Source organism: Oligella sp. HMSC09E12 (genome assembly GCF_001808505.1).
In the GTDB taxonomy this organism is placed as follows: Bacteria; Pseudomonadota; Gammaproteobacteria; order Burkholderiales; family Burkholderiaceae_B; genus Oligella; species Oligella urethralis.
The window spans coordinates 115,343-173,013 of sequence record NZ_KV793615.1 but is presented as its reverse complement, the minus strand read 5'-3'; the positions used below and the strand labels follow the sequence as shown (position 1 = coordinate 173,013).

General features: G+C 48.0%; 46 protein-coding genes and 1 pseudogene (1 of these 47 cut by a window edge). 20 read left to right on the top strand and 27 right to left on the bottom strand.

Annotated elements, in window-relative coordinates; all coding sequences use genetic code 11:
- Positions 1-10: 10 nt before the first annotated feature.
- Positions 11-934, top strand: coding sequence for a 4-hydroxybenzoate octaprenyltransferase (gene ubiA, locus HMPREF3179_RS10900; protein ID WP_070471214.1), 924 nt, complete (start codon positions 11-13; stop codon positions 932-934).
- Here the strand turns inward: ubiA and rfbD are convergent.
- Together rfbD and HMPREF3179_RS10890 are read right to left on the bottom strand one after the other, a co-directional pair.
- Positions 914-1,744, bottom strand: coding sequence for a dTDP-4-dehydrorhamnose reductase (gene rfbD / locus HMPREF3179_RS10895; protein WP_070471212.1), 831 nt, complete (start codon positions 1,742-1,744; stop codon positions 914-916). The two genes, ubiA and rfbD, sit on opposite strands and share 21 nt — an antisense overlap.
- Positions 1,737-2,480, bottom strand: a complete 744-nt coding sequence (locus HMPREF3179_RS10890) for a GntR family transcriptional regulator (protein WP_036556883.1) — start codon at positions 2,478-2,480, stop codon at positions 1,737-1,739. Before HMPREF3179_RS10890 ends, rfbD begins: the two co-directional genes overlap by 8 nt.
- 174 nt (positions 2,481-2,654) lie before the next feature.
- Between HMPREF3179_RS10890 and tcuA the strand changes: the two genes are divergently transcribed.
- The gene (gene tcuA, locus HMPREF3179_RS10885) at positions 2,655-4,046 is read left to right on the top strand and encodes an FAD-dependent tricarballylate dehydrogenase TcuA (protein ID WP_070471210.1); all 1,392 of its coding nucleotides are present in this window, start codon (positions 2,655-2,657) and stop codon (positions 4,044-4,046) included.
- Positions 4,033-5,124 (top strand): tricarballylate utilization 4Fe-4S protein TcuB, encoded by a 1,092-nt coding sequence (tcuB, locus tag HMPREF3179_RS10880; RefSeq protein WP_070471209.1) that lies wholly within the window; start codon positions 4,033-4,035, stop codon positions 5,122-5,124. Before tcuA ends, tcuB begins: the two co-directional genes overlap by 14 nt.
- Before the next feature lie 47 nt (positions 5,125-5,171).
- On the opposite strand, the gene HMPREF3179_RS10875 is transcribed toward tcuB, so the two are convergent.
- From HMPREF3179_RS10875 to HMPREF3179_RS10845, 7 genes are all read right to left on the bottom strand, one after another.
- On the bottom strand, positions 5,172-6,215 hold the full coding sequence (locus tag HMPREF3179_RS10875; protein ID WP_070471207.1) for an AbrB family transcriptional regulator: 1,044 nt from the start codon (positions 6,213-6,215) through the stop codon (positions 5,172-5,174).
- A gap of 150 nt (positions 6,216-6,365) precedes the next feature.
- Positions 6,366-7,886: a tripartite tricarboxylate transporter permease gene (locus HMPREF3179_RS10870; protein WP_070471205.1), complete on the bottom strand. Its 1,521-nt coding sequence runs from the start codon at positions 7,884-7,886 to the stop codon at positions 6,366-6,368.
- Positions 7,883-8,326, bottom strand: coding sequence for a tripartite tricarboxylate transporter TctB family protein (locus tag HMPREF3179_RS10865; RefSeq protein WP_083290760.1), 444 nt, complete (start codon positions 8,324-8,326; stop codon positions 7,883-7,885). Before HMPREF3179_RS10865 ends, HMPREF3179_RS10870 begins: the two co-directional genes overlap by 4 nt.
- Before the next feature lie 119 nt (positions 8,327-8,445).
- Positions 8,446-9,432 (bottom strand): Bug family tripartite tricarboxylate transporter substrate binding protein, encoded by a 987-nt coding sequence (locus HMPREF3179_RS10860; RefSeq protein WP_070471201.1) that lies wholly within the window; start codon positions 9,430-9,432, stop codon positions 8,446-8,448.
- Between the two features lie 150 nt (positions 9,433-9,582).
- A complete protein-coding gene (locus HMPREF3179_RS10855; RefSeq protein ID WP_070471200.1) occupies positions 9,583-9,783 on the bottom strand; it encodes an ATP-binding protein in 201 nt (66 codons plus the stop codon).
- Positions 9,780-11,024, bottom strand: a complete 1,245-nt coding sequence (locus HMPREF3179_RS10850; protein WP_070471198.1) for a sensor histidine kinase — start codon at positions 11,022-11,024, stop codon at positions 9,780-9,782. The genes HMPREF3179_RS10855 and HMPREF3179_RS10850 overlap by 4 nt, the downstream gene beginning before the upstream one ends.
- Positions 11,025-11,060: 36 nt before the next feature.
- A complete protein-coding gene (locus HMPREF3179_RS10845) occupies positions 11,061-11,738 on the bottom strand; it encodes a response regulator (protein WP_070471196.1) in 678 nt (225 codons plus the stop codon).
- A 157-nt stretch (positions 11,739-11,895) separates the two neighbouring features.
- On the opposite strand from HMPREF3179_RS10845, the gene HMPREF3179_RS10840 reads away from it, so the two are divergent.
- Positions 11,896-12,849: an NAD(P)-dependent oxidoreductase gene (locus HMPREF3179_RS10840; protein WP_070471194.1), complete on the top strand. Its 954-nt coding sequence runs from the start codon at positions 11,896-11,898 to the stop codon at positions 12,847-12,849.
- Here the strand turns inward: HMPREF3179_RS10840 and HMPREF3179_RS10835 are convergent.
- From HMPREF3179_RS10835 to HMPREF3179_RS10825, 3 genes are all read right to left on the bottom strand, one after another.
- Positions 12,846-14,159: an aspartate aminotransferase family protein gene (locus tag HMPREF3179_RS10835; protein ID WP_246824454.1), complete on the bottom strand. Its 1,314-nt coding sequence runs from the start codon at positions 14,157-14,159 to the stop codon at positions 12,846-12,848. The genes HMPREF3179_RS10840 and HMPREF3179_RS10835 overlap by 4 nt on opposite strands.
- A gap of 145 nt (positions 14,160-14,304) precedes the next feature.
- Positions 14,305-15,372, bottom strand: a complete 1,068-nt coding sequence (locus HMPREF3179_RS10830; protein ID WP_036556906.1) for a c-type cytochrome — start codon at positions 15,370-15,372, stop codon at positions 14,305-14,307.
- Between the two features lie 6 nt (positions 15,373-15,378).
- On the bottom strand, positions 15,379-16,053 hold the full coding sequence (locus HMPREF3179_RS10825) for a c-type cytochrome (protein ID WP_246824453.1): 675 nt from the start codon (positions 16,051-16,053) through the stop codon (positions 15,379-15,381).
- Between the two features lie 329 nt (positions 16,054-16,382).
- On the opposite strand from HMPREF3179_RS10825, the gene HMPREF3179_RS10820 reads away from it, so the two are divergent.
- Positions 16,383-17,393: an asparaginase gene (locus HMPREF3179_RS10820; RefSeq protein WP_070471188.1), complete on the top strand. Its 1,011-nt coding sequence runs from the start codon at positions 16,383-16,385 to the stop codon at positions 17,391-17,393.
- A 15-nt stretch (positions 17,394-17,408) separates the two neighbouring features.
- Here HMPREF3179_RS10820 and HMPREF3179_RS10815 read toward each other — a convergent pair whose 3' ends face one another.
- The 6 genes from HMPREF3179_RS10815 to HMPREF3179_RS10785 form a co-directional block, all read right to left on the bottom strand.
- The gene (locus tag HMPREF3179_RS10815; RefSeq protein ID WP_070471186.1) at positions 17,409-17,963 is read right to left on the bottom strand and encodes a DUF924 family protein; all 555 of its coding nucleotides are present in this window, start codon (positions 17,961-17,963) and stop codon (positions 17,409-17,411) included.
- 404 nt (positions 17,964-18,367) lie between these two features.
- On the bottom strand, positions 18,368-19,420 hold the full coding sequence (locus HMPREF3179_RS10805) for an ABC transporter ATP-binding protein (RefSeq protein WP_081941443.1): 1,053 nt from the start codon (positions 19,418-19,420) through the stop codon (positions 18,368-18,370).
- The gene (locus HMPREF3179_RS10800; RefSeq protein ID WP_036556917.1) at positions 19,408-21,117 is read right to left on the bottom strand and encodes an ABC transporter permease; all 1,710 of its coding nucleotides are present in this window, start codon (positions 21,115-21,117) and stop codon (positions 19,408-19,410) included. Before HMPREF3179_RS10800 ends, HMPREF3179_RS10805 begins: the two co-directional genes overlap by 13 nt.
- 80 nt (positions 21,118-21,197) lie before the next feature.
- Positions 21,198-22,172 (bottom strand): ABC transporter substrate-binding protein, encoded by a 975-nt coding sequence (locus HMPREF3179_RS10795; RefSeq protein WP_036556919.1) that lies wholly within the window; start codon positions 22,170-22,172, stop codon positions 21,198-21,200.
- Positions 22,173-22,300: 128 nt separating this feature from the next.
- Positions 22,301-22,870 (bottom strand): single-stranded DNA-binding protein, encoded by a 570-nt coding sequence (locus HMPREF3179_RS10790; protein WP_036556921.1) that lies wholly within the window; start codon positions 22,868-22,870, stop codon positions 22,301-22,303.
- Positions 22,871-22,959: 89 nt separating this feature from the next.
- Positions 22,960-24,150: an MFS transporter gene (locus tag HMPREF3179_RS10785; RefSeq protein ID WP_036556923.1), complete on the bottom strand. Its 1,191-nt coding sequence runs from the start codon at positions 24,148-24,150 to the stop codon at positions 22,960-22,962.
- Positions 24,151-24,352: 202 nt separating this feature from the next.
- Between HMPREF3179_RS10785 and uvrA the strand changes: the two genes are divergently transcribed.
- Positions 24,353-27,328 (top strand): excinuclease ABC subunit UvrA, encoded by a 2,976-nt coding sequence (uvrA, locus tag HMPREF3179_RS10780; RefSeq protein ID WP_070471184.1) that lies wholly within the window; start codon positions 24,353-24,355, stop codon positions 27,326-27,328.
- A gap of 60 nt (positions 27,329-27,388) precedes the next feature.
- Here the strand turns inward: uvrA and HMPREF3179_RS10775 are convergent, their stop codons facing one another.
- The 3 genes and pseudogenes from HMPREF3179_RS10775 to HMPREF3179_RS12605 form a co-directional block, all read right to left on the bottom strand.
- Positions 27,389-28,537 carry a deoxyguanosinetriphosphate triphosphohydrolase gene (locus tag HMPREF3179_RS10775; protein ID WP_141743474.1) on the bottom strand — a complete coding sequence of 383 codons (1,149 nt, stop codon included), beginning with the start codon at positions 28,535-28,537 and terminating at the stop codon, positions 27,389-27,391.
- A gap of 253 nt (positions 28,538-28,790) precedes the next feature.
- Positions 28,791-29,864 (bottom strand): annotated as a pseudogene (gene aroB, locus HMPREF3179_RS10770) (3-dehydroquinate synthase); the annotation flags it as partial.
- Positions 29,861-30,415: a shikimate kinase gene (locus HMPREF3179_RS12605; RefSeq protein WP_070471180.1), complete on the bottom strand. Its 555-nt coding sequence runs from the start codon at positions 30,413-30,415 to the stop codon at positions 29,861-29,863. The gene HMPREF3179_RS12605 and the pseudogene aroB, both read right to left, overlap by 4 nt.
- Before the next feature lie 172 nt (positions 30,416-30,587).
- On the opposite strand from HMPREF3179_RS12605, the gene HMPREF3179_RS10760 reads away from it, so the two are divergent.
- Both HMPREF3179_RS10760 and fadB read left to right on the top strand, forming a co-directional pair.
- On the top strand, positions 30,588-33,053 hold the full coding sequence (locus HMPREF3179_RS10760; RefSeq protein WP_070471373.1) for a penicillin-binding protein 1A: 2,466 nt from the start codon (positions 30,588-30,590) through the stop codon (positions 33,051-33,053).
- 176 nt (positions 33,054-33,229) lie between these two features.
- Entirely contained in the window at positions 33,230-35,392 is a 2,163-nt protein-coding gene (gene fadB, locus HMPREF3179_RS10755; protein ID WP_070471178.1) for a fatty acid oxidation complex subunit alpha FadB, read from the top strand.
- Between the two features lie 87 nt (positions 35,393-35,479).
- Here fadB and cyaY read toward each other — a convergent pair whose 3' ends face one another.
- Positions 35,480-35,812, bottom strand: a complete 333-nt coding sequence (gene cyaY, locus HMPREF3179_RS10750) for an iron donor protein CyaY (protein WP_070471176.1) — start codon at positions 35,810-35,812, stop codon at positions 35,480-35,482.
- 92 nt (positions 35,813-35,904) lie between these two features.
- On the opposite strand from cyaY, the gene HMPREF3179_RS10745 reads away from it, so the two are divergent.
- The 3 genes from HMPREF3179_RS10745 to HMPREF3179_RS10735 are packed head-to-tail and all read left to right on the top strand — an operon-like array spanning position 35,905 to position 38,732.
- Positions 35,905-36,225: an LPS translocon maturation chaperone LptM gene (locus HMPREF3179_RS10745; RefSeq protein WP_070471174.1), complete on the top strand. Its 321-nt coding sequence runs from the start codon at positions 35,905-35,907 to the stop codon at positions 36,223-36,225.
- 39 nt (positions 36,226-36,264) lie between these two features.
- Complete coding sequence (gene lysA, locus HMPREF3179_RS10740; protein WP_070471173.1) at positions 36,265-37,569, top strand: diaminopimelate decarboxylase; 1,305 nt, start codon at positions 36,265-36,267, stop codon at positions 37,567-37,569.
- Positions 37,570-37,598: 29 nt separating this feature from the next.
- Positions 37,599-38,732 carry a CaiB/BaiF CoA transferase family protein gene (locus tag HMPREF3179_RS10735; RefSeq protein ID WP_070471172.1) on the top strand — a complete coding sequence of 378 codons (1,134 nt, stop codon included), beginning with the start codon at positions 37,599-37,601 and terminating at the stop codon, positions 38,730-38,732.
- Positions 38,733-38,827: 95 nt separating this feature from the next.
- On the opposite strand, the gene ccsB is transcribed toward HMPREF3179_RS10735, so the two are convergent.
- From ccsB to HMPREF3179_RS10720, 3 genes are all read right to left on the bottom strand, one after another.
- Complete coding sequence (gene ccsB / locus HMPREF3179_RS10730) at positions 38,828-40,174, bottom strand: c-type cytochrome biogenesis protein CcsB (RefSeq protein WP_018025444.1); 1,347 nt, start codon at positions 40,172-40,174, stop codon at positions 38,828-38,830.
- Between the two features lie 11 nt (positions 40,175-40,185).
- Entirely contained in the window at positions 40,186-42,291 is a 2,106-nt protein-coding gene (locus HMPREF3179_RS10725; protein WP_083290758.1) for a cytochrome c biogenesis protein ResB, read from the bottom strand.
- Positions 42,292-42,495: 204 nt separating this feature from the next.
- On the bottom strand, positions 42,496-43,203 hold the full coding sequence (locus HMPREF3179_RS10720) for a c-type cytochrome (protein WP_018025442.1): 708 nt from the start codon (positions 43,201-43,203) through the stop codon (positions 42,496-42,498).
- A 252-nt stretch (positions 43,204-43,455) separates the two neighbouring features.
- Between HMPREF3179_RS10720 and yihA the strand changes: the two genes are divergently transcribed.
- From yihA to HMPREF3179_RS10675, 9 genes are all read left to right on the top strand, one after another.
- Positions 43,456-44,082, top strand: a complete 627-nt coding sequence (gene yihA / locus HMPREF3179_RS10715; protein WP_070471170.1) for a ribosome biogenesis GTP-binding protein YihA/YsxC — start codon at positions 43,456-43,458, stop codon at positions 44,080-44,082.
- 140 nt (positions 44,083-44,222) lie between these two features.
- On the top strand, positions 44,223-45,239 hold the full coding sequence (hemB, locus tag HMPREF3179_RS10710) for a porphobilinogen synthase (protein ID WP_070471168.1): 1,017 nt from the start codon (positions 44,223-44,225) through the stop codon (positions 45,237-45,239).
- Positions 45,240-45,325: 86 nt separating this feature from the next.
- On the top strand, positions 45,326-45,667 hold the full coding sequence (gene cutA, locus HMPREF3179_RS10705; protein WP_018025439.1) for a divalent-cation tolerance protein CutA: 342 nt from the start codon (positions 45,326-45,328) through the stop codon (positions 45,665-45,667).
- On the top strand, positions 45,664-47,793 hold the full coding sequence (gene dsbD, locus HMPREF3179_RS10700) for a protein-disulfide reductase DsbD (protein ID WP_070471167.1): 2,130 nt from the start codon (positions 45,664-45,666) through the stop codon (positions 47,791-47,793). The genes cutA and dsbD overlap by 4 nt, the downstream gene beginning before the upstream one ends.
- A gap of 99 nt (positions 47,794-47,892) precedes the next feature.
- On the top strand, positions 47,893-51,546 hold the full coding sequence (locus tag HMPREF3179_RS10695) for a hydantoinase B/oxoprolinase family protein (RefSeq protein ID WP_070471166.1): 3,654 nt from the start codon (positions 47,893-47,895) through the stop codon (positions 51,544-51,546).
- Between the two features lie 87 nt (positions 51,547-51,633).
- Entirely contained in the window at positions 51,634-52,608 is a 975-nt protein-coding gene (locus HMPREF3179_RS10690; protein WP_070471164.1) for a TRAP transporter substrate-binding protein, read from the top strand.
- 14 nt (positions 52,609-52,622) lie between these two features.
- Positions 52,623-53,183 (top strand): TRAP transporter small permease, encoded by a 561-nt coding sequence (locus HMPREF3179_RS10685; protein WP_070471162.1) that lies wholly within the window; start codon positions 52,623-52,625, stop codon positions 53,181-53,183.
- Positions 53,180-54,481: a TRAP transporter large permease gene (locus HMPREF3179_RS10680; RefSeq protein ID WP_070471160.1), complete on the top strand. Its 1,302-nt coding sequence runs from the start codon at positions 53,180-53,182 to the stop codon at positions 54,479-54,481. The genes HMPREF3179_RS10685 and HMPREF3179_RS10680 overlap by 4 nt, the downstream gene beginning before the upstream one ends.
- A 192-nt stretch (positions 54,482-54,673) precedes the next feature.
- Positions 54,674-55,609 (top strand): DNA adenine methylase, encoded by a 936-nt coding sequence (locus HMPREF3179_RS10675; RefSeq protein ID WP_070471159.1) that lies wholly within the window; start codon positions 54,674-54,676, stop codon positions 55,607-55,609.
- A gap of 64 nt (positions 55,610-55,673) precedes the next feature.
- Here HMPREF3179_RS10675 and HMPREF3179_RS10670 read toward each other — a convergent pair whose 3' ends face one another.
- On the bottom strand, positions 55,674-57,206 hold the full coding sequence (locus tag HMPREF3179_RS10670; RefSeq protein ID WP_070471157.1) for a tripartite tricarboxylate transporter permease: 1,533 nt from the start codon (positions 57,204-57,206) through the stop codon (positions 55,674-55,676).
- Positions 57,207-57,217: 11 nt separating this feature from the next.
- Positions 57,218-57,671, bottom strand: the 3' portion of a protein-coding gene (locus HMPREF3179_RS10665; protein WP_070471155.1) for a tripartite tricarboxylate transporter TctB family protein. 23 nt of this gene lie beyond the right edge of the window; the window shows 454 of its 477 coding nt (coding positions 24-477); the start codon falls outside the window, past its right edge — the gene reads right to left on this strand; it ends in the stop codon at positions 57,218-57,220.

Below are 57,671 nucleotides of genomic sequence, written 5' to 3'. Positions count from 1 at the left end.
GTAAGTAGCAGTGAAGCATTCTAGCAGCCAAGCCGATTTAAATGATATCCGTCACAATGACTGGGTAGAGCACTATCTACCAGCCTCATGGCGTCCCTATGCGCGTATTGCCCGCTTGGATCGCCCCGTAGGTACCTGGCTCACACTGTTGCCCTGTATTGCTGCACTGTTTCAGGCCGCAGGCGGTTTCCCGGACTTGTTTCGATTATTTATCTTTGCACTAGGTGCCTTATTGATGCGCAGTGTGGGCTGCACCATCAATGATATTTGGGATCGTGATTTTGATAAGCATGTGGAACGCACCCGTTTTCGTCCTTTAACTAGCGGCGCCATCACGCTCAAGCAAGCCGTCATTTTCTTATTCGCTCAATTTGCCGTGGCAGCCGCTTTGCTATTTTTTATTAATAGCTACAGTCGATGGATGGCCTTGGCACTGGTCCCTCTAGTCATTATCTATCCACTTTGTAAGCGCTTTACCCATTGGCCACAAGCCGTGCTAGGGGCCGCCTTTAACTGGGGCATGTTAATGGCCTGGTCCGACACCACCAATACCGTACCACTCGCCGCTTGGCTTATGTGGGCTGGGGCGGTGGCCTGGCAAATCGGCTATGACACAATGTATGCCTATACCGATATCAAAGATGACTTAAAACTGGGCTTAAAATCCACCGCAATTCGCTTTGGTGAGCAGGGTATTTATTGGCTAAGTAGCTTTTATCTCCTGACCATGGTCTGTTGGCTCTGGGCCGGCTACTCAATGGCCATGGGTTGGGGCTACTTTGTCATCATGGCAGTGATTGCTGCGCATTTTGTATGGCAATTAGTGATTTTTGATATCAATAAACCCGAGCGCAGCTTTTATTTATTTAGAGCCAATGTTGCCACTGGGGTGCTACTAATTGCGGCCGCATGGCTAGGCGCCATCACGGCTTAGTAGCGAGCTATTTAAGGCACTGTTAAGGGGTCGCTTGACCCCCTTTGCCTGCGTGGTCGTTTTCACTGCCTCAATCTGGGGTAGCATTGCTAACTCTCCACGCTCAAAGGCCTCGACTACGATTTGCTGTGCCAATTCCCACCGGCTCATCACCTGTTCGCCGGCAAAGTGCATCCGCTGGCCACGATAAGGCACCAAATTCTCACTTAAGCGCATTAAAAAACGCACTAAATCACTGGCCCTCGTCGGTGTACCCCACTCATCGTCCACTACCCTTAAGCGCAGACCGCTGTTAGCTGCGCTTAAGAGCTTGGTCTGAAAATTATGCCCAAACTCACTATAAAGCCACGCTGTTCTAACAATGATCGCTTGAGGGTGCTCCTGCATCACTGCCTTTTCAGCGGCTACTTTGCTGTGACCATAAACATTCAGTGGATTTACCTGATCAGTGACTTCATAAGGTGCCCCCTTAGTCCCATCAAACACATAATCAGTGGATAGCTGTATCAAATCCACGTCAGCAGCAGCACAGTGCGCAGCCAATAAGGCCGCCCCCTCCACATTCACTGCATAGGCTTTGTCCGGCTCCAGCTCCGCCCTCGCCACATCCGTATAAGCGGCCGCATTAATCACAAGCTTTGCTTGAGAATGCTGTAGCGCCGTTTGAATCGATGCCGCCGAGGTGATATCTAACTCCGCACGTGTTAACACCATCATCTCGATAGCGTGCCTTTGCACTGGTGTGCGCTGATAGGCGGCAAATGCCTGCCCTAACTGCCCGCCTCCACCTGTGATTAAAAGCTTAGTCATAAGCTTTATTAAACAGGAAGCGGCTTAAGCGAGTTTTATACGCTTCGTTAATATGCTTTTTAGCGGCTTCCGCTGCCGCCTCAGGATCTCGTGCTTCCAGTGCCTTTACAATCGCCTCATGCTCATTGCGCGCCTCATCTGGTCGCCCCCTTTCAGTTAAGGTGCTATGACCTAACAACAGCATGGAATTTTGTAAGGCTTGCAAGCTTTTTAATAAAAAGCGATTATGCCCACATTGGTATAACACCTGATGAAACATACGATTATTATTCGCTATCTCAATCGGATCCGTCATTGCCCTATCGGCTTCCATCAAACTTCTTAATAAGTTAATCTCTACATCACTTGCATGCTTGGCCGCTAAGGAAGCAGCCGTGCTCTCCAACACTGCACGCATTTCATACAACTCCCCTACCAAGGCCTGATCCAATTCAGTAATAATCATGCCACGATGTGGATCATTACTCACCAAGCCCTCGCTCACTAAACGATTCAAGGCCTCACGCACGGGTGTTCTGCTGATGCCAAGCTGTTCGGCTAATTCCGTCTCGCGTATCCTGGTACCAGGTTCCAAGCGACCTTGCTCCAAGCCCTGAATCACATATTGATAAGCTTGTTGCGCCGACGTGGTTCCGCGCTGCTTATTATCCTCCTCAAATGTCTCTATGGACGGCGTCTTTTTGAGCGCAGGCTTAGTCTTCGCTGCATTTTTTTGAACTGATTTGGCTGTTGTCATCGCTATTAAAAAAAACTGTCGTGATTCGCACTGTAAAAGCTTCTTTATTATATATAAAAACGACATTCAAAAACTAATGTATACAAATGAATACAAAATTCAGGTACAATCAATTTTTGATGGACACAGTTGCATACATTTGTATTTTTAATCGAGGAAATGGACTAAGCCGATATGAATCAACTTTATGATGTCATTGTCATTGGAGGGGGTAATGCCGCCTTATGCGCCGCTTTAAGCGCTAAAGAGCAAGGCGCTCAAAGAATTGCCTTAATCGAAAGTGCGCCTAAGGCCTGGCGCGGCGGTAACAGCAGCCACACGCGTAACCTACGTTGTATGCACAACGAACCGACCGATGTGTTGACGGACAGTTATACGGAAGACGAGTTTTTTGAAGATGTTTGGCGTGTTACGGGTGGACAAACCAATGAGGATATGGCACGTTTTGTGATTCGCTCAACCGTGGACGCCACGGCTTGGATGAAGAAAAACGGCGTACGTTTCCAACCCTCGCTTGGTGGCACCCTGCACTTAGGTCGTACCAATGCCTTCTTCCTCGGCGGTGGTAAAGCCTTGGTCAATGCCTATTTTAAAGCCGTAGAAAAAGAAAAAATCGACATTTTCTACGAAACCGAATGCATTCGTTTAAACTTTGAAGCCAACCGCTGTGATTCTATTACTGTCTTGCACGACGGGCAAGAAAAGCTGATGCGTGCCAAATCTTTTGTGATCGCTGCCGGCGGCTTTGAATCAAATCGTGAATGGCTTGAAGAGGCGTGGGGACCTGCTGCCAAAAACTTCCTGATTCGTGGAACCCGCTTTAATCAAGGGCGTATGCTAAAGGAGTTAATGCGCAATAACGCCATGATTATTGGCGATCCCACCCAAGGACATGCGGTTGCCATTGATGCTCGCTCACCGCTATATGATGGCGGTATCGTCACCCGGGTAGATTGTGTATCGCTAGGTATTGTGCTTAATAAAAACGGCGAACGTTTTTATGATGAAGGTGAAGATTTCTGGCCTAAACGCTATGCTATTTGGGGGCGCTTAGTTGCCAAACAACCGGATCAAGTGGCTTATTCAATTATTGATCAAAAATCAATTGGTCGTTTTATGCCCTCGGTGTTTAAATCCATTAAAGCAGATACCCTGGAGGGGCTGATTGACAAGCTCGGCTTACCTAAAGAGCAGTCATTAAAAACCATTCGTGAATTTAACGCCGCCGTTCAACCCGGTACCTTTAATCATAGTGTGCTTGATGACTGTCGCACCGAAGGCTTGGCGATCAATAAAACGCATTGGGCTACCACCATTGAGGATGGCCCCTTTTATGCTTATCCCCTAGCAACTGGCATTACCTTTACCTACATGGGTGTCAAAGTAGAAAAAGATGCACGCATCACGATGGCAGATGGCACCATGGCGGATAACGTCTTTGCTGCCGGTGAAATTATGGCCGGCAATATATTAACTCAAGGCTATGTCGCTGGTTTCGGGATGGCTATCGGTACAGTTTTCGGAAGAATTGCAGGTAAGGAGGCTGCTAAACATGCTAACGCTTGAAAAACTACTTGAGGAGTCCAAACACTCCATTGGCATTTGTAATTCCTGTCGCTATTGTGAAGGTTTCTGTGCCGTATTCCCGGCCATGGAAAAGCGCTTAGACTTCAGCAATGCGGATATGCATTACCTAGCAAACCTTTGCCATAACTGCAGTGAATGCTTCTATGCCTGTCAGTACGCGCCACCGCATGAGTTTCAGGTGAATATCCCTCAGCAACTCGCTCAACTTCGCTTAAGCACTTATACCGAATATGCTTGGCCTAAGGGTATCGGCAAATTATTTGCAAAAAACGGCTTAATTGCGAGTTTGCTATTTATGGTGCTGTTAATCGTTTTATTTTTTGCAGCATCTGGCCTAAGTACGTCAACTGTCATTAACGGTGATTTTTACTCGATTTTTCCACACAACTTCTTGGTCATCGTCTTTGGCACTGCTTTTGCGTGGATGCTAATAGCAATTTTGCTTGGCTTTAAAAACTACCTTGCCGATATTGAACCCGACACCAAGTCGCTATTTAAAGGTGTACATATCAAGCAAGCACTTGGTGATGCCCTAAGCATGAAGTATTTGCACGGCAACATCAAAACCGGCTGTACCTATCCGGATGACAACATCTCGCCATGGCGTCGTTACTTCCATCACTTTACCTTTTACGGTTTTATGCTCTGCTTTGCAGCGACGGTGAGTGGCACGATCATGCATTATTTATTCGGATTGGTTGCACCATATGCCTTTTTCAGTGTGCCAAAAATCCTAGGTACTGTGGGTGGGATTGCCTTAGCTATCGGTACGGCAGGTTTATTCGTACTTAAGACCAAAGCTGATAAAAATATCAAAGATATTCGTCAAATGGGAATGGACTATGCCTTTATTGCCTTATTATTTATCACGGCAGTCACTGGCTTGGCGTTGATGCTTTGGCGTGAAACAGCGGCCATGCCAAGTCTACTCATTATTCACCTAAGCGTTATTTTGACCCTATTTATCACAATGCCTTTCGGCAAGTTTGTTCATGCCTTTTATCGATTGGGGGCCTTATTAAAATACGCCAAAGAAAGTAATAACGATCCTCATTAATCAGTCTAAGCCTAAGGAGAGCGAAAGCTCTCCTTTTTGTTTGGCGTTCACAGCATACCCTTTCTGGTTAAATACTTAGTCACGACACGATAGCTTGGTCCCACCGTCAATAACACAAAGACTAAGCGACTAACTTGAAAACTCGTCACCAGCGGTGCACCTAACATCAACACCTTGGCAGTAATTGCCATCTCGGCTAAGCCACCGGGACTCATGGCCAGCACAGCGGTAGGAAAGTAAATACCAGACAGCTTAGCGACAAATACACAAAAAATAAACGCCAGCAGCAAGTAGATAATAGTCATTAAGCTAACCGCACCTAAAAACTGCGGCGCCTGTTTAAAAAAGCCCGGCCTATAGTTACTGCCTAAGGCCCAGCCTAACAGCATCTGCCCCATATGTTGAATTTCCGGCTGTAAATGCGTGAAGACAATATCATTTGCCGTCAGTAAAGCCGTCACTGAAATACCACCTAACATCATGGCATTGGGCGCATCTAGCCTGTCCAAAATAAAGCAAACAATCCCGGTTAATAGCAACAGCTTCAACAGTCCTACATAGCTATACTGAGCCAACTGCGCCGCCGTCGTGACATCGCCTTTAAGCCCTAAAAACTGATATGTAAAAGGGATTAAGATCACAATAATTAAAACGCGTAAGCTATGCGCTGAGGCAACGAGGGGAATATTGCTTGAACCATTTTTTTCGGCTAACACTACCATCTCACTAGCACCGCCGACGGTACTACCAAAATAGGCGGTAGCAAAGTCCACCCTCCCTAATTTGTACAGAATAAAGGCACCTATCCATGCAATAAACACTGCGAAAAGGCAGCCTGCAATGATATACACTGACAGACTTTTAATAATCTCAACGGTGGCTGGCGTAAAATGCAGTCCCAGCGCAATGCCTACAATCCACTGACCAATTTTTCTGAAGCCGACATGCGATTGAATCTTGGCGCCATTAATCTTAAAAAGCGCGGTAAAAATCAGCGAACCTAATAACCAGGGAATTGGCGTACCTACCGCGACCGCAATTAATGCGCCTGCAAGAGCAACTAAAAAACCAAAAAATATTTGTTTAGCCATAACACAAGCTGAATGGTTGAAATATTATTGACCGTAGAAAAACTGCGCACGACATCACCCTAAGTTGAGCGATCGTTAAAAGGCACTAGCGATTATATGCTAGCGCCTTTTTTCCTAAGTGCCTAGAACGAAGCGCTTAACAGCACCCGCCTAGTTGGCTGGAGCCTTTCTGCCCCCAATCCAACGACGTAGCAATGGCGGCACGGTGAGCACGGCGACTGCTAAAATCCACAACACAATTGTGATATTGCTTTGGAATAATATGCCTAGCTCGCCATTACTAATAGATAATGCGCGACGTAGGTTTTGCTCCATCAAATTACCCAGTACAACACCAAGTACCAAAGGAGCCAATGGCACATCAAGCTTACGGAAGAAATAACCGATAATGCCAATAATCACCACCAAATATAAATCAAAGGTGGTGCCGTTTAATGCCCAAACCCCGATAAAACTAATCGCCAAAATACCCGGTACTAATAGCCATGAAGGGATATTAAGCATTGCCGCAAACACACGAACTAAGGGAATATTCATCGCCAACAACATTAAGTTAGCAATAAAAAGAGAGGCAATTAGACCCCAAACAATCTGCGGCTGATAGTCAAAGAGCGCTGGACCCGGGCTAATGTTATACAGCGTTAACGCACCCATCATCACAGCGGTGGTACCCGAACCAGGCACACCCAGCGTCAACATTGGGATAAAGGAGCCTGTTGCTGCCGCATTATTTGCCGCCTCAGGTGCTGCCAAGCCACGTAAATCACCTTCACCAAACTGTGCCTTTGTATCACGACCCTCAACATATTTTTTCTCTGTTGAGTAAGCAACGGCTGAAGCTACACTGGCACCCGCCCCCGGTAATACACCGATGACAAAACCCATAACCCCACTACGCACAGAGGTCCACCAAGTTAACTTTAATTCGGCAAAGTTAAATAACTTGCGTTGACTCTTAGGCACACTAATCGACTGCCCTTTCAGAAGTTTTTCGAGCATTTGCAGCATTTCCGAAACTGCAAATAAGCCAATCACGACCACCACAAAATCAATACCATCAGATAGATTGGTGATATCAAAGGTATAACGATAAACACCCGAGTTAGCATCCACACCCACGGTAGAAATAGCTAAACCGGTGAGTGCCGCAATGATCCCTTTAACAGGTTGATCGCCCAATAAGCTGGTTAAAGCACAAAAAGCGAAAACCATTAAGACAAAATATTCAGCTGGGCCGAATGCAACCGCCCATTTAGCTAACGCCGGAGCCAAAAACAAGACCCCAATAATTGCCAGCGTCGAACCGATAAAAGATGCCCAGGCAGAAAGCGATAAGGCCACACTCGCCATCCCTTTGCGCGCCAAGGGGTAACCATCTAAGGTGGTCATCAAAGCAGCAGCCTCGCCCGGCACATTAATCAGAATTGACGAAATACGCCCACCATACTCCGCCCCCACATAAACGGCAGCCAATAAAATCAAAGCACTCTCAGGCGGTAACTGCATCGCAAAGGCGATAGGTACCAACATCGCCACTGCATTAATCGGACCTAAACCCGGCAATACACCAACAATCGTACCGATAAACGCACCAACTGCAGCAATTAATAGGTTAATGGCGGAAAAGGCAACCCCCATTCCCATACTTAAATGTTCTAACACGCTACTCATAACACACCTCTTAAGATGCCTTGCGGTAAGACCACATCTAAGCCCTTGTCAAATAACAAAAAGAAAAGAATGCCCATCAGTACACCACCGATAATTGCCTTTATCCAAGTAGCACCAAATAGCTTACCCACAAAAACGACCATCAACGACGTCGCTACAATAAAACCCAAGATTTGAAAAAAGAAAGCGTAGAGCACAATATAGGCTACCATCGCCATAATACGAAAATTGGCACGACGACTATTGGCTTCAGCTTCATTACCCCCTTTGACAGTGAGAATCAAGCCGCAGATTGCCATAATCACAGCAATCAATAAAGGAAAGGCTTTGGGTCCAATGGGCTCATATGAAAATGGCGGTTCCAAATCATAGCCAAAGACACCCAAAAACACGGCAAACAGAATCGCCGCAATGCCGAGGGTGCGATCAGTTAGTTTCATCTTAATTTCCCTCACAGCGAATGATGATTGAGATGACAACTGAGCCATAGCTCAAAGAATCACTATGGCTCTATGTCAAAGTCGCTGTAGTTAATAGATTGGAGGACTTATTAGAAGGACTACTTCATTAAGCCAAAACTTTCTGCTAATTCAGCGTATTCTTTAACACGCTGCTTAACATAGCTATCTAGCTCTTTACCAGCTACATCATGCGAGAATAAACCCTGTTGTTTCTGAATTTCCTTAAAGGTATCAGTTTTGTATAACTGGTTAAAGGCGTTGACCCACCAATCATATTGCTCATCGCTCACATCAGGTCCGACATAGAAACCGCGCACAATAGACCATACAATATCGTAACCTAGCTCTTTCGCTGTCGGCACATCTTCTAAAACACCTGGTAGACGATCTTCGCTAAATACAGCTATCACACGCATATCTGAGCCACCCTCAATGGCACCAATGGTTTCAGCAGCACCGGTCGATAAAACTTGCACGTGGTTACCCGTTAATGCAGTCGCCGCTTCGCCACCACCTTCAAAGGCAACAAAACGAATTTTCTTATAATCCACCTCAGCTGCTTTTGCTGTTAAAGCAACTACCATCCAGTCCTGACTACCTACAGAACCGCCGGCTCCAAAGACGACTTTACTCGGATCGGCTTTCAGCGCTTTAATAAGATCGTCAAGGTTTTTAAACGGCGAATCCTGACGCACCATTAAGGCACCATAGTCAGCGCCCACGCTGGCCAACCAACGCACATCATCTACCCCGTAGCGACCGAACTTACCTTGAGCTAGATTCAGTAAAGAACCCCCTGAAAAAGCAACGATCGCATTAGGATCATTGCGGCGCTGGGCAACGATATTGTTATACGCTACCGCACCGATACCACCCGGCATATAGACGGTACGCATCGGATTTTTTAACAGATCACTGTTCTGAAAGCTATTAACCGCAATGCGACAGGTTAAATCAAAACCGCCACCGGGCTGGGCCGGTGCAATGCACTCCGGACGATTCGGCTCTTGCGCCTGCACAACATTAGCTGCAAACAACAAGCCAGAAGCCAATAAAAGAGTGGATAACTTTTTAGCTAAACGCATAGCTGCTCCTTAAAAGAGTGTTTAATAATAAGACTTTGGTATGCTCTTACAATAACTTTCAAAAGCTTTCGATTAGCTTTCAAAATGGAAAATTATAGGGAAAACACTCAATTAACCCAGCGTTCCTTTTGAAAAGTAGCCACCTTTTAGTTATTTATCTAGTGTCTTATTAAAAATCAAATGCGCACACAAACCTGGTCCGTCTGTATTATTAAAAATTTCAAAACGCCCCTGATGCACTTCCATCACACTCTGCACAATTGACAGACCTAAACCAAAGCCGTCCTGCTTCTTGCCTTCCTGCCCCCGTCTAAATCGCTTACCTGCGCCAGCTAAATCATGCTCACTCATACAGGTCCATTATCATTTAGCTGTATCATGACTTCAGAGGCACTATCAATCACTGAGACTGTGATTGTTGAAGCTTTAGGACAATAACGAATTGCATTCGTGATCAAATTACTCAGTGCCTCACGTATTAACCAGTCTATACCTCTGATTTCAATTGGATACGGTGTAGATTCAAAACCATAATCCATTTTCTTTTTAATAGCCATCATCACATTATCGGACACTACCTGCTCAGTTAAATCGTTTAACTCAAGCACTGCATACTCTTCTGGATTGCCATATTCTCCAGCTGAGCTCTGTACCCTGGCCAAGCTTAGAAACTGATTGGTTAAATTTACAGTCTGTTGTAGGCGACTTTTAGCTGCCCCTAATACTTCCTGTAGCTCAGGGGAGTCAGTCAAACTTTCGGCATACTCTAATTGAGTATGTATTACGGACAAAGGTGTGCGCAACTGATGCGATGCATCATTAAGAAAAACTCTTTGTTGCTCAGCTTTTTTAGCATAACGCTCAATATGGCTATTAATAGCTGTTGTTAAAGGCCGCATTTCACGTGGTAAAAGATTTTCATCCAGAGGACGTAAATCATCTAAACGCCGATTCTCGATATTTTTTGATGCTGTTTTTAATAAAGAAGAAGTTAAAACAACGGCAAGATAAATAAAAACCACAAGCAATAATAAAATGATGACATTGCTTAAAATGGTTTCCCACATAAATTGCTGTATTCCCCGATTCCGATCTTCTTGTGTTTCTGCGACTTGAATCAATAACGATGAAACTGAGCGGTTTTCTAGAATTAAAGGCATTTCCACAAGCATACTAGCAACCCTGACAGGTTCATCTAAGTAGACTCCATAGTCAAAATATGGGATGTTAAACTCTAGCTTTTCCTGCGGTGTCGGCAAATCAACATAACCGATTTCAGTTAAACCATCACTGCTAATAACTCTAAAATAAACCTTACTACTTGTTGTTAGTTCTAGCAACTCCAACATATAAAAAGGCTGTTCCATGCTAATTCCACCACTCTCATAGTGCATATTTTTAGAAATAGCATAAAGAGCACCAGCTAAAGAACGGTCAAATGCTTTATTAACATGCTCGTCTATATTCGCAATTGAACTCCATACAGTAAACGCCATCACACACAATGAAGACGGCAATAATAGCCAAAGCAACAAGCTTTTAAAGCTACTCTCACTTAAGTATGTAAGAAGTGATTGACGCAAATTATTCATAGAACAGACGACTAGCTCTCTTCATCACCTAAGTTCCTAGTCACAGTCAACTTTTTGTAAGCAGTAACCAATACCACGTAAGGTAGTAATCTCAACAGAGGTTGAAATCAACTTTTTCCGTAAACGGTGAATAATGACCTCAATCGCCTCAAGACTAAGATCACTATCCGCATCGATGAGTCGGTCAAGAATAAACTGCTTAGAAATAGGTTCGCCACTTTTTAACATTAATGCTCTTAGAACAGCCAACTCACGAGGTGTTAACGCTAATGGCTCCCCATCAAGCGTAAATTGGTGGCTACTTAGATCCAATTTTAAATTACCTAAAGACAAACCCTGTTTTTCTAGTCCCCGACTACGCCTAACAAGCGCAAGAAGACGCGCCTTTAACTCCTCTATACTAAAGGGTTTAGCCAAAAAATCATCAGCACCTAACTCTAGCGTCTCCACTCGCTGAGTCAAAGTGTCACGCGCAGTAAGTATCAAAATAGGTGTATAAATCTCTTCCTCGCGAATCTTTTTAATTAAACTCACACCATCGATTCCAGGCAAGCCTAAATCTAAGATGATTACGTCAAAATCCTCAACACCTAGTCTTTTAAAAGCTACGGCGCCATCACTAGACCACTCTACTATCCAGTCACTCTTCTGTTGTAAGCCCTTAGTTAGCCAATGGGCTAAGTCATGCTCATCCTCAACCAGGAAGATCCTCATAAACCACCATCACATAGAAAAAATGCCGAAGCAAGTCATGAAGCTTGCTCCATCAAACTAAGGCAAACATCAGCTTGCTAATCGACAAATAAAGGTATATTTTAAGCCAAAACGATGTCACACTTAGACCATTATAAGTCCTTATACGGAGCTAACTATGCACAAAACAAAAATCGTCATGCCGGATGACTGGGAAAACTTCTTTACGTCAAATATAGACTGCTCTACTTTCGGAGATACCATTGATTTTAAGGTTTATCAACAAACCCTCATGGATGACAAGCTATATGCAGCGATCGCAGAAGCTGAAGTAATTATCCTCCTGCGCGAACGAACTGCGGTTAACCAACACTTTATCGATCACGCCCCTCATTTAAAACACATTATTTGTACCGGCAATCAAGTACGTAACTTGGACTCTGAAGCGGTAGAAAAGGCCGGCATAAGTATCTCGTTTGCCAAGGGAGGAGACTCAAAGTCTTCCACTTGTGAGCTTGCCTGGACTTTAATCTTAGCCTCCTTTAAGCAACTGGATAAACTTAGAATAGGTCAAGCTCAACCGCTATGGCGCCAATATGCTGACAAGCAGCCAGCATTCATTCCACCTACCCTGAGAGGTAAGCAATTAGGAATTATAGGTCTGGGAAGTATTGGCCAAAAAGTCGCTTCTGTAGCTAAAGCCTTTGGTATGAACGTGGTTTGTTGGAGTCCTAATATGACTCCTGAACGGGCTGCAGAGCATGGTGTAGAAGCAGTCAGCCTAGAAAGCCTACTAAGTAACTCTGACGTTATCAGCATCCATTTGGTTTTAAGCGAAACGACTCGTCATATATTAAATGCTCAACACTTATCTTTACTAAAAAGAAACGCTATTTTAGTTAATACATCAAGAGCTGAGCTCATCAATACAGAGGCATTATTAACAACACTAAAAGAAAACATGATTTTTTATGCCACTGATGTTTTCGAGATAGAGCCTTTGCCAAGCGACCACCCCTTTTATTCGCTTGACAATGTCTTGATGTCTGCACACTTCGGTTTTGTTGCTCAAGAGGTGTACCAATTGTTTGCAGAAAATACCACTAAAGAGCTAAAAGCTTATCTCTCTTAAAAACTGGCCTCACCCAGAGCGGCATCATAAATAGCCAGCGCCGTTTTAAGTTGCTCTTCACTCACCACCAAAGGCGGCGCCACATGGATACGATTATCAGTCAGCATCGGCAACATGCCCTTAGCGAGTAAGGCGCCTTTGATCTCATTCATTGCGGCTGCAGACGGTGTGCTTTTACTTTCACGATCAGTAACTAACTCAATCGCCCAGAATAAGCCGCGACCACGCACATCACCCACGATCTGATGCTTTTCGGCCAAGGCTTTTAAGCCGGGGCCCAACACCTCACGACCAAGACGATCGGCATGCTCAACTAAGTTTTCATCCTTCATAATTGCAATATTTTCAATAATCGAACCCATCGCCAAGGGGTGTCCCGAATAAGTCAAACCGCCTGGGAACATTTTATCGTCAAAATAATCACTAATCGCCTCAGAGATAATCACGCCACCCACGGGCACATAGCCTGAATTGACGCCCTTGGCGATAGTGATTAAATCAGGACGAACATCAGCATGCTGGTGAGCAAACCATCTACCGGTACGACCGAAACCAGACATCACCTCATCCATAATCAGCATAATACCGAATTCATCACAGAGCTGACGCACGCCCTCAAAATAGCCTTGAGGCGGCACAATCACGCCCACACTGCCCGGCAAACCCTCCAAAATAATGGCCGCAATATTGCTAGGATCCTCGGACTCAATCACTCGACGCAAATGCTGTAAGGCACGCTCACATTCCTGCTCCTCGCCGGTGGACCAAAAATCACTACGATATAGATGAGGACCAAAAAAATGCACAAAGCTATGCGCATATTCGTTTTTAAAGCGACGGCGCTCACCGGTGGCTTGAATCGCACCACTGGTATTGCCATGGTACGAACGGTATTGAGACAGAATTTTATCCTTGCCGGTAAAAACTCGCGCCATACGGAAGGCATTTTCTACCGCATCCGCACCGCCATTTGTAAAAAAGACCTTTTTAAAACCCTTGGGAGCGACGCTCAAAATGGCTTCGGCAGCACGCGCACGGCTGATATTGGCATGCGACGGTGCAATGGTTGCCAACTCTGCCGCCTGCGCCTGAATCGCTTTGATGAGACGCGGATGCTGATGACCGACGTTGGTGTTAATCAATTGGCTACTGAAATCCAAGTACTCATTACCCTCAAAATCCCAGACCTTAACCCCCAAGCCGGACTTAATCGCTAAGGGGTTTAAGGCACCCTGTACTGACCACGAATGAAACACCTGAGATAAATCGGCTTTTTTTACATCGTCATTCGTCAATGGTTGAGTCATCATCTGCTCCTTTAAACTTACGATTCTTTAAATCTGATGCTATATAGCATGTTACTTATAGTAGCCAATTAAACGCAAAAAGCTAACAAAAAACGACGTTCTAGGGTAAGCCCCAAAACGTCGTTATCCTTGCTATTTGTAGCATAAACTACTTAGCTTCTGCTTCCTCGGGCTTTTTACCAAAGTAGCGTGGCTTAAGCGCGTCTGGCTTTAAGAAATCCTTGTAACCGACGTTATCATGGTCACCCAAGACCTTGCCGTCGATTTCCTGACCATACAGCGTATGCTTGTGGAAAGTATCTTTGTACAATGCCAAAGTTTCAGCGATATCACCAGTATAGCGTGGATCCTGTGGGCGCTCCTGTGAGTCCACATAAGCAGCAATATCCCATGCATCCGTGTCCTCAATCAACGGGGCTGCACCTAAAGGCATATTGTATTTAATAAAGCCTGCTAAGGTGAACACGCGAGAAATACCGGCACCCCAGTTATACGAGCCATCACCCCATAACGGTGGGAATACGGCCTTGTCACCGGTAAATTGACCCTGACCGTCCTCGCCATGACAGACTGCACAGTTCTGTGCGTAAAGCTCCTTACCACGCACGCGATCAGGCTCTCTACCCTCAGGTAAGGCTGCTGGACGTGGGTAACCACGACCGTAAATCTTGGCATCAGGATACATGCCCACACCCTTGGCTAACCACTGATGGTAGGCGGTTAAAGCAACCATCTCATCACTACCGTAGGCAGGTGGCTTACCGTTCATTGAATAGCTAAAGCAGCCAGCCAAACGCTCTTCAAAGTTATTGACGTGATTGTTTTTGCCACGGAAATCAGGCAAGGTCACCACCGCAGGCCACACCGGACCAGCAAAGGGACGAGAACCCGCACCTACGTGACAGCTTGAACAGTTCATGTCGTTAAAAACGTTTTTACCGCGTAGCTGCTGCGTATTGGTAAAGAGATCATAACCGTAACGGATGGCCTCTTTGAGCTTAGGGTGCATCTCGGCCGCTTCCAAATCATCCATGGTAGGTGGGATATGCACTAACTCACCCTCTTTAGGCTCCGGGAAACCAGGCAATAGCTCTCTTAGCATCTGACGCTCTTCATCCGTCAAGTCTGATGCCATTTTTGTCAATTGAGCACTCGCAGGACCAGTCACTGCTAAGCCCAAACCCAAACTCAATGCTAATAATAATTTCTTCATCATGGCCCCCTATTTCTTTTCCTCTTTGGCTGCGGGTTGAGACGCCAAATAGGCTGCAACCGCATCAATATCTGCCTCAGTCAAACGCTTAGCAACGCGTGACATCAAGTGTAGAGGATCATTAGTACGGCTATCTTCCTTCCAGTCATTAATGACTTTTTTAACATACGCTGGATTTTGACCGTTAATATTAGGGAATGTATTGCCGATACCATAGGCATCGACACCATGACAGGCCACACAGGCCGGGATATAGCGATTCCAGTCACCGTGATAAACCAACTTCTCACCTAAGGCCAGGGTCTCCTCGCTCGCCTCAACCTTAAAGTCTTCGGCCTTAACCGCTGGCAAGGATGCATAGTAATGAGCAACATCATGCAACTGCTGCTCAGTTAATAAATCAGCAAAAGGCTTCATGCTGACATTAACCCGTGTGCCATTTTTATATGACTCGACTTGATGCTGTATATAGCCGGCATCTAAACCGGTAAGACGGGGTCTATACTCAACGCCCGGTATACTAGAGCCCGCACCGGACTCCATATGACAGGCTACGCAAAGCGCAGATACTTCCTTACCGCGGTCAAGCACGGCTTGGTCAACTTGGGCAGTCGCTACGGAACTAATAGCCAATGCCCCGGTCATAAGTAACGCTTTGGCCATCTTCCTTGACCTAAACATCATCTCAATTTCCTCCTCAAGAATAAATTGAATACCTATGATTTAAAAATGGGAATATGCCAAACGGATGTCGGGCACCGCGTCATTCTACATGAGGTTATTTTAAATTTACAAATATGAATTCATCTCGCTGAGTCTCACCTCATGCAAATCACCTTCCCTAAGCATATGAGAATTACAGCTTAGCCGATTGTTTTTGTCTTACACCTAGGCATTTACCCTAGTTTTTGGAGAACTTTCTTCAAAATTAGCTAGCGCCTTGATCAATAGCAAGCGTTCGCTTATACAATAGGCCTCAAAGTAGACCGTATTCACATAGTAAGGGGTAAAGCATGTCAACGCCTTTAGCAAAAGTCGCCGTGGGTTCTTTAGGCGGCACCATCAGCATGACACCGGCCGCGAGTAGTGATGGCATTGTGCCGACGCTCACTGCCGCCGATTTGATTCGCGCCATTCCTGGTGTGGCTGAGCTCGCCGAGGTACATGCCGAAGCATTGAATCAGGTCGCTAGTATTCATCTGGGCATTCAGGATTTATTGGCGGCCTTGGCTTGGGCCGAGCGCCAAGTGGCCGAGGGTGCCGTCGGCGTAATTCTGACGCAAGGCACTGACACCCTAGAAGAAAGTGCCTTTTTACTCGATCTACTGTGGTCGCACTCAGAACCGCTGATTTTAATGGGCGCTATGCGTGGTGCCGCCACGGTATCTGCTGACGGCCCGGCTAACCTGCTTAGCTCCATCCAAGTGGCGGTGAGTGCCAATAGTCGAGATCGTGGGGTGTTGGTGGTGATGAATGAACAAATTCACTACGCGCGTTGGGTACAAAAGCAGCATAGTTTAAGCACTGCAGCTTTTATTTCAGAGGTCGCACAAGCAGGCACCATTGTCGAAGGCAAAGCCTTGTATTTTGCGGCGCCCCCTAAGCGCATGCTCTTTGATAAACCTAGCTGCTCTTCAAAACGTGTTTTATTGTGGACCAATCACCTTGCCGAAGAAAGTGATTTCTTAACCCAGCAGGATAGCTTTGACCCACTCGGCGAGCGCTTTGATGGGATAGTTTTCGCCGGTGTTGGAGCCGGTCATGTCAGCCCAGTCATTGCGCGCTGGATTAGTAAGTGGGCTAATTTAAAAGCTATCTTAGTGTGTCGTGGCACTGGCGCCGGCTCCACCGCCTTTAGCACCTACGGTTACCCCGGTGGTGAGGTGGAGTTGCAACAGCACGGCGCTATCATGGCCGGCTTTTTAAGCCCTAAAAAGGCACGTCTGCTGCTTTGGGTTATTTTAGAAAATGACTTAGAACCCAAAAAAGCCGTTGCGGACTACCTCGACAGCATGACTTACTAATCGCTATCTGCCCGACTAAAAGGAGGAGTTGGGCTCTTTTAAAAAGGCCGACTCCTCCGCACTTGAAGTGCGCCCCAAGATTTCGTTACGATGCGGATAACGACTGAAACGCTCAATAATATCTCGGTGCATTAGCTCATATGCCAAGGTAGACTCGTCACCCAAAGCCTCAAACACAGGCATCGCTGCCTGGTGAATTAGGGCGGACTCCGAATGCATATAAGGCATCAGGACCCACTTTTGATAGGAGCTGTCTAAAGCGGCAAAAGCCGCAGCATCCGCCACCAGATGCTGCGCCAAAACCAACGCCATGCCGTCTTGTTTAAACGCGTCCGGCGTGCCGCGATAAATATTACGCGAGAACTGATCGAGGACAATAATTTCCGCCACCCGACCAAGAGCACTATCGCGCCAAGTATATAACTCGCCCCGGGCCGCCCGCTTCAACAGCTGTCCGAAGCGCTCTGTCAATTGACGGTCAAAATCGGCCGATACCTCAAACCAATAAGGTGCGGTAGCCTCATCTAACCAAAAATCCAGTACCGCTTGCGCTTCCGGGTGAATCGACATGGTAATTTCTCCACTGATTAAAATAATATTGATTATACAATCAGTCGACGATGTGCAATTGGCCTTGGTTGCCACACCACAATACCTAAGCCGCTACAGCCCCCTAAACCCTCAGTGAATTGGCTAATCATAACTGCTTATACTTACAAATGCCCAACTCAGAGGGTATTTTTGCCTGGGAACTCCGCTCACCTAAAACAAAGAAATTAATTAAATATACACCTTCCGGCAGACTAATCGTTAACAATCACTTTTTAGCAAAAAAGGCCTGTCTATCTCATGAGCCGGCCGGCGGCGAAATAGTGGAGATTTTAAAAAATCAAGTCGTGAGCTGTGACAGCTATCATTTATACTACCCTAATCGCCGTCAAAACTCACCGCTGTTTAAAGCTCTCATTGAGTGCTTAAGCGCTTAGCGCATGACTATGCTCAACGCTTAAAGCCAAGTTTTGCCCTAAATCGAACCTTTCTTCACTATAAAAACTGAGCTCCTGCTGTCCTGCCAAGGCCACACGATACTGATAGCGCTCACCCTTAAACACTCGCTCAATCACTGAACCCGGCAAATGCGCTTGGGCTTTGGCCGCCATCGACGACAACAACCTGATATGCTGTGGACGGATTAACAGTCGCTCGGTCGGCGCTTGCCCATCACCTGGTGATTTGACTAAGGCATCCGCTGCGTAAAGACTTTTATGATTGTAAAGATACAAAATGGATCCCTGACCGATAAAACGCGCCACCCACTCCGTTGCCGGTTGTTGATAAATGACTTCGGGCGTAGCAAACTGCACAATGCGACCTGCCTGCATCACGGCAATTTTATCGGCTAATGCCATGGCTTCCGCCTGATCGTGCGTCACGTAAATAAAGCTGGCAGCGGTACGCTGATGAAACTCGCGGAAATTACGCTCCATGGCATCTCTTAAATGCCGATCCAAATTTGCCAGCGGCTCATCCAATAACACCACTTTGGGCTCGGCTATCAGACAACGCGCCAAGGCCACACGTTGACGCTGACCACCACTTAATTGAGCCGGCATACGCTCGGCAAAAGCCTGCATATTCACCGCTGCAAGGGCGGCTTGAACGCGACGTTGATACTCCTCACGCGGAACTTTTTTTAAACGCAAAGCATAGCCGACATTATCCGCGACATTTTTATGTGGCCACAAAGCATAGGACTGAAAAACCATGCTCATTTCACGTTGTTCCGGCGGTCTGTGTATTTGCGGTGAAGACAGACATTCCCCGGCAAGCGTGATCGTGCCCTCATCCGGCGCTTCAAAACCGGCAATCATACGCAAGACAGTGGTTTTACCGCAACCGCTCGGCCCCAACAGTGCCACAAACTCGCCGGCCTCAATTTGTATACTCAAATCCTTAACCACCGCAGTGTTTGCGAAGGATTTACTGAGTCTATCTAACACTAAGGGCCCGGACACTAACTCTGCCACGGTATCACTCCTTTCGGTAAACGCTTAGCCATTAAATTTAAAGCCAGCATTAACATCAACACTAAAGCGACAACCACAACGGAAACGGCCGCTGCCGTAATCACTTCGCCACTTTCTTCCATATTAAAAATCAACACACCGATGGTTTCTCGTCGCGCACTCCACAATAAGGCCGAGACGGTCAGTTCATTAAAAGCTATCAGAAAAACCAAGATAAAACCGGCAAAGGCTGCCGGTGCTGATAAGGGCAACACAATATCCCGCAAACGCTGCCAAAAAGTGGCACCACACAATTGCGCCGCTTCCTCCATTGCCACATCAATTTGCAACATACTACTATGCACCGGCTTAAATCCCACACAAAGAAAACGTGATAAATAAGCAAAAAACAAAATCCACAAAGTACCGTATAAGGTGTAATTGATTAAAGGCAAAGGCTTTGCAAATAACAAGATACAGGCAATCGCCAGCACCACGCCGGGAAAGGCATAGGGCATATCCATCAAAGCATTGGCAAAGCGGGTTAAGCGATTTTCCTGACGTACAAAGTAGTAACTAATCAAAATCGCCATCACGGCAATCACTAAAGCCGCTCCCACCGACAGCACAAAGCTGTTTTTAAAGGCGCGCCAAGTCACACTTTGTGACATAAAAATCTGCTCATAACTTTTAAAGGTATAATTGTCGAAAGTTAAAGGCACCCCCATCACCGGCACTAAAGAACTGCTGAGCAAAGCCAATAAAGGCACCACCAAAATCAGCAATAAGGTGATAAATAACAAGAGCTCGCTTAATCCACGCGCCGCACCTAATTTAAAGACAAAGGGACGAGCGCTTAAATTGCTAATCAATATTTTAGACTGAAAATGATGCTGCACCCATACCACGACACCCGCTAATAAAGCGACCAAAAGCGACAAATTGGCAACCTCATTAATCATGCCTTGACCGAAGTCGGACATTTTTTGATAAATTAAAGTGGGCAACACATAGTAGGACACAGGTATGCCCAGCATCGCCGGAATACCGAAATTACCCAAACCCGACATAAAGCTCATGGCTGCCGCCGCCCAAATGGCATTTTTACAAAGTGGCAAGACCATATCAAACACCAGATCGCGCTGACCGGCACCGCTCAAACGCGCCGCTTCCATTAAATCTGCGGGTAAAGCCGCTAAATTCACACGCAAAATTAAAAAAACCAAAGGCGCATGCTGAATCCCCATCAAAAGCACAATTCCCCACAACGAATACAGCGGCTGAGGACTACCGAGCGCAGGCGCCATGCCGATAGACTTTAATAACACGCTATTTGGCCCCATCAATTGCAACCAACTGAGTGCCATGACTTGTGGAGGCAGCATCATGGGTAGCATAAATAAGAAAATCCACCATGCTTTGCCGCGAATATCGGTCAAACTGATTAAAAAAGCGACTGTCAGACCTAAAAACAGCGACACCAACATCGCCAGAAAGGAGCTCAACAGACTATTCCAAAAAGCCCGCCACGTGTTGCTTTGGCTAAAAACCTTAATAAAAGACGAGTTTTCACCGGCGCTAAGATCCATTAGGGCTTGGAATAATAAACGCAAGGTAGGAAAGACGCTGAGGACTGCAATCAGCAACAACAATACAAGGACGAGGCGATGCGGCAGTTTCCCTTGTTGATAAGCTGAACGACGACTAAAACTGAACATTCATCGCGCTTTAAGACAATCAAATTCAAAACGCCCAATCATCACAATAATGAGGATTGGGCTTAAAAAGATAAATAACGTTACTCAAAAATTTTCGCAAATTGCGCTTTATCGGCATCTGCATTTTTCAGTGCTTGAGCGGCATCAAAAGGCAACAGCTTGATATCATCGCGTGCCGGGAAACCCTCCGGTGAGCTCATACCGTTACGAGCAGGTAAATAGCCCTGTTGTAAAACCAGCTTCTGTCCCTCTTCAGACAGCACGAAATCAACAAACTTGCGGGCTAAATCAGGCTGCTTCGCATCCTTAAGAATAGCCACCGGCTCAGTCACCATACTGACGCCCTCTTCCGGAAATACGAACTCAATCGGCGCACCTTTAAGCTTTTCACGAATCGCCATATAGTCAACTAAAACACCGTAAGGCTTAACACCCGTGGTAATCGCCGTCATCACACTGCCATTACCCTGCTGTGCAGCCATGCCGTTATTCTTTAAACCTTCATAGTAAGACCAACCGAAGTCTTTATTAGTCGTTAAGGTCGATAAATGAATTAAGGCGGCACCGGAGTATAGCGGGCTCGGCATCGCCGCTAAGTTTTTATACTCAGGCTTTAAAAGGTCATTCCAAGATTTAGGCTTTTGCTCCGCATCACGGTGATAAGCAATACCGGTCGTAATTAACTTCGTACCGTAATAATAGCCTTCCGCATCAAATAAAGAGCTGTCGTAATGGCTTTTTTCTGCTGCATCATAGGCCTGTAACAAGCCCTCGGACTTAAGCTGTTCCAGGGTAACGCTATCGGCAATTAATAACACATCCGGATTAACCACACCGGCAGCCAATTCGGAACGGAATTTCGTCATCAGCTTCGTGGTACCGTCACGCACCCACTCCACCTTAACGCCCGGATTGGCTTTTTCAAAAGCCTCAACGGTCATCTGCGCATCAGCGGCGGGTTGTGAAGTGTATAAAACAAGATTCTGCGCTTGGGCAGCAGAAGCAAAAGAGAGGGCAGAAAGTGCAAGGGCACTGAATAAAGCTTTTTTAAACATAGCAGTCCAAAAGGTAATAGGAATCCCTTAATTCTAAAAAAGACGTGTGACACCCTTGTGACAAGGCGGAAACCGCTGGACGCTACAGGGCAATACCGGCGATTCCGCACTTACGATTAAGTTAAGCATTAAAAGGGCAAATCACCGTCTAAATCATCAAATGAATCAGGGCCTCTTGACGGTTGCTCACCTGTAGGCTGCGGTTGTGACGGTTGCTGAGGCGGGTTCTGTCTGCGGCCACCGGGAGGCATACTGCGGGTATTATCAACAAAACCGCCGTCTCCGCCGCCGCGACTGCTGCTTGTATTTGCACCGTCCCACGGATGGTCCGGGCCTTGTCCGGTTCTACCCGTACCGCCAAAACCCTCATCACGACTACCCAACATCTGCATACGCTCACCGATCACATCGGTAGAATAGCGCTCAATCCCATCACGATCCGTGTACTTACGGGTTTGCAGGCGCCCCTCAACATAAATCTGACTGCCTTTACGTAAATACTCCCCGCACACCTCGGCCTGACGTCCGAAGAACACCACACGATGCCATTCAGTACTCTCGTTTTTATTGCCGTCACGATCGTAAGCGACGTGATTAGTGGCAATGCTCAAATTACACACCTGAACACCACTGGGCGTCGCACGTACCTCCGGGTCCGCACCCAAGCGTCCGACTAAAATCACTTTATTCACTGACATGCTCTTAAATCCTTTAAAAATCCGTTAATTTGGAGTATATAAGCTTAAAAAGCCCTACCCGCTCAAGTTTTATCACTATGATGATTAGCCTATTGTACAAAATTGATTTGTACTCGACGAGTCGCTAAGTAAGAAATGGCACATAAGATCATCGCCATAATAAACACACTGATACTACCCAGCTTAGCTGCGACCAGCCCGCCTAACAAGCCGCCACTTGCCACACCCAAGGCCTGGGTCATATTAAAGACCCCTAAGGCTAAGCCCTTATGCTCCGGTGGACAGGTACGTGAAACCGCCGAAGGTAATAAAGCCTCTAAAATATTAAATGGAATAAAGTACAGCAACAAGGCCAAAACCAAAATTGCAAAGCTATACATACCGGAAATCATAATGCCCATCGCAACAATAATGACTAGCAGGGTCAAACCGATAGCCTCACGATGAGCGCGCCTTTTTTCGACCAAAATCACTGCAGGCACCATAAAAAACAAAGCCACCACGATCACCGGTAAATAAACACGCCATAACTGACCGATACTTAAATCACCCAACCGAATCAATGCCGGCGGCAGCACCACAAAAATAGCCATTAACACAAAGTGCAGACTAAACACCGAGAGATTTAACAACCATAAACTTTTGGAAGACAACACATCCACCATGCTCAAGGAACGATTAATTGCCTGCTGCTCTTGAGGTACGACGGGCACCACCCACACCGCCAATAATAAGCATAAAAAACCTAAAGCACTGATCGTCCAAAAGAGCCCGGAAAGATTAATCCACTCCACCAAAAGCGGCGACACCGCCATTGAAACAGCAAAGCTTAAACCGATGGAAGCGCCCACCATCGCCATTGCACGTGAGCGCACTTCAGGACGTGTGGCATCGGCAATCCAAGCCGTAATCGCCGCCGATACCGCACCGAAACCCTGAATGCCCCGACCAATCGCGACCCAAGTCACGCTCGGAGCAAAGGCGCAAACAATGCCGCCAATCACAAAAAGCAGCATCCCGAAAATCACCACCGCACGACGACCGAAACTATCCGACAATAAGCCCATAGGAATCTGCATAATGGACTGAGTCAAGCCATAAGCACCGATAGCAATACCAATCATCAAGGGATTATCACCATCAATCAGGATTTTAGCCGCATCCGCAAAAACCGGAGTCAGAAGAAAAAGACCCAACATGCGAACCGCAAACAGCAAGGCCAGACTGCTACTTGTTTTACGCTCTAAGGGGGTGAGTTTAAGCTTTGTGGTTTTACTCATTAAAACTCTTTAGAAAAAGCCAAGCCCTAAAGGCCGGTGACTAAGAATAAGAAGGTGAAACTAAAAATTAATAGATTATTATATCACTGCGCTTGTCGTTTGAAGCCCGAGCAATTGATTACTTAGGCGCATGGTATTCATCAGGCATAAGGGCACTGTCTGGGTTATAGTAGAAAGTTTATAGGACGCCTTTCAAAAAAACATGAGTCATCAATTCTCCGCAGACGATCAGCAATTTCCGGATAAATCCAACACGGCCATTCGGATCCGTGGTGCACGCACGCACAATTTAAAGAATATCGATTTGGATTTACCTCGCAATAAGTTGGTGATTTTGACCGGTCTCTCAGGCTCCGGCAAATCCTCATTAGCCTTTGATACGCTATATGCTGAGGGGCAAAGACGCTATGTAGAAAGCCTATCCACCTATGCTCGCCAATTCCTTGAGTTGATGGATAAGCCGGATGTCGATTTAATTGAGGGACTGTCACCGGCCATTGCTATTGAGCAAAAGTCCGTTAGTCATAACCCGCGTTCAACCGTGGGTACAATCACCGAAATCAGTGATTATTTACGACTATTGTTTGCACGCGTCGGTACGCCCTATTGCCCGATTCACAAGGTGCCGCTACAGGCTTACTCCGTCTCCCAAATTGTTGATTTTGTACTGCAATTACCGGCGGAGTCGCGTCTGATGATTTTGGCGCCGGTCGTGGTTGGGCCTGAGCAAAACTTAATTAATCTATTACACAGTCTGCAAGCGCAAGGCTTTATCCGTGTGCGCCTTGGCGATGAATTATATGAATTGGACAATTTACCGGGGGATTTGCCCACGGACTTTGCCCAAGTCGACTTAGTGATTGACCGCTTAAGAGTGCGTGAAGAGCAAAAGCAACGGCTTGCCGACAGTATTGAGACGGCGCTTGAAGTGGCTAATGAGCGGGTACTGATTGTGGATATGGATCAGGGGCAATCACATGCCTTTTCCAGACGTTATGCCTGCCCTCATTGTGATTATCAAATGCCGCGACCGGAACCTAAGATGTTCAGCTTTAATAGCCACGAGGGCGCTTGTCCAAGCTGTGACGGTTTAGGTTTTATCGAGGTTTTTGATCCGGCTAAAGTGATTATCAGCGAGGATCTAAGCTTATTAAACGGTGCGATTAAGGGCTGGGATCGACGCAATCTCTTTAGTATGGCGCTTTTAAACACCTTAGCCACACACTATGATTTTGATTTGGAAAAGCCTTGGCATGAGCTGCCTCGAGCAATTCAGGACATGATTCTGTATGGCTCCGGTAGTACCGAGATTGATTTTGTTTATTTAAATGACAAAGGCAAAAGCACCGTAAAACGCCATACTTTTGAGGGTGTGCTACCAAATTTAGAGCGACGCTGGGCAGAGACGGAATCAACGGCCGTGCGCGAGGAATTAGGTCTTTTACGCACCACCATTCCCTGCACCGCCTGCCATGGTACACGTTTACGGGAGGAAGCACGTTTTGTACGTATCGGGGACAGTATCGAAGCGGCTGTCTCAGTTGCGCCTGTGGCTGATGCACTCGCGCCAAAAGCGCTGACTGCCAAGACCGACACTGCGAGCGAGCAGCCTTTACCCGGTTATAACATCAGTGAGCTCAGTCACTTATCCTTAGAAGCGGCACAACAATGGTTCGAGCAACTCAATCTTAACGGCGCTAACAGCGATATTGCCCGACCCATAGTGCAAGCCATTAAATCGCGTTTAAGCTTTTTGAATAATGTCGGCTTGAATTATTTATCCTTAGACCGTAAAACCAACACCATTTCCGGCGGTGAAGCGCAGCGTATTCGTCTCGCCAGTCAAATCGGCTCAGGTCTGAGTGGCGTTTTGTACGTATTAGATGAACCCTCTATCGGGCTCCACCAACGCGACAACGATCGCTTAATCGATACCCTGATTCATCTGCGCAATCTAGGCAATACAGTGATTGTGGTGGAGCATGATGAAGATATGATCCGCGCTGCCGACTGGGTAGTGGACTTGGGACCGGGTGCCGGTGAGCATGGCGGTAAGGTCATGGCCAGCGAAACTCCTCAGCAACTGCAAAAAGATCCCAATTCACTCACCGGTCAATACCTAAGCGGCGCAAAAAAAATCCTGGTGCCTAAACGCAGACCGATTAATCCGCTGGGCCCCTTGCCTTGGCTACACCTGATTGGCGCAAGCGGCAATAACTTGAAAAACGTGGATTTACATATTCCTTTACAACGTTTAGTCTGCGTCACCGGTGTTTCCGGTTCAGGCAAATCCACGTTGGTCAATGACACCTTAGCGGCGGTCTTAGCACATAAGTTAAATCGCGCACAAAATGAAGCGGCACCGTATCAATCCATTAGCGGATTGGAGTATTTGGATAAAATCATCACCGTGGATCAAAGCCCTATCGGGCGCACACCACGCAGTAATCCGGCGACCTATACCGGACTATTTACACCGATACGAGAGCTATTTGCGGGCACACCCGAAGCACGCAGCCGCGGTTATGACCCGGGCCGTTTCTCCTTTAATGTCAAGGGTGGGCGTTGTGAACATTGCCAAGGCGATGGTGTTATCAAAGTGGAAATGCATTTTCTGCCCGATGTATATGTACCCTGCGATGTTTGTCATGGTAAGCGTTATAACCGCGAAACCTTGGAAATCCACTATCGCGGTCTTAATATTTCCGAAGTTTTAGCGCTGACGGTAGAGCAGGCGTTAGCGTACTTCTCTGCGGTTCCTGCGATACAGCGTCGTTTACAAACACTCTACGACGTAGGTTTAGGCTATGTGCGCTTGGGGCAAAGTGCCACCACCCTATCCGGTGGCGAAGCGCAACGCATTAAACTGTCCTTGGAGCTTTCTAAACGCAGCACCGGTAACACCCTCTATGTCTTGGATGAGCCGACTACAGGTTTACATTTTGCCGATATCGAGTTGCTCTTGGAAGTCCTCAATCGACTTGTTGATGCGGGTAACTCTATGGTGATTATTGAGCATAATCTGGATCTGATCAAAACGGCCGACTGGATCATTGACTTGGGACCTGAAGGGGGTCATGGGGGCGGTCGTATTGTGGCGGAAGGCTCGCCCGAAGAAATTGTTAAAAATCCGGCAAGTGCCACCGGTAAGTATTTGGCACCCTATTTGAAGAAGTAACGGGTGCGGCGTAAAAGAAGCTTGTCAAGCGCTCTGCCCAGCCTGCGTCGGCCCGCACACTTAAATCTGGTAAATCCGTCTATGCTCTTTTATCGCATAACGATCAGTCATGCCCGCTATGTAATCAGCAATCCCCCGTGCTTGGCGATTAAAATCCTTAAAGCGATGATCGGGCGGCAATAAGCGAGGCTCATTCAAAAAGGCTTCAAAAAGCTCATGAATCACTCGGCGCGACTTAATCGCCATCCGCATCACTTTATAGTGTCGATACAGGTTATCCAGCAAAAACTTCTTCAACTCATCCTGTAGAGCACGCATCTCCGGCGAAAAAGCCACTAACACAGGTGCTTTTGCCACATCCTCAGGCGTTTTAACCCCATACTTAGCAATCTGAAGCAAAGTATGGTCTGTCACATCCCTAATTAAGGTATTAATCATGCGACGAATCGTCTCTGAAATCAGACGCTTACCACTTAGATTCGGATACAGCTGCTTGACTTGCTCATAATGCTGAGCAAAAATTTCCACCTTACTGAGTTGCTCCAGGGTAATTAAGCCGGAGCGCAAACCATCATCGATATCATGATTGTTATAGGCAATTTCATCGGCCAGATTCGCCAGCTGTGCTTCCAGCGAAGGCTGGCTGCCCTCAATAAAGCGCTGCCCTACCTCGCCAAGCTCACGCGCATTTTTTAAGGAGCAATGCTTTAAAATACCGCTCCGCGTTTCAAAGCTGAGGTTTAAGCCGTTAAAATCAGCGTAGCGCTCTTCTAGCTCGTCCACCATGCGCAAACTTTGTAAATTATGCTCAAAACCACCCACCTCCTCAGGTAAATGGCCACGCATATACTCATTTAAGGCATCCTGACCGGCATGACCAAAGGGTGTATGCCCTAAATCATGCGCTAAACAAATGGCCTCAACCAAATCCTCATTAATCAATAAGTTTCTAGCCAAGGCACGCCCTATCTGGGCCACTTCTAAACTATGGGTTAGCCGGGTGCGGAATAAATCACCCTCATGATTAACAAAAACCTGGGTTTTATACTCAAGGCGTCTAAATGAATTACAATGAATAATGCGATCCCGATCGCGCTGAAAAGGGCTGCGCTTAGGATCGGCTTCCTCAGCATAACGACGCCCGCGTGATGCCTCAGGGTGTACCGCATAGGAAGCCAGATTAGCAATGCAGATCATGCCATCACTCATCGGTAGCAGGCCTTACACCATCAACACCGTAAATACCGCCGGTGCGGCCGGTACCGGCACCTGCATCCCGAGCGATTTGGGCTTGGCGTGCCACTTCAGCAGCCGCTTCCGAACTGTCCACCACGGTGCTGAACGGTGCTGCCGGTTCCAGTGTCGTCGTCACCGCAGTCTCTTTAAGCGGCCTACCGGAAGGCTCGCTCACCGGCTCAGCAGCAGACTCTGAACGTACTTCCTTAGCCTTAACCTCGGCTGAGGTTGTTTTGCTCAGCACTAAACCCACCAACTCCTGGGGCGCACCCTGCACCTTAGCTTGACCGATTTTTTCCAATAAAACGAACTTAATTTTGCCGCCACTTGCCTTTTTATCGAGCTTCATGGTGTCAAACCAAGTATCCTTGCCACCTAAGGCAGGCGCTACCGTAGGACAACCGATCTGTGCTACCAAACGGCGTACACGCTCTACATCCTCTTGGGGGAAATTGCATACTAGCGCCGACAGCTCTGCTGCCTGCACCATGCCACAACCGACCGCCTCACCGTGCAACCACTCACCATAACCTAAGCCATTTTCAATCACATGCGCAAAGGTATGGCCAAAATTCAGAATCATGCGACGATTCGACTCCTTTTCGTCCTCTTCGACCACTTGTGCCTTTAATTCACACGCACGGTGAATAGCATAATTAATCGCTTGTGGCTCCAACGCCTTCAGCTCCTCCACAAACTCCTCGCACCAATCAAAAAACTCACGATCCATGATCAGACCGTACTTAATGACCTCAGCAAGACCTGCGGCAATCTCACGCTGCGGCAAGCTTTTTAAGACATTAATATCAATATCAACAGCAATGGGCTGATAAAACGCGCCCAGCAAGTTTTTACCTAAGGGATGGTTGACTGCGGTTTTACCGCCCACGGAGGAGTCCACCTGAGCCAATAAAGTAGTCGGCACCTGTACAAAACGAATACCACGCATAAACGTCGCTGCGGCAAAGCCACCCAAATCACCAACGACCCCGCCACCCAAAGCCACAAGCACCGATTTGCGATCCAGTTTATGCTCTAGCATAAAGGTAAAGACCTCATTTAAGGTATCGAGATTTTTATACTGCTCACCATCAGGGATATCAAAGCAATAAATCTCCTTACCGCTAGCCTTTAACGCCTTTAAGGCCGTGTCTCCATAAAGCTGACGTACGGTCGGATTACTCAACAACAAGATGGCACTGGTATCCGGCGGTATGGAGGTAGCAAGCTGCTGCATCAGATTTGGCGCAATCTCAATCGGATAGGAGCCGCCGGGTACATTTACTCTCACAATACTCATTTTGAATCTCTTTCAGCTAATAAGTTAATCATTTGATCGACTACCGTATTGAGTGAATCCGCCGCCGAATCAACAATATGATCGGCCATTGACTCATAAATATCGGCACGTGCAGCCAATAACTCAGCTAAACGGGCTTTAGGGTCAGGGGTGGCTAATAAAGGCCTATTTTTATCCTTGGCCACGCGACGATAAAGCTCATCCACATCCACCCGCAGATAAAAAACCTCACCGTAGCGCTGCATTAACTGTCGATTAGCCTCAGCTAAGACCGCACCACCACCGGTGGCTAAGACAATTTCGTCCTCTAACAACACGTCCTGCAATACCTCTGACTCACGCTTACGGAACCCTTCCTCACCTTCGATGTCGAAGATAGTCGGGATGTCGACACCGCAACGCTCAACAATGGCATGATCCAAATCGACAAACTTGCGTCCGATTTTTTTGGCCAAGGCACGGCCGATTGTTGTTTTACCGGCACCCATCATCCCGATCAGGATGATGAGGCTTTTTGTGGGCAAATCCTTAGGTGCTACCGTGTCAGTCATCGTCTTGTAAAACGTTATCGTAATTTTTAATTAGTTAAAATGGTGGTTTAGCCAAATTTTACACATTTCCCGCTGTCTTTGTTGTGATTTTAAAGCTAAACTAGGGGCTACGTTTAAAATAGCCGTATTGTATCCGGGTTTATCCCTTCGCTTCTTAAAGCGTATTTTACCTATGAGTCAAAAAAAGCAATCACCTAAAGTTTCAGGTTTCGGTGCCTTTATTGGTCGCTTTATTATTAAAGTATTGTTCCTCGGCGCAGGCTTAGCAGTGTGCGGGCTAATTTTCGGCACCCTCGTCGTCAGCTCCGTGTGGCCCAACTTACCTAACCTGACCGCCATGACGGACTACCGTCCACGCATTCCCTTGCGTATTTATTCCGCAGACAAAATCCTCCTTGCCGAGTATGGTGAGGAGCGGCGTAATGTCCTGCGTATCGACGAGTTCCCTGAAAAGATGAAATTAGCCATTTTAGCGGCTGAGGATGATAACTTTTACGAGCATTCCGGTGTGGATTGGCGTGGCGTGATTCGTGCTGTGTTAGCCAACCTCTCCTCCGGCGGCCGCGCTCAAGGTGCCAGTACCATCACCATGCAGGTGGCGCGTAACTTCTACTTAAGCACTGAAAAGTCCTACTTGCGTAAGTTTTATGAATTGCTATTAACTTACAAAATTGAAGAAAATCTGACCAAGGATCAGATCCTTGAACTCTATATGAACCAGATTTATTTGGGTCATCGTTCCTACGGTTTCTCAGTGGCGGCGCGTACCTACTTTGCCAAGCCTTTATCCGAGGTCAGCTTAGCCGAAGCGGCAGTGTTAGCCGGTATTCCCAAGGCCCCATCAAACAACAACCCGCTCACCAATCTACAAGGTGCGCTTGATCGTCAGCACTATGTGTTAAATCGTATGTTGCGTTTAGGCTATATCACTCAAGCGGAGTTTGATGAGGCGCGCGCCGAGGCAGTGACCACACGCTCCATGGCGGAGGTAGAAAGCGAGGAGTCGGCCCGTATTACCCAAGCCCAACGCCAAGGTAGCTATGTGGCAGAACTGGCACGTCAACTGATGTACTTGACTTACAAGGACAATGTCTACGGTCGCGGTTTAAACGTGTATACCACCATTGATTCCAAGGATCAGGCGGTGGCTTATCGTGCCTTACGCAAAAACATTATGCAGTTCACCAATAACCGCCCTTACCCGGGTCCGGAAGGTCAAATTGAGTTGGCTGAGGGGGTAGAGCATGATGATAAGGCCATGGAAAAAATCATCTATGAGGTGCGTAAATCGCATCCTAATGACGATGATTTATTAGTCGCGGTGGTGCTTTCTTCCGCTGCGGACAAGGTCACCTTAATGCGCCGTGTGGGTGAAATTATTGAGCTCAGCGGCAAGGAATTAAATAACGCACGCCGTGCCTTACCTCCCAAACCTAATAATGCTAAACCCATTTTGCGCGGTTCAATCGTCTATATTCAACGTTTTGGTGAAAATGGCTGGAGCATTGTCAATCAGCCACAAGTCGAGGGTGCTTTTGTGGCGCTTAATGCCAAGACCGGTGCAATTCAATCCATGGTGGGTGGCTTTAACTTCTACCGCGGCGACTTTAATCGTGTGACCCAAGCTTGGCGTCAACCCGGTTCAACCTTTAAGCCTTTTATCTACGCAGCCGGCCTTGAGCGCGGTTTAACCCCTGAAACTCGCATTTCGGATCAGCCCTTTGTGCTGACTGCCCGTCAAACGGGCTCCAAACCATGGCAGCCTAAAAACTACGGCGGTCGCTACACAGAGAGTCAAACCATGCGTAACGGTCTCTACCAGTCACGCAACATGGTCTCAATTCGTATCCTAGAAGCCGTGGGTGCGGACTTTGCCCGTGACTACATCACCCGTTTCGGCTTTGATATCCGTCGTCAACCGCAAAAAGGCGCATACCTCACCATGGCGCTAGGCGCTGGTAACGTCACGCCTTTACAAATGGCAGGTGCGTATGCCGTCTTTGCTAATGGCGGTTATCGTGTGAATCCGTACATTATTGACTATGTACTCGATCCGGATGGTAATGAAATCATGCGTGCCCAACCGCAAAAAGCCGGCGATGAGGCCAATCGCGTATTAGATGCACGTACGGCCTATGTGATGAATGATCTACTCCATGGGGTATCCACCTCGGGGACCGCCGCACGCACGACCGGCACCTTAGGCCGCAAGGATTTACACGGCAAAACCGGTACCACGAACCAAGCTTTTGATGCGTGGTATGCCGGTTACACCCGTGATTTAGTGGGTGTTGCTTGGTTAGGCTATGACCAACCACGCTCTTTGGGTAGCACCGCAACCGGCGGTCAATTAGCCATGCCGATTTGGATCGAATATATGCAGACTGCCCTCAAAGGCACACCCGTGACCTCCCCTGGTCCCCTACCTAAGGGTTTAGCCAAAAACGGCGGCAACTACTACTTTGAGGAGTTCCCTCAGGGCAAGGCTATCGCTAATCTCGGCACCCGTGGCGGAGCCACGACCGGTGGCAGTGGTGGTGAAGCGCAGCGCTTCCGCCCCATTCAGCCACGACGTGACCCGGTGCAACGCACTATCGAGTCCTTTAACCCAACCGGTGGTGCGCCCATACGATTCTAAGGGCAGCACAGACTTGGCAAAGCTTTTTATGACCGTTACGCGTTTTCGTAGCGGTCATTTTTTTGTCTTGGTAAGGACTTTCAAAGATGCTAAAACAACGTATGATTATAGTAGTATGTCAAAAGACAAGTCTTAGCGGATTTTTACTTAAACCAAAGAGTGATTAGGAGTAAGCAATGATTCATTCCGGACCGGCCATTACGGTGCAAATGTTAGATGACGGCATTGCCGAGTTCAAATTTGATTTACAAAATGAATCGGTTAATAAATTTAACCGTGTGACCTTAGATGATTTAGATGCGGCGGTGCAAGCGGTCAAAGCACATCCTGAGATTCGGGGGCTGTTAGTCACTTCCGGTAAAAACTTCTTTATCGTCGGTGCTGATATCACCGAGTTCGGCGGCGTCTTCGCTCATGGTCGCGACTATATTCAAGACTGGACCATGGATATTCACCGCATTTTTAACGCCTTTGAAGACTTGGATATTCCAAAAGTCGTAGCGATTAACGGTTTTGCCTTAGGCGGCGGCTTTGAAATGTGCTTAGCCAATGACTATCGTGTGATGAGTGATAAGGCACAAGTCGGTCTACCGGAATTAACCCTCGGCTTAATCCCCGGTTTTGGCGGTATTATTCGTCTGGCGCGGGTGATTGGTGTGGCTAAAGCCATTGAATGGATCAGCTCCACTCGCCCTCGCAAAGCCGCCGATGCCCTGGCTGACGGCGCGGTTGATGAGGTCGCTGAACATGATAAACTGCGCGATACCGCCTTAGCAGCACTTAAAAGAGCCATTGCCGGTGAGATTGATTGGCAAGCCAAACGTGCCCTTAAACTACAAGCCGTTGAGGTACCAGGTGGTGCTGCCGATAGCTATTTTGAAGGCGTACGTGCAGAGCTTGCCAAAACCACTAACCCTGAGCAATACCCGGCCAGCAAAGCGTTTTTAGATGTGATTGAAAAGTCAGCAGACATGGCACGCGATCAGGCGGTAGCGGTAGAAGCCGAGCATTTTGCCGGCGTGGCGGTAACCCCACAAGCCGATGCCTTAATCGGTTTATTCTTAGCCGATCAGGTCATTAAACGCGCTACCAAGAAAAACGCTGCTGCCGCACGTGAGGTGAAAAAAGCGGCCGTACTCGGTGCCGGCATTATGGGTGGCGGTATTGCCTACCAAGCAGCCACCAAAGGCACAGCGGTGATTATGAAGGACATCGGTCAGGCACAGCTTGACTTAGGCATGAATGAGGCTGAAAAGCAATTAGCGCGCCAGTTACAGCGCGGTCGCATCAGCGAGGACAAAAAGAACGCCACCCTCAAACTGATTGAACCCAGCCTAAGCTACGACGGCTTTAATGCCGTAGATATTGTTATTGAAGCAGTCACTGAAAACATCAAGGTTAAGAACACGGTGCTCAAGGAGGCTGAAAATGCGCTTCGCGAAGACGCAATTTTAGCCTCTAACACCTCAACCATTTCCATCACGGAGCTCGCCAAGGGGCTACAGCGTCCAGCGAATTTTGTTGGGATGCACTTCTTTAACCCAGTACCGGTTATGCCTTTGGTTGAGGTAATCCGTGGCGAGCAAAGCTCTGATGAGGCCATTGCTACCGCTGTTGCCTTAGCCCTCAGCATGGGTAAATCACCAATTGTGGTGCAAGACTGCCCCGGCTTTTTGGTTAATCGTGTGCTATTCCCCTACTTCGGTGCCTTTGACCGTTTAATTAAAGACGGCGCTTGCCTGATTAAAATCGATCAAGTGATGGAGGACTTCGGTTGGCCGATGGGTCCTGCTTACCTATCCGATGTGATTGGTTTAGACACTTGCGTCCATGCATCCAAAGTGCTAGCGGACGGTTTCCCTGATCGCATGAAAACTGATTATACCGGTGCCACTGAGGCATTATTTAAGACCGATCGTTTAGGTCAGAAAAACGGCAAGGGTTTCTACAAATATGTTGCCGATGACAGTGGTCGTAAGCGCAAAACCGCTGATGATGAGGTAAAAGACATCCTCGCCCCTCATGTGGACGCCGCTGCACCAGGTTCAGTGGACTTTACGGCGGAGGAAATTCGCGATCGCCTAATGCTCGCCATGTGCAACGAAGTTGCCCGCTGCATTGATGAGAAAATCGTCGCCAGCCCCGAAGAAGCGGATATGGCCCTCATCATGGGTCTTGGCTTCCCAAGATTCCGCGGCGGTGCCTTACGTTATATCGATCAAATTGGTCTTAAGGAATACGTTGCCCTCTGCGATCGCTACGCCCACCTCGGTAAGGCCTATGAAGCGCCGCAAATTCTGCGTGAGATGGCCGCCAAAGGTGAACGCTTTTTTAATTAATTAATGCGACAATAAAAAATGCCGATCGTCACCACTGTGGCGATCGGCATTTGACAATCGTGCGCTGCGCATCAAAGCAAAGCAAAGCTAAGGGATTCTCACCTCAAGCTTTTGCCCAGCCAAGTCCGTACAGAGCTCGCTCAGACGCTCGTCTAGATTAGGACCACCGCGGGTATCGACCCACTTACCGTCTTCGTAACCATAATGCCAAGCGCCACTAGGGGCAGCTAACCACATCTCCTGTAAGGGTGACTGGCTATTTAAGACTAGATGATCGCTACGATTAAACACAATGGTCAACACCTGACCGTCCAAGTTCGTATCCAAGTCTAGATCCAACTCATCAAACCAGCCTTCCGCTTGATCTTCGACTTCGGCCAAAATGGCATCTGCTAAGGCAAGGAATTCAGATTCTGTCATAATATATTCTTCTAAAAACAATTAGTTAAAATAGGCTAAGCTTTTTAGATACTATAACAAAGCAAGCTTCTATTTACAGATGATTGGATTTCATGTTAATTAAATTATTTCATTCGGACAAGAACGACCTTGTGCCCAGTGGGGCTACCGCTAAAAAGCTCGTGCTCGTGATTGCAGGCGCCTTATTGCTGACGGCTTGCGGTCAAAAAACACCAGTTTACCTGCCATCAGGCGCTCAAAAGCAGGCGATGCAGGAGCGTGAAGCACGCATCAAGGCACGCAAAGCGGCGCTTAAGCATGAGACACCAGAGCAACGCGCTGCCCGTGAAGCTCGTATCGAATACGGCGAGCAGCGCGCCAAGGCCTACCGTCAGTCCCAAGAGACCTTATCCAACGAAGAGACGCAGCCTTAGGACTAAAGCACATCAGCCATTCTTTTTATTTTTACGACTATGCAACATCACTTAGCTCATTCCACCACTCGCACACCAGTTGGTGCCCCCCATTTCCACTACCAAGATCATGCCTTATATGTTGAACAGCTTGCTATTAAAGCACTGGCTGAGCAGTATGGTACGCCCTTGTACATCTACTCTAAAGCAGCATTAAAGGCGGCGTGGGCGCGCTATCAGGAAGCAATCGATGGGCGTGATGTGTTAATTTGCTATGCCATGAAGGCGAACTCAAACTTAGCCATTTTAAATTTATTTGCCCAATGGGGGGCTGGCTTTGATATTGTCTCCGGCGGCGAATTGGCACGTGCCATCAAGGCCGGTGCCGATCCGCAGAAAATCATTTTTTCTGGTGTGGGCAAACAGGCTTGGGAGATTAAAGACGCATTAAACGCTGGCATTAAGTGCTTTAACGTAGAGTCCATCCCGGAGCTCGCGTTAATTCAAGAAGTTGCCGCAACCATGGATAAAAAAGCGCCGGTTTCCTTACGGATTAATCCTGATGTGGATGCAAAAACGCATCCCTATATTTCTACCGGTCTCAAAGATAATAAATTCGGTATTGCCATGGAGGATGCGCTGGCTACCTATGAGCATGCCATGTGCTTATCGCATGTGGACATTGTCGGCTTAGACTGTCATATCGGCTCACAAATCACCGAATTAGCACCCTATCAAGATGCATTAGCGCGTTTATTAAGCTTAATGGATCAACTAAAGAGCAAGGGCATTCAATTAAAGCATTTGGATATTGGCGGTGGCTTAGGCATAAGCTACCTGAACGAGGAGGTACCACATCCACATGACTTAATTAACACCACCCTTGCAACACTGCAAGCCCGTGGTTATGCTGACGTACAGTTAGTGCTGGAGCCGGGTCGCTCTTTAGTAGGTAATAGCGGCATGTTAGTGACGGAAGTACTGTTTTTAAAGCAGGGTGAGAGCAAAAACTTTGCTGTCGTGGATGCCGCCATGAACGACTTACTCCGCCCCACACTCTACGATGTTTATCATGGCGCCTTAGCGGTAGAGCTTAAGGCAGGTGAAACGCAACGTTATGATGTGGTCGGCCCCGTTTGTGAATCGGGTGACTGGTTAGCCAAGGATCGAGATTTTGTCATTGCCCCAGGGGCATTCATTGCCATTGAGTCAGCGGGCGCCTATGGCTTTGTGATGAGCAGTCAGTACAATAGCCGTCCGCGCGCTGCTGAGGTACTGGTCGATGGTGATAAAAGCTATGTGATTCGACGCCGTGAGACCATTGAGGAGCTATTTGAGCACGAGCACATTCCCAACGCTATCTAAACCATGCAACAGCTTAGGAGAGACACACTATGACTAGACCCCTTAGCGGTATTCGTGTGATTGAAATGGCCGGTATTGGACCGGCGCCCTTTTGTGCCATGATGTTAGCCGACATGGGCGCAGAAGTCATCCGTATCGATCGCCATGGTGATACCTTTCTGGGCGGTGGTGGCACCGTGATTGAACGCGGTCGCCGCAATCTGATCCTAGACTTAAAACAGGATGAAGCCAAAGCCATTGTTAAACGACTGCTCGCTCAGGCTGATGTATTGATAGAACCCTACCGCCCCGGGGTGATGGAAAAACTAGGCTTAGGGCCCGAGGATTGTTGGGCAATTAATCCAAAATTAGTCTATGGTCGCATGACCGGTTGGGGACAAGATGGCCCCTTAGCCAAAACAGCAGGGCATGATATTAACTATATCGCGGTCTCTGGTGCTTTACACGCCATGGGTCAGGGCGATGAACCACCAAGCCCACCCCTGCATCTGGTGGGGGATATGGGTGGCGGTGCGATGATGCTTGCCTATGGCATTGTGTGTGCACTCTTTGAAAGTCAGCGCTCTCAAAAGGGGCAAGTGGTGGATGCTGCCATCACCTCGGGCGCTTCGCTGATCAGTACCATGTACTATGCCTTGATGAAGCAAGGGCTATGGAATGTGGAGCGTGACGCAAACCTGCTCGACGGCGGAGCCCCCTTTTATAGTTGCTATCGCTGCGCCGATGGTAAATTTATTGCCATTGGTGCGATTGAACCCCAGTTCTATCAGCTCTTAGTCGAGCTTTGTGGGGTACAGGATCAGGCCATTTTCCAAGAGCAAATGAATAGGGCCTTATGGCCGCAACAAAAACAGGCGTGGGCTGAGCTCTTTGCTACTAAAACCCAAGCCCAATGGTGTGAGATCTTAGAAGGCACTGATGCCTGCTTTTCACCCGTATTAGATTTTAATGAAGCCGTGCATTACGCACATCACCAAGCAAGAGATAGCTTTCAGCAGATAGACGGTATCGCTTGCCCAGCGCCCGGACCTATACTAAGTCGCACCCCCGCCACGGCAGGTGAAGTGCATCCAGCCGGTGCGCATACCGCAGCCATCCTACAATCACTTGGCTATTCGGCAGAGGAAATTCAAGGCTTTAGAGAGCGTAAGGTGTGTAATTAACTAAGCAAGTTACTGCGGCTACTCGCACAGAAGAAAGACGCTGCACCACAAAATAGCGCTGATGAAAAATCAATCATCAGCGCTATTTTTATACCCTATAGCTCACCATAAGAGTGTAAGCCGGAAAGGAAGATATTTACGCCCAAGAAGGCAAAGCTTGTTACCACCAGCCCGACTAAGGCCCAATACGCCATCACTTGACCACGCATACCGCGCATCAAGCGCAAATGCAACCAAGCGGCATAGTTTAACCAGACGATAAAGGCCCACGTCTCCTTAGGGTCCCACTGCCAGTAAGTACCCCAGGCATCTGCCGCCCAGAACGCGCCAAGCACGGTAGCAACGGTAAAAAATGCAAAACCGATGGAGATAGCGCGGTACATAATATCGTCCAACACCTCAAAGCTCGGTAAATGCGCCGCAATACGCTTACGTGCTAACAAGATGCCGGCGACAATCAGCACACTCACGCCGAAGTAAATAACCCAAACGCCGTAGTCACCACGTGAACTAAAGATCAAAGGCTCTGCTACCAAAGCACCGCCCACCAATAACAGCGGAATCATCGGTCGCCAAGAGGTGGTCTCACCATGCAATTTCACCAGATAAGCAAAGCCCACCATAGCTGCCAAGGCAAAGGTACCGTAACCCACGAAGTTTGCCGGCACATGCAACTTCATCCACCAACTGTTTAAGGCATTATTAAGTGGTTGAATCGTGGCCGCATCACGTAAAAAGGTGTACCACAGTAAAAAAGTCACCGCCGACGCCACCACCAACATCACAAAACCACCTAAGGCGCGGGTATGATAACGACGCTCATAATACAAATAAAACAGCACGGTGATTAAACAGAAGAGAACAAACACCTCGTATAAATTACTGACTGGGATATGACCCATATCAAAAGCAATCAGATGACTCTCACGCCAACGCACTAATAAACCGATAGAGCCCATCACCGTTCCGGCCCAAGCAAAAGCCGACCCCATCCAGCTCAAGCGCTCACTGATTAAACCTAACCAATAGGCCACGGTGGACATAAAGAATAAGGCACACATCCACAGCACAGCGGATTGTGATGAAAGAAAATACTTTAAGAAAAAGTTGCTTTCCGCCTTGGACAGATCGCCACCGTAGAGCAAGATTGCAAAGACGGATAGCGCAAAGGTCAGGATCAAATAACTGCGCAGTGGACGCCACAACCAGCCCACCCATACAATGGCAAAGGTAGAGCTAACAAGGATAACTTTTTCATAGATATCCATGGAGTCCGACCACTCGAGCAGAAAGTAAACCGCCGCCGCCATCAAGACGAGGAAAAACACAATATCGGTCCAATTAAAGCGACCGCGATGACGCTCAGTCGTAACCTCAGCGGACGCTTTTTCCCATTTGGCCGCCACCGAGGCAGCTTTTGATTGTGCAATTGTTTGACTCATTGTAATTACCCCTAACTCCTTGCGACATCCGAGAAATCATGCTTAAACTTAGCAAACTCCTTGCGGAAGTCTAATGTCCGCTTATGTGAAGTCATTGCCGCTTTAATCTCGCTACCACCGTCCGCACAGCGGTTAACCCAGAACCAAATGCGACGGTCACGCACATACAGCATCATAAAGACACCGATCATTAAGAACATGGTACCTAAATAAACAATCCATTTACCCGGCGAACGCGTGGCTTGCAATACGCTCGCCTGCACGTGCTCGAAGGTCTTGAGTTGCAAGGTCATCGGCACCGGATAATGGGTTAAATCAGATAAGGCACGAATGGCCAAATTAAGCCATTGCGCATTTTGCTCGACCAGCTCGAAACTCTCAAAATTCAATGCTGGATAACCAAGATCCTGACGCACATACTCGCGCACCTTCATTGTACTAAAAACGATATAGTCACGCATTAAGCGCTGCATTGGCTCTCGTAGCTCAGCAGGCAGACGCTCGGCCTCCGGCACACCCTCACCGCTGATGTAGCGATCTAAACCGGGAAAACCGCCCTCAGCAAAAACATTTAAAGCCGTATCCGCCATGCTAATAATAGCGGCTGCCGGCACCTCGGGACTTTCCATCATTTGTGAGTAATCCCTAGCAATACGCGTGCGCGTAGACTGCTGACTCAAGGCCGTGCGCATGGCTAAAAACTCATCTAAGGCACCCTTATCATCTGCCGGTACATAAATGTAGCGGAAGCCTTGGCCAGACTCATCCGCAATACCGAATAAATACACCAATCCCTCGTCCAAAGGCACCGGCAACATATAGTTTTTAAACTCAATGGATTGATTTGCCGCATTGGTCAAGGTGTAAGTGAAACTGGGGCCAACATTATGCACCTTTTCATTATTTTTGCGGGCGGCACTACCGGTGACTGCAACCACCTGCTCCTGTAAGCTACGCTTAGTTTCACCGGGCTTGGAAAGATCCTCAACATTAATCGGTGTAAAACCGGTAAAGCGGACTAGATACGGCTCGCCCCCATCAACCAAGCTAAGCTGCATGGGGATCGCTGAGCCCACCTCACCCTGCACATCAAATGCCGCTTTGGCGCCTGACTGTAGCGGTAGCGCTGTCAGATAAAGCTTGGAACCGCCATCATCAAAGCTGGACTGGTATAAGGTCACGCCATTAATGGTATAGGGGTGATTGACCTCAATAATATGGTTGTCGGTTTTGCCCGTTCGATAGTCCGTAATATCCACATCACTGGCAAAGCGCTTGGGCATACCATTAGACTGGTAATATTCAATAATAAATTTATTTAACTTGACCTGAAATGGCAATTCCTGCATAAAAAAGCCACCGCCAATGCTTAATAAGGCATAGTCAGACGCCTGCCCTTCAGAGATCATCATATTGCCGCGAAAGCTCGGGTTATTCGTGGCATAGCGTGAATCCTCCTGCACCTGCGCCACAAAACGCACCTCTTCGGGAATCGCCCGCTTAAAACCAGTCCAAATTTGTAAGCGATTAGGTAATTCACTATCCAACAAACCGCCAACACAAATCACCACAATCGCCATATGGGCAAAAATAAAGCCTAAACGATTGCTACTACCCTTTTTAGCCGCTAATAAAACCGTATCACCATCGACCTTTTCCTTAAACTGATAGCCATGATGCCTTAGCCAAGAGCGACCTAAGGTGACGCTCTCCTCTTGTGACAAATCAGACGCAAGCTCAAGCTTATGCGGAAAAGCACGTAGGCTTGTTTGACGTACGTACTCACGGAAAGTACGCATATCTTTGATCATTTTAGGGACGTTACGAATCAGACACACGGTCGTGGAAACGACCAAAAAAGCCATGATCAGCAAGAACCACCAGGTATTGTAAATTTCTGCTACGTCAAACTTACTGAAAACGGAGTACCAATAAGTACCGAACATATCGATATACTCGATTTCAGTCATATTTTGCTGAAGCACGGTACCGATAATCGTCGCAATTGCGATAAAGGTTAAAAGACTGACCGCAAAGCGCATTGAGCCCAGCAGCTCATAAATATCTCTGCCTACACTTCGTGAGCGCTTTGCGCCCTGAATCTTATCGTTTTGCATAACAGGGTAACAGCAGGCTCCCGATGGAGCTCAACAAACAATGTAAAGATAAGTGGGTGGTGAATTTTTGCGCATCTCGTAAATACTACAAAACGCAAAAAAATTTTACAGGGTATTTGAGTGCAATAAGGCTCTAGAGTTCCCTAGAGCCTTAAAATAATTCCTCTTCCCTAAACGTGGGATACAGGTATAGAATCGAATCGATTAACGAATACCGGCAGCATAATCCGCCACTGCCTTAATATCCTGGCGACTCATGCGGTTAGCAATCTCAGCCATGTGGTTTTCCGTACCGGCATTATCACGTTCACCGTCAGCAAAGGCAATCAGCTGCTCATACAGATACGATGGCACCTGACCACTCAAACGAGGATACTGTCCCGGAATACCGTGACCATCCGCACCGTGACAAGAAGCACAGGCAGGGACATTACGCTCGGGAATACCGCCACGCCAGATCTGACGACCACGTTGCACCATCACCTGATCCGCCGCTAACTCAGCCACCGAAGGCTTGGTCAACTCAAGACTACTCACGAATAATGCTAAATCAGCCATCTCCTGCTCCGTCATCTGCACCACGTTAGGCGCCATCAACATGGCGTTTTGGTTGCGACGATGACTTTGTGTCGCACCCTCAGGCACCTTGAAGTTTTTGAGCTGATTCAAAATATACTCATAGGATTGACCGGCAATATGTGGGTAAAGAGATACCATGCTCATGCCATCAGCACCATGACAGGCAATACAGGTGGCAATACCACGTGCCGGGTCACCATTCATATAGAGTTGCTGACCGCGTTCAAAATCCGGCTTAACTGGACCAACTGCAGTTTGAGCAAGGGCAGCACCACTAGCCATACTTAAAGCTAAACCACCAGCCATGACAATTTTAGAAATAACGTGCTTCATGAATATCCTCTGAAACCATACCAATAAAAGGCAGGTGCCAATTTAACACTAATAGCGAGCTCGACCAGTTGATGATAAACTGCCTAAGAACAAGCCGCTCAAATACAAATAAACGCTCTATATTTTAAAGCAATATGCGATAAATAGTTGCAATTCATATGCTTTGTAATAAATTTTAGCCGCTTTGTCGATTCATTTTAAGCAAAAACGATACAATATAGAGATTATTCACTATCAATTTGTCTCAGCGCAATGTCTCTTTTACACAGAGCCACCTTTTATCAGTCGGCCAGCAAGGTTTCACAGCTACCTGCGCCCCGAGGTCCCGAGGTATGTTTTGTAGGACGCTCTAATGCAGGCAAATCCTCAGCCATCAACGTCCTTACCAACCAAAAGCGTCTAGCCTATTCGAGTAAGACGCCCGGTCGTACCCGCCTGATTAATATGTTCGGCATCCCCGATCCCTTGGATCCGGAGCACTCTTTAGGCTATCTGGTTGACCTACCCGGCTACGGCTATGCCTCGGTTGCGCTTGCAGCACAGCAAGAGTGGGGGCGTGAGCTAGGCAACTACCTCGTGCAGCGCCCTTCCCTAGCCGGTGTGGTTTTGCTCATTGATATTCGTCGTGGTATCACCAAGCAGGATTATGGTTTAGTTGAGTGGATTGCCCAAGCCAAGCGCCCAGTACTGATACTGCTGACCAAAGCGGATAAGCTCCCCTACGGTCAACGACAAAAAGCGATTGCCACCATTCGCAAGGAGGTAGCAACACAGCTAGGCGATGTTGAGACCATTGCATTTTCGGCGACTAATCGTATTGGTCTCGAAGAGGCAACGGAGAAAATCCTTAACTGGATCTCACCCCAAGTAGTGCCTTAATCAGCTAATCTACCAGCAAAAGCTGCCGCCTACTGTCCTACAGCCTTTGACTGGGCAGCTAGCCCAAACGCAGCGTTAAAGCCACTACGGTAGCCATTGATAGCAGTTATTTTAAATGTAAAGTTTTTGGAGTTGTTATTATGTCATCTAGTTTTATTCTCGCTGACTTCCCCGCAGCCCGCCCTCGTCGTAATCGCAAGCATGAGTTTTCACGCCGTTTGATGCGTGAAAGCGTATTAACGACAAATGATTTTATTTATCCTGTATTTGTGCGTGAAGGGCAAGGCGTTGAGGAAGAGATTGGTAGCCTCCCTGGTCAAAAGCGCTACTCACCGGATACGATTCTCAAGGTCGCAGAGGAATGCGTCAAACTAGGCATTCCGGTTATTTCCTTATTCCCCAACATCGATCCCAGCCTCAAAACACCTGACGGTATTGCAGCGGCCGATGAAAATGGCTTAATCCCACGAGTGACACGCGCCATTAAAAAGGAATTTCCGGACTTGGGCGTACTGTGTGATGTGGCTTTGGACCCCTTTACCAGTCACGGCCAGGATGGGGTCATTGATGAAAATGGCTATGTGCTAAATGACCCCACGCTGGAGGTGTTAGTTAAGCAAGCCGTGGCCCAAGCCGCCGCTGGCGCAGACTGGATCGCGCCAAGCGATATGATGGACGGCCGTATCGGTGTTATTCGCAAGGCCTTGGACGAAGCGGGTTTGATTTACACTCAATTAATGGCCTACTCCGCCAAATATGCCAGTGCTTTTTACGGGCCTTTCCGTGATGCAGTCGGCTCCGCCTCCAATCTAGGGAAATCCGACAAAATGACCTATCAATTAGACCCGGCTAATCGACTAGAGGCACTGCGTGAGGTGGCGTATGACATCAAAGAAGGGGCCGACTCCGTGATGGTCAAACCGGGCATGCCGTACTTAGATATTTTGCGCGAGGTCAAGGATGAGTTTCGTATGCCAACCTATGTGTATCAGGTGAGTGGTGAGTACGCCATGCTCAAAGCAGCAGCGATTAACGGCTGGTTAGATCATGATAAAGTCATGATGGAATCGCTCCTTGCCTTTAAACGTGCGGGTGCCGATGGCATTCTGACTTACTTTGCGCTCGAAGCGGCGCGCTGGCTGAAAGCGCACAACTAAGACGCACCATGATTCAGGGCTTAGGCTGATGCGGCTAAGCCCTGTTATTTTTTAGGCTGATATGCGGTCAGCAAGGAGCAAATATTATGGGCATCAATAGCAAGCACACTGAGTCTGAGGCCGTCCTTATTTTAAGTACTAGCCCGAGCTTAGCACTCGCCAAATCCATTGCCGAGGCCTTGGTGCAAGAATCGCTAGCAGCCTGTGTGAACTTAAGTCCAGCTTCTTTGTCCATTTACTCATGGGAAGATAAGCTTCACTGCGATGAGGAGTTTAGCTTAACCATCAAAACCAGCGCCGGTCGCCAAGCCCAATGCATTGCTCGGATCCAAGAGCTGCATAGTTATGATGTACCGGAGATTATCGTGTTACCAATCATCGGTGGTTCAGCAGACTATCTACAATGGATCGCCCGTCAAACCTTATGAACACAGCTAAGTCATACTTCGCCGCTTTATTCTTTGCCATTTTCAGCTTATTTTTAAGTCCGGTGCCTGCACAGGCGCAAGAGGATTTTTTACCGCCTGATAAAGCCTTTGTCATCAGTAGTTCCACGCCCACACCCGATCATCTACACATTCGCTTTAACATCGCCCCCAACTACTATATGTACATGAACCACGTCAAGTTTAAGGTGGCGGGCGATGATGAGGCAGAGCGTTTTAAAGAAGCGCTTCTAGGTGAGCCGGTCTTTGGCGAAGCCATGATTAAATTTGATGAGACCTTCGGCCGGGAAATGCCGGTTTTTTATGATCCGATGGTGATTGATGTACCGCTTAAGCCCCTCAATCAGGCGGTACGTTTAATCGTGACTGCTCAGGGTTGCGCTGATGCCGGTCTGTGCTACCCGCCCGAGGATTATCCCATTGATTTAGAGCCGGTGCCGGGTGGCTATCAAATCAGTCAGCAGGCAGGTTTATTTAAGCGCATGTTAGGCAGTGATACACGTGGCGCAGCACCCGCCTTAGACTTCAATGCCTTAGCGGCAACGAGCACCAGTACTGCTAGTGACCCCACTGAGGCGGCGGCAGCAGTTGACACAGATAAAAGTAGCGAACAAGCTAGCGTCACCGCAATCACCGCCCCTGAGCAGCAAACGCAGGCTCGTACTGATGACTCCGCTTTCGCCAAGCTAAGTGATGCCGGCGACACACAAATTGCCGATTGGCTGAATGAGTCTAGCTTTTTTAAAATCATCCTGATTAGCTTTAGCCTGGGTCTACTGCTATCACTCACCCCTTGCGTGCTGCCGATGCTACCGATTTTATTGGCACTCGTGGTGGGGCAGCAGAATCAAACGGCAGTTGCTAGTCCGAACGCTGCGAGCACTGACAAGGACCACCCCACTCAGGGTACAAAGACGGCCAACACTCGTCGCCGTAGCCTTGCGCTCACCTTAGCCTATGTTTTGGGCACCTCCATTGTTTATACACTGTTAGGCATTGCGGCCGCCTCCATTGGTGCCGCCCTTGCGGTATGGATTCAAAACCCTTGGACCCTGAGTATTTTTGCGATTATTCTCGTCCTTTTAGCCTTTGCCATGTTTGGCAGCTTTTCCCTACAAACCCCACTAGGTGTGCAAGCCAAGCTTAACCGCCTGATGGGCAAGCTGCCTGGTGGTCGCTATGGTAGCGCCTTGCTGATGGGCATGCTCTCGGCGCTAATCGCTGGTCCTTGTGTGGCAGCACCATTGGCCGGTGTGCTGTTATTTATTTCACAAAGTGGGGATATCCTCACGGGTGCGCTAGCGCTCTTTGCACTTGCTTGGGGTCAAGGCGTCTCACTCATCGCGATTGGCGCTACCTCCGGTGCCTTAATGCCTAAAGCCGGCGCATGGATGAAGGGCGTGACACAGTTCTGCGGTCTACTCCTACTGGCGGTCGCACTGTGGATGGTACAAGCCCTGCTACCTACGTGGTTGAGCGTGCTACTGTGGGCCTTACTCGCCTTCAGTTTAAGTGTGGTCTTAGGTGCTTTTAAGGCCATCGATGCGCAAAATAGCACGATCTTCGCTATTTTTAGCAAAGCCATTGCCTATTTGGTCCTCGTTTGGGGTATCTTGCTTTTAATCGGTCTCGCCAGCGGTCGTCCTGCTTTATTAACCCCGCTGCAAGGCTTCACTAGCGCTTCAACCCTGGCGCTCACTGCGACGCCCGCAAGCACTTCGGTCGGCGCCAACAGCACCATTTCTCAAGTTGATTTTCAACGTATCGACTCGCTATCCGAACTGGAGCAAGTCATTGCGCAAAGTGCCGGTCGACCTGTCATGCTCGATTTCTATGCTGACTGGTGTGTGGCCTGCCATCAGATGGAGGCGCTGACCTTTAGCGTGCCTGCCGTTGCCCAAAAAATGGCGCAAATGACCTTAGTGCAGGTCGATGTCACACCAAACACCGAGGCCCATCGTGAGCTTTTAAAGCGCTTCCGACTGTTCGGGCCACCCGGTATTATTTTCTTTGATGCCATGGGTAATGAACGAGAGGATATCCGCGTCGTGGGCTTTCAAAATGCTGAGCGCTTTAGTGAGAGCCTAGATCGCATCTTAGCCCAATAAACTCAAGCTAAGCATAAATCGGGTAATACCCAATGTTAAGTGCAACATCGATTACCTAAAATCTAAGGCTTGATTGGTTAGTTGATTCGCAGAATATTGATGAGCACACAGGATGTATCCCCTCAGGACAAGCGCTGGCAGTTCTGGATTGACCGCGGCGGCACCTTTACCGATATTGTGGCTAAAAAGCCGGACGGCAGCCTCTGCACCCACAAATTACTTTCGGAAAATCCGGAGCAATATGCCGATGCTGCCTTAGCCGGCATTCGTCGGCTGATGGGATTAGCGCCGCATGAGACCATTCCCGGGGCACAAATTGAAGCCATTAAAATGGGTACCACCGTGGCGACCAATGCCTTACTTGAGCGCAAGGGTGAACCCACCGTCTTATTGATTACCGAGGGCTTTGAAGATGCGCTTAGCATCGCCTATCAGGCACGGCCCCAACTGTTTAATCGCCATATTGTTAAGCCCGAATTGCTTTATACCCGGGTTGAGGGCGTAGCAGAGCGCATCCTAGCTGACGGCACCATTGCTAAGCCATTAGATAGGGCTCGCACCGAGGCGCAACTGCAGGCAGCCTATGATGCGGGTTTTCGTTCGGTGGCGATTGTGTTAATGCATGCCTATCGTTTTAGCCAGCATGAGGAGCTGATTGCAGCCCTTGCAAAAAGCATCGGCTTTACTCAAATCTCTGTTTCTCATCAGATCAGCGCCCTCATGAAACTCGTCGGTCGAGGTGATACCACCGTGGTCGATGCCTATTTATCACCTGTATTAAGAAACTATGTAGACCGCATTGATGCCGAGGTAGATGAGACCCGCCTGATGTTTATGCAGTCTAATGGCGGCTTAACGGCAGCGGATAATTTTCAGGGTAAGGATGCCATTCTCTCTGGCCCCGCTGGCGGTATTGTGGGGATGGCACGCATTGCTGCCGCTGCCGGCACAGCGCAGGTGATCGGCTTTGATATGGGTGGAACATCAACCGATGTGTCGCACTATAACGGTGAATTTGAGCGCCTCTTTGATACAGCGGTAGCCGGTGTGCGGATTCGTGCGCCGATGATGAATATACACACAGTCGCTGCGGGTGGCGGCTCCATTGTGCATTTTGACGGTCAACGCATGCGTGTTGGCCCACATTCGGCTGGTGCCTATCCCGGACCGGTGGCTTATCGTAATGGCGGTCCACTCACGGTCACCGATTGCAATGTGATGCTAGGCAAGCTACAGCCTGACTACTTCCCTGCGATTTTTGGCCCCACCGCCGACTTGCCATTAGACTATGAACTGGTTAAGGAAAAATTTAATCAGCTGGCCGAGACCATTTATGAGCAAACCGGCGTACGTAGCACAGCCGCAGAAACCGCTGAGGGCTTTCTGCAAATTGCCGTAGCCAATATGGCAAATGCGGTTAAAAAGATTTCCATTGAGCGCGGCTACGATGTCAGTAAATACACCTTGGTCAGCTTTGGCGGTGCGGGCGGTCAGCATGCCTGCCCGGTAGCGGATGCTTTAGGCATGCAAAAGGTGCTGATTCACCCCTTTGCTGGCGTTCTCTCCGCCTACGGCATGGGTCTAGCCGATATCACCGCCATGCGTGAAAGCGCTGTGGAACTACCTTTGGAACAAGCCTCCATGACAGCCGCCGAAGCCTCGCTTAATGGCTTAATTGAGGAATGTAGCAAGGAGCTCCTAACGCAAGGCATCAGCCAAGCACAAATGCAAATCATTCGACGGGCGCATATACGCTATCAGGGTACAGATTCAGCCATTATGGTGGACTTTGCAACGCCTGAGCGCATGCGCGAAGACTTTTATGCGGCCTACTTACAGCGCTACAGCTTTTTAATGCACGATCGCCCATTAATGATTGAGGCAGTATCGGTAGAGCTTATCGGCAAAAGCGGTGAGGAAATGACCGCCTCCTATACCACGGAAACTACACACAGCACGCCTACCGCACTGGCGGACATTGAGCTTTTTAGCCACGGGCAAAAGCACCGGGCGCCGATTTTCAATCGCGCCACCCTAAGTCCTGGCATGCGCATCGAGGGCCCCGCCATTGTCTTTGACAGCAATGGCACCACTGTGATTGAGCCTGAGTGGCGCATGGATATTCTCAGTGCAGGTGAGCAGCTACTGAGTCGGGTGAAGCCCAAGCAAATGACCATGGCTATTGGCACCGACGTCGACCCGGTGATGCTCGAGATTTTTAATAATCTCTTTATGTCCATTGCCGAACAAATGGGGGCAACGCTTGCTAATACAGCCTTTTCCGTCAATATTAAAGAGCGACTAGACTTTTCTTGCGCACTGTTTGACCATGAGGGTAATTTAATTGCCAATGCACCCCATATGCCGGTGCATTTAGGCTCCATGGGCGAAAGTATTAAGACGGTGATTCGCAAAAACCAAGGGCGCATCAAGCCAGGCGATACTTTTGCCCTCAACGACCCCTACAATGGCGGCACGCATTTACCGGATATCACGGTGGTCACCCCGATTTTTGACGAGCAACAAGCGCAAATCCTCTTTTTTGTTGCTTCACGCGGTCACCATGCCGATGTCGGCGGCATTACCCCGGGTTCCATGCCACCGGACAGTAAGAACATCATCGAAGAAGGTGTATTAATTGATAACTTTCTCTTAGTAGAAAATGGTAGTATGCGCGAAGAGGCGTTGCGCGAGCTCTTTTTAGGTGCGCCTTACCCGGCACGTAATTTTGATCAGAATGTGGCCGATTTGCGCGCCCAAGTCGCCGCCAATGAAAAAGGCGCTCAGGAATTACGCCGCATGGTCAATCAGTTCGGTCTGGAGGTCGTGCAAGCCTATATGCAACACGTACAAAACAATGCCGAGGAATCGGTGCGTTGCGCTATTGAGGCCCTGCAAGACGGTGAATTCTGCTATGACATGGATAATGGCGCTAAGATTCAGGTGAGTGTCCGTGTAGACAAGGCCTCACGCAGTGCCACCGTTGACTTCAGCGGTACTTCAGCGCAGTTAGCCAGTAATTTTAACGCCCCCAAAGCCGTCTGTATGGCTGCGGTACTCTATGTTTTCCGCACCTTAGTCAATGATGAAATCCCCATGAACCAAGGCTGCTTAAAACCGATTGAGGTGATTATCCCTGAGGGTTGCATGCTGAATCCACACTATCCAGCGGCAACGGTAGCGGGCAATGTGGAAACCTCGCAATGCATTACCGATGCGCTCTATGGCGCACTAGGCGTAAACGCAGCTGCCCAAGGTACGATGAATAATTTTACCTTCGGTGATGAGCAGTACCAATACTATGAGACCATTGCCGGTGGTAGCGGTGCAGGTAAAATCACGCACCCTGACGGCCGGGTGGAGCTGTTTGCGGGTACCGATGTGGTGCAAACCCATATGACCAATTCACGCCTAACCGACCCCGAGGTGCTAGAGTTCAGATATCCGGTGGTATTGGAGGAATTCTCCATCCGCCAAGGCAGTGGTGGCATCGGCAAGGTCAATGGCGGTAACGGCGGCACTCGTCGCATCCGTTTCTTACAAGCCATGACCGCCTCCATCCTCTCCAACCGTCGTCGCATTGCCCCCTTCGGTCTAGCTGGTGGAGGGGCTGCCGAGGTAGGAGCTAACTACATAGAACGTGCTGATGGTCGTATTGAGATACTGGATTCCAGCGCCTCAGCAGCGATGCAGCGAGGAGATGTGTTTGTGATCAAAACCCCAGGTGGTGGGGCCTACGGTGAGGCAGACTAAGCACCGCAACGACATTCGGCGCGATTTTAGTCAGCAAGCATGAACCTAAGCCTTAACCACCTCAATAACAACCCAAGGAGACAAGCAATGAAATTAACGCGATTATCATTAGCCATTGCGGCCAGTAGTGCAATTTTTACAGTGAGCACCGCCTATGCAGAAAACTGGCGCATGGCCACCCCCTATCCTGAACAAAACTTCCACACCCAAAACATCAAGCAATTTGCTGCCGATATTAAAGAAGCGACTCAGGGCAAATTAAATATTACCGTGCACCCCGGTGGCTCCTTAATTAAGCCCATGGAAATTAAAAATGCGACTCGCTCACGTCAGATCGAAATGGGTGAATTTATTCTTTCTGGTATGGCCAATGAGCATCCGCTGTTTGCGCTCGACTCTGTACCTTTTCTAGCGACTTCACATGACGCTTCTTGGAAGCTTTACCAACTATCCAAACCGGCCTTAGAAGAGCTACTGGACAAGCAAAATCTGAAGCTCTTGTATTCAGTTGCCTGGCCACCTCAGGGCATGTATACCACCACCCCAGTGAGTAAGCTGGAGGATTTAAGCGGTATGCGTATGCGTGCCTATAGCCCACAGACCGAGCGCCTCGCTCAATTATCCGGGGCTGTACCGACTCAAATTGAAGCCACCGATGTGGCGCAAGCCTTTAGTACCGGTCGCGTCAATGCCATGATCACCTCTTCCTCTACCGGCGTTAACTCTGCTGCATGGGACTTTTTAAAGTACTACTATGATGTGCAAGCTTTTTTACCTAAAAATGCCGTGGTAGTGAACAAACGCAGTTGGTCGTCTTTGGATGAGGACACGCAAAAAGCGGTACTCGCAGCGGCTGCCAAGGCCGAGGAACGCGGTTGGGAGCTCTCCAAAGAGGATATGGTGAAACAAAACCAAACGCTCATTGATAATGGTATTGAGCTCAGTCCAGGCAGCGAGGAGCTACGCCAAGCCCTACTGAAAATCGGCACACAAATGGCTGCCGAGTGGAGTAAGGAAGCAGGCGCTGAAGGCGAAGCTATTTTGAATGAGTTTAATCAATAATCCCAAGGTGTAGGATGCGCAAAAGTCTCGATTTACTTTATAAACTCAGTGGGGCCGGCGCTGCATTATCTTTAATAGTGATTGTGCTGATTTTATTTGGCCAAGTCACTTTCAATATCATTGATTATGTAGCCCATGCCTTGTTCAACCAACGTTTTGGGCTACTAATTCCCTCTTATGCACAGTTTTCCGGCTATGCCTTAGGTTTGGCAACCTTTTTATCACTAGCAAGCGCCCTCAGGCACCATGCCCATATTCGTGTGACCTTGTTAGAGCTGCGCTTTAGCAGCAGCCTACGGCGTTGGAGCCACACCCTCGTGGCCTTACTGGGTGTGCTAGTAGCCATTCTAATCAGTTATAGCCTGATTGAGCTCACCATCGACTCTTGGCGCTGGAACAACACAGCAACCGGTCTGGTGCGTACACCGTTATGGATGCCACAGGCATGCTTAGCCCTAGGTTCAGTGATTTTCAGTATTGCGTGTATTGATACCTTTATTGAGATGTTACGCTATGGTCGTTCAGTGGCCTTAGTCACGCCGGACCCTACCGAAACAGGCGAGGTGCCTGAATGAGCGAGGTCATTTTTTCATTTATTTTAGTCTTTAGCTTAATCGGCGCGCTGGCGTTAGGGGTTTGGGTTTCAGTTGCGCTTTTTTTAACCGGCATCGTCGGTATCCTACTATTTTCAAACGCCCCCTTAAGTAATGTCCTCGCCACCAATGTCTGGAGTTCTTCTTCCGAGTGGTCGCTGGCGGCTTTACCCCTATTTATCTGGATGGGCGAGATACTGTTTCGTTCACGTATTGCCGGGGATCTCTTTAATGGATTGGCGCCTTGGATGCGCAGATTGCCAGGTGGCTTAAGCCATGTGGGCATTGTCGCCTCCGGTATTTTTGCCGCCGTCAGTGGTTCCTCTGCCGCCACTTGCGCCACCGTCGCCAAAGTGACCCTACCCGAATTAAAACGTCGCGGTTACGATGAAAAACTCACCATTGGCACGATCGCGGGTTCGGGCACCTTGGGACTCTTAATCCCACCCTCAATCATTATGATCGTTTACGGCGTGGCCGCCGATGTGTCCATCACCCGTTTATTTGTAGCGGGCATTATCCCCGGTCTATTGATGATCGCCCTGTTTATGAGTTTTGTCGCGATTTGGTCCATCCTAAATCCAAGCAAAGTCCCTCAAAAAGATCCGGCCATTTCTTTTATCCAAAAAATCAAAGCCAGCGGCAGTCTGATTCCTGTCACCTTACTGATTATCGGCATCATGGGCTCCATTTATCTAGGCATTGCCAGCCCTACCGACTCCGCCGCCGTTGGGGTTGTGCTGTCATTAATTTTGGTTTGGCTGTATGGTGATTTAAATTGGCAAAGTTTTAAAGCCGGGCTATTTTCGGCCATGCTGACCTCCTCCATGATTGCCTTTATTCTTGCAGGTGCGGCTTTTCTAACCGTGGCCATGGGCTACTCGAATATCCCCATGTTGTTGGCGCAATGGATTACTGAGTTGGGACTCAATCACTACGCTCTAATCGCCGTACTGGCACTGTTCTTTGTGGTCATGGGCTGCTTTCTCGACGGTATTTCTATTGTCGTATTAACCACCTCGATCCTGCTACCCAGCATTCAGGCCGCCGGTATTGATCCCCTTTGGTTTGGTTTATTTCTGGTGTTAGTCGTTGAAATGGCACAGATTACACCGCCAGTCGGCTTGAATCTTTTTGTACTACAAGGCATGACCGGTAAGCATATTTGGTATTTGTCACTTGCAACCTTACCTTTTTTTCTGATGCTATTGTTGGGTGTGATTATAATCACCGTCTTTCCAGAGATTGTGATGTTCTTACCAAAAATGATGTACAGCTAAATTGAGTCACTAAGGCTGACATCGCACCACGATAAGACCTTTGCACAAAAAGACTTGAGTAGCCTGTTGGCGATTTAAGTTTTTGCTAAAGGTCTTAATCTATTCTTTGTCAGGCATGACCTATCGTGAAAGCGAAGCTATCTAAGCATCTATTGCTACAATGCCCACATACCTTAAAACAAGCCATAGCAAATGAACTCAACACGCAACGAAGCAAAGCCTTTTTTAAAATGGGCGGGTGGTAAAACGCAATTAATCCCTGAGATTGCAAAGCTGATGCCACACTCACTCACAGAGAAGCCTTTTACCTTTATCGAGCCCTTTGTGGGTAGCGGGGCTGTGTTATTTTGGGTCATCAATCATTTTCCAAATCTCCAAAAAGCGGTCATCAATGATATTAATACAGACCTAATTAATGTCTATCAAGTGATTAAACAGTCGCCGCTGCCGTTGATTGAGCGTCTACAAAAGCACCAAGACACATTTATCCCACTAGCAGATACAGCGTCTAAAAAGGCATATTATTATGCGCAACGCGAGCGTTTTAACTTACGCCAAGCCGATGCGATAGAACACGCTGCGCTATTTATTTTTCTAAATAAGACCTGCTTTAACGGGCTTTATCGTGTGAATCGTAATAATGAATTTAATGTACCTATGGGCGACTATCGTAAACCTACTATCTGCGATAACGCTAATCTCCTAGCGGTACACCAGGCGCTACAAAAGGTAGATATTCTTAATGGTAGTTATAGCGACACCCTGTCAGCTATTGATGAGGAACATAATTTATTCTATTTCGATCCACCCTATAAGCCCTTGAGCACTACCTCCAGTTTTAATGCCTATGCAAAAAATGAGTTTGATGATGATGCGCAAATTGCCTTAGCGAATTTTTGCCATCAATTAGATGCCTTAGGGCACGCATGGATTTTAAGCAATTCGGATCCTAAGAACTCAGATAGTAATAATCACTTTTTTGATGAACTATATAGCAACTATCATATCCGGCGAGTTCAAGCCACTCGAGCGATTAATTCCAAGGCATCAAAACGGGGAAAACTGAATGAATTGCTGATTACTAATCAGAAGGTGGGGGAAGACAAGTCTGAACTTCAGACTTTTTAGGGGCTAAGGAACACCCCCACTCGCGTGGGGAAGACCCACCCGCTGCCTTACTCACAGCAAACAATTACTCCTCTACCGCCCCAGAAGCTTTCATCCGCAGCCGCTGTAGGCGCTGCGCCCGTGTTTTTAAACGGCTAAAGACCACCATCGCCACCAATAAAAAGCCAATAGCAATACACACACCGCTAATCGGTCGTTCAATAAAGGTCAGCATATCACCACGGGATAGCAGCAGCGCACGTCTGAAGTTTTCCTCCATCATCGGCCCTAGAACAAAGCCTAACAGCAAAGGCGCTGGTTCAAACTTTAGCCTAAGTGCAATCGCCCCGAAAATCCCAATGCATAGCACGATCGCCACATCAAAAAGATTGTTATTAGTGCTATACACACCCAAACAAATAAAGAGCAGAATGGCGGGGAAAAACAGACGATATGGCACCGATAAAATCTTTACCCACATGCTGATGAGGGGTACATTCAAAATCATCAGAAAGAAGTTACCAATCCAGAAACTAACCATTAAGCCCCAAAACACATCTGGATGCTCAACCATCATTTGTGGCCCGGGCAGCACATTATGAATCATCATGGCACCCAACATTAAGGCCATCACAGCATCACCCGGAATACCTAGGCTTAAGGTAGGAATAAAAGCGGTAATTGCTGCGGAACTATTAGCCGCTTCCGGACCGGCAATACCTTCAATCGCACCATGACCAAATTTCTTCGAGTTTTTATTGACCTTCTTCTCAATCGCATAGGAGATAAAAGAAGCTATCGTGCCACCAGCCCCTGGTAGCACCCCAAAGAAAGAACCAATACCGGCACCACGACCGATAGCTGAAGCAGAGCTTTTTAATTCATTTTTTTCAACTCGCATCGCACGCCAACCAATTTTGCTACTTGTGGTTTCTTGTCCTTGAGCGATCCGATTGGTATTACGTAACACATCAGAAATGCCAAATAAGCCCATCGCCACCGCCACCAAAGCCAGCCCGTCTTGTAGCTCCAGAAGATTAAAAGTAAAGCGCGCTATACCGGTATTTACATCGGTACCGACAATACCAAAAATCAAACCGATCACCACCATGGCAATGCCTTTAAGTGGGGAGCCGCTACTTAAGGTTGAGGCCGCCAATAAACCCAACAACATTAAAGAAAAATACTCTGCCGGGCCGAATTTAAAAGCAATCTTCACAAACAGTGGACCGGCCACATTAATTAAGATCACCCCGATGGTGGCACCAATAAAAGAAGCGATCATGGCCATCATCAAAGCCACGCCGGCTCTACCCTGACGCGCCAAAGGATGACCATCAATACTGACCACCGCATGCGTCGGCGTACCCGGTAAATTCAACAAAATCGTTGTCACCGCCCCACCGTAGCTGGAACCATAATAAAGGCCAGCTAGCATCATTAATGCGGTGGCCGGTTCTAAACTATAGGTTAGCGGCAACAGCATTGAAATAGCCGTTAAAGCACCGACCCCCGGTAGCACGCCTATGAGGTTGCCAATAAAAACGCCGATTAAGGCAAAGAATAAATTATGCAGATGAAAAGCGGTTTGTACGCCTAATACAATGTTATCCCACATACGCTATCCCATTAACCCCATGTAAAGAGTGGAAATTGAATCTGTAAGCCATAGCGAAATAGGCCCACTGCCACCACTGTCAACACCACACCAATCATGAGATTAGTAAGCCGGGAATTTCTTCTATCCGCAAACGCGGCTAGCGTGCACATCACAAAGGTCGCTGGAATTAGCCCACCGTATTTGCCAAGGAGGATAAATGCGAGCACGGATGCGATGATGGTAAGCCACGTGATGACTTGCTCCTTAAAACTCAAACTATGCTCTTCGACCCCCTCATTGATACTCGTTTCAACAGGCTCGGGACTAAACAACAAAAGCAACGCCAAAAAAGCTAAGACACAGCCAAGAATCAACGGGAAATACCCTGGTCCCATGCGTGCCAAGCTTCCCAACTGATAATTTAAACTTCCGACTATCGTAGGCACAGCCAATATCAGCATCAGCAACACTGACCACAGCTCC

Coding starts and splice junctions, on each gene's coding strand:
- rfbD (WP_070471212.1), bottom strand. CDS start 1,744: ATGACTAAGCTTTTAATCACAGGTGGAGGCGGGCAGTTAGGGCAGGCA.
- HMPREF3179_RS10890 (WP_036556883.1), bottom strand. CDS start 2,480: ATGACAACAGCCAAATCAGTTCAAAAAAATGCAGCGAAGACTAAGCCT.
- tcuA (WP_070471210.1), top strand. CDS start 2,655: ATGAATCAACTTTATGATGTCATTGTCATTGGAGGGGGTAATGCCGCC.
- tcuB (WP_070471209.1), top strand. CDS start 4,033: ATGCTAACGCTTGAAAAACTACTTGAGGAGTCCAAACACTCCATTGGC.
- HMPREF3179_RS10875 (WP_070471207.1), bottom strand. CDS start 6,215: ATGGCTAAACAAATATTTTTTGGTTTTTTAGTTGCTCTTGCAGGCGCA.
- HMPREF3179_RS10870 (WP_070471205.1), bottom strand. CDS start 7,886: ATGAGTAGCGTGTTAGAACATTTAAGTATGGGAATGGGGGTTGCCTTT.
- HMPREF3179_RS10865 (WP_083290760.1), bottom strand. CDS start 8,326: ATGAAACTAACTGATCGCACCCTCGGCATTGCGGCGATTCTGTTTGCC.
- HMPREF3179_RS10860 (WP_070471201.1), bottom strand. CDS start 9,432: ATGCGTTTAGCTAAAAAGTTATCCACTCTTTTATTGGCTTCTGGCTTG.
- HMPREF3179_RS10855 (WP_070471200.1), bottom strand. CDS start 9,783: ATGAGTGAGCATGATTTAGCTGGCGCAGGTAAGCGATTTAGACGGGGG.
- HMPREF3179_RS10850 (WP_070471198.1), bottom strand. CDS start 11,024: ATGAATAATTTGCGTCAATCACTTCTTACATACTTAAGTGAGAGTAGC.
- HMPREF3179_RS10845 (WP_070471196.1), bottom strand. CDS start 11,738: ATGAGGATCTTCCTGGTTGAGGATGAGCATGACTTAGCCCATTGGCTA.
- HMPREF3179_RS10840 (WP_070471194.1), top strand. CDS start 11,896: ATGCACAAAACAAAAATCGTCATGCCGGATGACTGGGAAAACTTCTTT.
- HMPREF3179_RS10835 (WP_246824454.1), bottom strand. CDS start 14,159: ATGATGACTCAACCATTGACGAATGACGATGTAAAAAAAGCCGATTTA.
- HMPREF3179_RS10830 (WP_036556906.1), bottom strand. CDS start 15,372: ATGATGAAGAAATTATTATTAGCATTGAGTTTGGGTTTGGGCTTAGCA.
- HMPREF3179_RS10825 (WP_246824453.1), bottom strand. CDS start 16,053: ATGATGTTTAGGTCAAGGAAGATGGCCAAAGCGTTACTTATGACCGGG.
- HMPREF3179_RS10820 (WP_070471188.1), top strand. CDS start 16,383: ATGTCAACGCCTTTAGCAAAAGTCGCCGTGGGTTCTTTAGGCGGCACC.
- HMPREF3179_RS10815 (WP_070471186.1), bottom strand. CDS start 17,963: ATGTCGATTCACCCGGAAGCGCAAGCGGTACTGGATTTTTGGTTAGAT.
- HMPREF3179_RS10800 (WP_036556917.1), bottom strand. CDS start 21,117: ATGTTCAGTTTTAGTCGTCGTTCAGCTTATCAACAAGGGAAACTGCCG.
- HMPREF3179_RS10795 (WP_036556919.1), bottom strand. CDS start 22,172: ATGTTTAAAAAAGCTTTATTCAGTGCCCTTGCACTTTCTGCCCTCTCT.
- HMPREF3179_RS10790 (WP_036556921.1), bottom strand. CDS start 22,870: ATGTCAGTGAATAAAGTGATTTTAGTCGGACGCTTGGGTGCGGACCCG.
- HMPREF3179_RS10785 (WP_036556923.1), bottom strand. CDS start 24,150: ATGAGTAAAACCACAAAGCTTAAACTCACCCCCTTAGAGCGTAAAACA.
- uvrA (WP_070471184.1), top strand. CDS start 24,353: ATGAGTCATCAATTCTCCGCAGACGATCAGCAATTTCCGGATAAATCC.
- HMPREF3179_RS10775 (WP_141743474.1), bottom strand. CDS start 28,537: ATGAGTGATGGCATGATCTGCATTGCTAATCTGGCTTCCTATGCGGTA.
- HMPREF3179_RS12605 (WP_070471180.1), bottom strand. CDS start 30,415: ATGACTGACACGGTAGCACCTAAGGATTTGCCCACAAAAAGCCTCATC.
- HMPREF3179_RS10760 (WP_070471373.1), top strand. CDS start 30,588: ATGAGTCAAAAAAAGCAATCACCTAAAGTTTCAGGTTTCGGTGCCTTT.
- fadB (WP_070471178.1), top strand. CDS start 33,230: ATGATTCATTCCGGACCGGCCATTACGGTGCAAATGTTAGATGACGGC.
- cyaY (WP_070471176.1), bottom strand. CDS start 35,812: ATGACAGAATCTGAATTCCTTGCCTTAGCAGATGCCATTTTGGCCGAA.
- HMPREF3179_RS10745 (WP_070471174.1), top strand. CDS start 35,905: ATGTTAATTAAATTATTTCATTCGGACAAGAACGACCTTGTGCCCAGT.
- lysA (WP_070471173.1), top strand. CDS start 36,265: ATGCAACATCACTTAGCTCATTCCACCACTCGCACACCAGTTGGTGCC.
- HMPREF3179_RS10735 (WP_070471172.1), top strand. CDS start 37,599: ATGACTAGACCCCTTAGCGGTATTCGTGTGATTGAAATGGCCGGTATT.
- ccsB (WP_018025444.1), bottom strand. CDS start 40,174: ATGAGTCAAACAATTGCACAATCAAAAGCTGCCTCGGTGGCGGCCAAA.
- HMPREF3179_RS10725 (WP_083290758.1), bottom strand. CDS start 42,291: ATGCAAAACGATAAGATTCAGGGCGCAAAGCGCTCACGAAGTGTAGGC.
- HMPREF3179_RS10720 (WP_018025442.1), bottom strand. CDS start 43,203: ATGAAGCACGTTATTTCTAAAATTGTCATGGCTGGTGGTTTAGCTTTA.
- yihA (WP_070471170.1), top strand. CDS start 43,456: ATGTCTCTTTTACACAGAGCCACCTTTTATCAGTCGGCCAGCAAGGTT.
- hemB (WP_070471168.1), top strand. CDS start 44,223: ATGTCATCTAGTTTTATTCTCGCTGACTTCCCCGCAGCCCGCCCTCGT.
- cutA (WP_018025439.1), top strand. CDS start 45,326: ATGGGCATCAATAGCAAGCACACTGAGTCTGAGGCCGTCCTTATTTTA.
- dsbD (WP_070471167.1), top strand. CDS start 45,664: ATGAACACAGCTAAGTCATACTTCGCCGCTTTATTCTTTGCCATTTTC.
- HMPREF3179_RS10695 (WP_070471166.1), top strand. CDS start 47,893: ATGAGCACACAGGATGTATCCCCTCAGGACAAGCGCTGGCAGTTCTGG.
- HMPREF3179_RS10690 (WP_070471164.1), top strand. CDS start 51,634: ATGAAATTAACGCGATTATCATTAGCCATTGCGGCCAGTAGTGCAATT.
- HMPREF3179_RS10685 (WP_070471162.1), top strand. CDS start 52,623: ATGCGCAAAAGTCTCGATTTACTTTATAAACTCAGTGGGGCCGGCGCT.
- HMPREF3179_RS10680 (WP_070471160.1), top strand. CDS start 53,180: ATGAGCGAGGTCATTTTTTCATTTATTTTAGTCTTTAGCTTAATCGGC.
- HMPREF3179_RS10675 (WP_070471159.1), top strand. CDS start 54,674: ATGAACTCAACACGCAACGAAGCAAAGCCTTTTTTAAAATGGGCGGGT.
- HMPREF3179_RS10670 (WP_070471157.1), bottom strand. CDS start 57,206: ATGTGGGATAACATTGTATTAGGCGTACAAACCGCTTTTCATCTGCAT.